The sequence below is a fragment of the Deltaproteobacteria bacterium genome, from assembly GCA_022340465.1.
In the GTDB taxonomy this organism is placed as follows: Bacteria; Desulfobacterota; Desulfobacteria; order Desulfobacterales; family B30-G6; genus JAJDNW01.
On record JAJDNW010000051.1, the window covers coordinates 1 to 44,804 of the forward strand.

Consider the following 44,804-nt stretch of genomic DNA (forward strand, 5'->3'; position numbering starts at 1 on the left):
CCCGACAAAGGCAAGGTCAAGGTGATCGATCCGCGCATTCTGAAAAAAGAGAAGAGAAACGATTTCAAGATCACCCGGGCCAGCCGGTTGCGGTATCGCACACGCTATTTCACGGACTCGGGCATCATCGGATCCAGGGAGTTCGTAACCAGACACTACCAGCAGTTCAAGCATCATTTTCAGTCGAAAAACGAGAAAGTACCCAAACCGATCCAGGGTCTTTCGGGGATCTACTCCCTGAAACGGCCTTCGGAATTGATCTGATCAGACAACCTCCCCTATTACAGTGTTTTCAGCCGGTTTAAAGGGCCGGCGTGCGCCCGCACGATAAAATCCCACCTTGAAGCATCCGCCCATCACTATGTTTCCGGCGATTGTTTTATCAGGCTGGACAAATACCAAGACCGAAAAGTTTTTTTAGGGCAAAGATAAGTGTAAAAATTACTAAGAACCTGTCCCCTATGATTTATTTTCAAAAAACTTGACAGCATCTTGTTTACGGACTACTAGACCTACCTCTACCAATAAGATGTTGATGAGGTTTTTTTGTTAAAGAAATTAATGGATATTGTGTCAATCGTTGCTGACAAGGGATCTACCCCTTCGGTGACGGATTGATCATAGTTCTGCAATAAGCAAAACAAGCTTTTCAGCTTTATAATGGATCTGTTTCGCCAGATCTGTTCCTTAGCAGACTCCTATCTGAGATTGCGCCGTCACGGCTGTTTCCTTTGTAAGCAACGATTCAACCTTTGTTTTACCAATAGATTATAACAATTAGCGGTAGGCTGTTTATCTGCCTTTGGTATCCTAGGCCAAGATACATGGTTGTGGATAAAGGTAACAAATAGAGGAGTTAAACAATGATTACAAAGCAATATAAAGACAGAATAGCAACAAGCAACAATCAGCATCTTTTACAGCTGGGGTGGACTTCCCATTTTGAGGCACAGCTGGGAAACGTCCGCAGAGACGAATTCATCCCGGCCAGAGTTGTCGGGGTAATGAAAAATACCTTTCGTATCAATAATGGAAAAGGCGAATGGCTCGCTACCGCATCCGGAAGGCTCAAGCGCCAATCTGATTGCGTGTATCCGGTTACAGGGGATTGGGTCCTGATGGCCGATACCGTGATTTCCAAGGTCTTAGCGCGGAAAAATACGCTGTCACGTGGCGCTGCAGGCACACATGGCAAACAAAATGGGCTACCGCAGAAAGAACAGATAATTGCGGCAAACCTCGATACCGTGTTTGTCGTTTGCGGACTGGACCGTGATTTTAACCTGCGCCGTATCGAACGATACCTGACCCTGGTATACAACTGTGGCCTGAATCCCGTCATCATTCTGACAAAAGCAGATCTTCACCAGAACCCGGAGCGTTTCGTCACTGCAGTGGAACCGGTTGCCTTCGGGGTTCCGACGCACCTGGTTTCGGCGCTGGATTGCAAAGGGCTGGCTCATCTGGAAGCATATTTAACTTCAGGACAGACCACCGTTATGGTTGGGTCTTCCGGTGCCGGTAAATCCACCCTGGTGAATCGGCTCTACGGTAAGACATTGCAGGCTACCGATTCGATAAGCAGTCGTGTGGGGAAGGGAAAGCACACGACTACCAGCCGGGATCTGATTATGATGCCCCAGGGCGGAATGGTGATTGACAATCCCGGTATCCGTGAAATCGCTTTCTGGAATGATGATGACGGAATCGGTGTCGCCTTTCCGGAGATTGAACATCTTGCCCGAGAATGCCGTTTTTCCAATTGCAGCCATATCCACGAACCGGGTTGCCGAATCCTTCAGGCGTTAACTGCCGGAGAGATTTCGCATGACAGAGTGGAAAATTACCAAAAGATGAAACGTGAGCTGTCCTATCTATCAAACCGGCAACGCAAGCGTTCCGACCGAGTGGAAAAGGAACGTTGGAAAGAGGTGTCGTTGAAAATTAAGGCGATGAAAAAGCGAAAACGCAATTGATGAAATTTAAAAAACCGATATCTGGTTTTCAGTTGGACTGCCAGTGAATGGGTCAGGGGTATGCAAGGTCGAAGGCATTGCGGACAAGCTCGATCTCCGTATACCCCTCCAGATCCAGGATGCTGACGACATCGAATCTGGCACCGGCATCGCTCTGGTTGGTGAGTTTTAGATAATACAGGGCGGCCTTGGAGATGCTTCTCTGCTTTCGAGGAGTGACCGCAAATTTAGGGCTGCCGTATGATCGGGAGCGGCGGGTCTTGACTTCCACGAAAACCAGGGTCTTCTTCTCTTTGGCGATGATGTCGATCTCCCCGGATTGGGTCCGGTAGTTCTGCTCGAGAATCTTGTAACCCCGCTTTTTCAGATATCGCACGGCAACGTTTTCGCCTTTTCTGCCGACTGACTGTTTGCTATCCGTCACAGATTTTTTCCCATTGTCGAGGCTTTCCTTCAGTCACGGGCGACCACTGACGAGCGCCGGATGCCCGCCGGCCTTGGATTTTACACCCATAGAACCTAACACCTATAACGTAAAACGATCCGTTTAGACATATTCCTTAACACCCTTGAAACTCCGCCGGTGAATGGGCGTGGCCCCGTATTCCGCGATAGCGGCCCGGTGGGCCTTGGTGGGGTACCCCTTGTGCCCGGCGAACCCGTACTGGGGAAATTCCCGGTCGTATCGCGCCATCATGTTGTCCCGGGTCACCTTGGCGATAATGGATGCCGCTGCAATCGAAACGCTTTTGGCATCCCCCTTGGGAATGGGGTCTTGATGGATCTCCGCAGGAATTTCGAAGATGCCGTCGATAAGGAGGCAATCCGGCCGCTGACCGAGGCAGGCGACCGCCATGGCCATGGATTGGAGGGAAGCTTGCAGAATGTTGATTTCGTCTATGCGGGACGGGCCAACAACGCCGACGCCGACGGCAACGGCGCGCCGGTATATTTCGCCGAACAGGGTCCGCCGTTTTTTGTGGCTCAACTTTTTTGAATCATCCACGCCTGCAATGTCGCAAGCGGCAGGTAAAATAACGGCCGCAGACACGACGGGGCCGGCCAGGGGACCCCGGCCGGCCTCATCGACGCCGGCGATGTTTTTGAAACCCTTCTCCCGCGCGGCGTTCTCGTACGCCCACATGTCGGTCGTCATTTTAGGTTAAGCGGCGTTCCCTGATCCTGGCGGCCTTGCCGCGCAGCTTGCGGAGGTAGTAAATTTTTGCCCGCCGCACCCGGCCCCGCGTAATAACCTCGATACGGTCAATAATCGGCGAATGCATGGGGAAAATACGCTCCACCCCGACACCGTAAGACACCTTGCGCACCGTAAAAGAAGCGTTGGTGGACCCCTTGCGCTTGCTGATCACCACCCCTTGAAACGCCTGAATGCGCTCCTTTTCACCTTCTTTGATTTTCACGTGCACCCTGACGGTATCGCCCGGAATGAAGTGGGGCAGGTCCAGGCGCATCATCTCCTTTTCCAACTGCTTGATCTTTTCCATCTTATCGACTCCAATGATTGTATTTCACCTGCTAGGCGGGTGAGTTTTTCCCTTTTTCCGTTTCGACTATCGATTCTTGAACCTAAGCTGGACTCATCTACGCACTAACAACCGGTCCAGCATGATCGCCGCGGCCGACCGTACCGGCAGATGATTGTAGTCCGTTCCGCCGGAAAGCGGTTCGAGCACGTAATCGGCCCGCTCCATGAAGCTGTCCGCCAGCCCCCAGGCCGTACCCAGCGTCAACACCGCCGGCTTTCCGCTTTCGAGCATGGCCCGGAACTGCCCGAAACTCATATGGGGCGGTTGCGACCTGGCGCTGGTGGCCACGGTTACCGGATCGGCTTCTTCTTCCCGGCCGATATCAGCCAGAACCTCGTCGTAGGATTCTTTGACGCGAATCAGAAGCAACGCTTCGCGCCTGAGCGGGTTGTAATCCCCGCCGGCCCCGGTGACCCAGTGAGCCACAATTTTATCCACGAGGTCTATCTGGTCCTTGAGGGGCGTCACCACGTAAAAGGAACGCACGCCGTAGGTTTTGGCCGTCCTGGCAATATCGTGAAGATCCAGGTTGGTCACTGCCGAGGCGATGGTTTCCCCGTTTTTACTCACCACCGGGTGGTGAATCAACGCCACGTGCAGATTGGGCCCGGACAATGCTTTCAACACGGCGACACCATTCCTTCAACACTTGCACTTCCCGCTGCGTCAAGGCCCTTTCTTCCAGCAGATCCGGTCTTTTCAGAAACGTCCTGACGATCGAGGTCTCAAAGCGCCACTTCTCGATTTCCCGGTGGTTGCCCGAGAGAAGCACTTCCGGCACCACGTGACCGTTAAAAACCGGCGGCCGGGTAAAATGGGCGTGCTCCAGCAGGCCCCCTGAAAAGGAATCCCTTTCCGCAGAGTCATCTCCGCCGAGAACACCGGGAATCAGCCTGGTGACCGCCTCCATGACGATCATGGCCGCCAGTTCTCCGCCCATCAGCACATAATCGCCTATAGACACCTCTTGGTCGATGAAATCGTAGCAGATCCTTTCATCGATCCCCTCGTAACGGCCGCAGACCAGAATGAATCCGTCCCTCTCCGCGAACGAGCGGGCCATCTCCTGGTTGAAAGGGCGCCCCTGCGGTGTCAGCAGAATGGTTTGCGACAACGGCGACAGACGCTTTGCCTCACGGACGGCATCGGCCAGGGGCTCCGGCTTCATCACCATGCCGCTCCCCCCGCCGTAGGGCCTGTCGTCCGTCGTTCTGTGCTTGTCCGTCGAAAAATCCCTGATATTCAGGGCCGCAGCGCTGATCTGCTTCTGGGCAATGGCCTTGGCGACAATGCCATAATTCCAGAACCCCTGGAACATGTCCGGGAATATGGTTAAAACAGTGAAATCCATTCAAAGATCCCGCAACCCCTCCGGCAGATCGACACGCATCAATTTGCGTTTGACATCGATCTCCCTGACCACCCACTCGAGAGCCGGGACCAGTATCTCCTCAGGTTCTCCATCGATCTCGTTTTTAACCACATACACATCGTTGCTGCCGGTCTGCATGATCGAGGCCACACGACCAAGGTACTCGTTTTCGACGGTATAGACGGAAATCCCGATGATGTCCGACCAGTAGTACTCCCCCTCCTCCAGATTCTCAAGCGATTCGCGCACGACGAAAAGATACAGGCCCTTGAGTTCCTCGGCCTGGCTGCGCGTGGTTATCCCCTCCAACGCCAACAGCAGGGTTTTATGGTGCGGTCTGACCCATTCGACAACAAACGTTTTCGAGCCTCCGCCGACGTCGATATAAACAGCGCCGCCGGGTTTGAAACTGGATGCAGATTCGGCATATGAAGAGACCTTCACAGCTCCCTTGACGCCATGGGCGCCGAGGATCCTGCCCAGTGCCAGAAAACGATCCTCATCCACGGAACTATTCGATAATCTCCAGGACCGTCCGTTTCTTGATCTTGGCCGATGCCGCGCTCAAAATGGTCCGCATCGCCCTGGCGGTTCTGCCCTGTTTACCGATCACTTTCCCCAGATCCTCTTTTGCCACCTTCAGTTCCAGCACGGAAGTCTGGTTTCCCTCAATCTCGTCCACAGATACCTGATCCGGATGGTCAACTAGCGCCTTAGCAATGTAATAGATAAGATCTCTCATCGCATCGCTCCTTTGTTGGCTGTTGAGAATTAGAGTAGAGGTATTATGCTGGATTTACGAACAAGCCTTCCTTTTTCAATATGCTTTTTACGGTGTCCGATGGAAGCGCACCCTGGTCGATCCAATATTTTACCCTGTCGGTTTTCAGGGTCACCTCGGCCGGGTCCTGCAACGGGTTGTAGCTGCCGACGGCTTCGAGGTATCTCCCATCCCTGGGACTCTCGCTGTCGGCCACAACAATACGGTAGTAGGGTCTCTTTTTGGCACCATGTCTGGCCAGACGAATTTTAACTGACATACATTTTCTCCTTCAGAAAGGCAGCGCTCCACGGCCTAGTCCGCGCATGCCGCCCTTGTTGATCTTTTTCATCATTTTTAATATTTGTGCATAATTTTTCAATAACTTATTTACATCTTGTACACGAGTTCCGCTCCCCTTTGCAATCCTTTTTCGCCGGCTCCCGTTAATAATGGCGTGCTGGCGGCGCTCTAAAGGGGTCATCGAGTTGATGATGGCCTCGATGCGCACGAACTCCCCGTCGTCCACCTTGAGGTTTTTCAGCTGCTTTGCCTGGCCCATGCCGGGGATCATGTTGATCAAATCGGAAAATGACCCCATTTTCCTGATCTGAACCATCTGGTCGCGAAAATCTTCCAGGGTGAACTGGCTTTTGCGCAGCTTCTTTTCGAGTTCGACCGCCTTTTTTTCATCCATGACGGACTGGGCTTTTTCGATCATGGTCAGCACGTCGCCCATGCCCAGTATCCTGGAGGCCATCCTTTCCGGATGAAACGGCTCGAGTTCACTCAGCTTTTCGCCCACGCCGATGAATTTGATCGGCTTCTGTGTAACGGTTTTAATGGATATGGCCGCGCCGCCGCGGGCGTCCCCGTCCATTTTGGTCAGCACCACCCCGCCGATATCCAGTTCGTCGTCAAAGGACTTGGCGATGTTGACGGCATCCTGGCCGGTCATGGCATCGGCAATCAGCAGGATTTCCGAAGGGCTGACGGCCGCCTTGATCTGCCGCAGTTCCTCCATGAGCGCCTCGTCGATATGCAGCCTGCCTGCCGTGTCCAGCAGCAGCGTGTCGCACCCTTCCTGCTGGGCCGCCACCCTGGCCCGCTGGCATATGTCCACCGGCGCCATGCCCGTGTCAGAGGGAAATACGGGCACGCGAAGCTGATCGCCCAGTTTTTTCAGCTGATCAATGGCCGCCGGGCGATAGATGTCGACGGGCACCAGATAGGGGTTGTTCCCATTTTTTCTTAAATATACCGACAACTTGCCTGCGGTGGTCGTTTTGCCGGATCCCTGAAGCCCCACCAGCATGACCGACACCGGCCTGGTCCCGGTCAGGGTCAATTCCTGGTGTTTCCCCCCCATGAGTTCGGTGAGTTCCTCGTTGACAATCTTGACGACCTGTTGCCCGGGCGTCAGGCTGGACATGACCTCCTGGCCCAGTGCCCGCTCCTTGATGCCGGCCACAAAGGTCTTGACCACCTTGTAATGGACGTCCGCCTCCAAAAGGGCCATCCGGACCTCTTTGAGACCGTCCATGATATTCTTTTCTGAAAGCTTGCCGTGGCCTTTCAGTTTTTTGAATACTGTGTTAAGCTTGTCGCTCAGATTGTCAAACATGAAAACTCGCTTTTCGCCAGTTCCGCACAGCGAAGCGGACGGAGCCACACCAACCGTCAACCTGCAATCATGAAATTATTGAGAGTAATATTATATTGATTAGATGTCAAGCACAAAATGGATGCATCCATCGCCGGCACACCTGGGCGAACCATCTGAATATGCTGACATTTTACAAAATAACGAGCATAGCGCCTCCCTGTCCTCATGTCTCCTGGATCCCAAAAACCGGAAATTAAAAACCTGACACCCGAACAGCTGGCCACCTGGTTTCAGCAGCACGGCATGCGCACATTTCGCGCCCAACAGGTGCACAAGTGGATATACCTGCGCCAGGCCGAAACCTTTGAACAGATGACGGACCTGTCCAAGGCCGCCCGAAAGCTCCTGTCCGATCATTTTACGCTCCGGCGCCTTGAAATCAAGAAAACGGAAACATCCAGGGATGGGTCCAGAAAATATCTGTTTGAACTGCATGACGGCAACCTGATCGAAAGCGTGTTGATACCGGAAAAGAATCACGACACCCTCTGCATATCCAGCCAGGTCGGCTGCGCGCAGGGATGCCGTTTCTGCCTCACGTCACGCGGCGGGTTTGTCCGCAACCTCAGCGCCGGTGAGATCATCTCCCAGGTGAGCGATATCAGGCGCGACATTGGTCCCCAGGGCAAACTCACCAACGTCGTGCTCATGGGCATGGGGGAACCCCTGGCCAATTACGACAACGTTGTCGCCGCCCTGAATATCATTACCGACGGCGATAGCGGCCTCAAGATCTCCACTCGCAGGGTAACGCTCTCCACCGCCGGCCTGGTACCCAACATCCCGCGTTTAGGGAGGGACGTACAGGTCAACCTGGCCGTCTCCCTGAATGCCGCCGACAACGAAACCAGGAATGGGCTGATGCCCATCAACCGGAAGTACCCGATAGAAAAACTGCTCGCTGCCTGTAAGGCCTATCCCCTGCAAAACCGCAGAAAAATCACCTTCGAATACATCCTCATCAAGGGCGTCAATGACTCGCCTGCCGAAGCCCGGCGATTGGCCGCGCTCCTGAGACCCGTGCGCGCGAAAATCAACCTGATCCCCTTCAACGTCCATGCGGAAAGCACCTTCGAATGCCCGGATGAAGCAACGATCCTGGAATTCCAGCAGATTCTCACGAATGACAATTACACCGTCATGATCCGGCGCAGCAAAGGCGGCGACATCTCGGCCGCCTGCGGCCAGCTGCGGGCCAAGGCGAGGCTTGATGTAAGGCGTTGAAAACGCCCCGATGGCTCAACTAGATAAGCATCTTGCTGACGCTGCCGGGTTTGATCGGCAACACGGTGACCGTCCTGCTCCCGGATGGAGCACCCACCTTCACCTGCACCGGCCCGTCCCCGGGTGCTTTGGTGTAGCCGGCGCAGATGGCGGCCGCCAGCAAGACCGTCCCCTCGTCCCCGCCACCGGGCATCACGACCGTCGGTCCGGGGTACCCGATCGTTTTCAGGCTTGTGTCTTCCCGGGGGTTGAAGCAGCGCTGGATTCTCTCGTTGTCTGCTTTGGTGCGTCCCACCACGATCTTGGTGTGCCCGTCCAGCCGGAAGTGGCGTCCGTACTTTAAAAGCTCCAGCGCATTTTCCGGGGTGTCCTCCTGATGCCGGAACAGGTCGCGAAGGCGGTTGGCATACCCCTTGTCCGTGAGCAGGCAGCCCCCTGCCGGAGCCGGGTAGTCGGCGATGCCGTAGTGCCTGGCCAGGCGGATCTGGTCTTTGCGCCCCCTGCCGGCGATGCCCAGAAGCTTCTTTCTGTCCACCAGCCCCTCTCTTTCGGGGACGGATTCTTCCAGGCGCAGGGCACTCAGCGGACGGATCAGGTAACCGTCATATCCCGAATGTTTTTCCACGTACCTCAAGGACGGCCGGGTCTGGGACATGGGGCGCTGGCCCAGCACCTCCCCGCTGAACAGAAAATTAAAGCCCTCTTTTGCCATGACTTCGCCGGCCAGCCGGAACATCAGGGCGTGGCAATCCAGGCAGGGATTCATGTGCTTGCCGTAGCCGCAGGGCGGATTTTTCAGCATCTCAAGATATACGGGAGTTATCCGCTGCACCCTTAAAGGGATTCCCGTCATGGCCGAGGCTTTCCTGGCCTTATCCGCCGCAAAGAAGGGGGTCTCGAAGCTTATCCATTCTACGTGGATGCCCTGTTCACGCAGAACCACCCCGGACAGGATGCTGTCCAGCCCCCCGGAACACAAGCCCAGCCCTTTTATTTTTTTTCGATTGCTATTCATGCACGCCTCTACTAATAACAAATTTTCATTCTATTAATTTGAACCGAGATAGCGAGCGCATTCCCTGCAGCTTGCTGCAGGGTAAGCGAGCGAATCATAATCGATAGAATTCCTTGCGGTGAAGATTCCCCTTACGCTTGCTGCGGGGAGTGTTCAATATCAACACCAATAAGCCGCCAGGGACCGATGTTCCTCTTCCAGAGTTCGCATCGAATGTGAAAATTTGTTATGAACACCGATAAAAAAAGAACCGCCAGAATTCGTAAAATACTAAGGGCGCGCTACCCAGAAGTCAAGACGCAGCTGGACTACGAAACCCCCTTCCAGCTGCTGGTCGCCACCATACTGTCGGCCCAGTGCACCGACAAACAGGTCAATCGCGTCACCGCCGCTCTTTTTAAAAAATTGGCCACGCCGGAGGATTTTCACAGGGCCGGACTATCCGTCATCGAAAAACTTATCCACTCCACCGGCTTTTTTCGCAACAAGGCCCGCAATATCAAGAACTGCGCCGGCGTGCTGATGGAAAAACATGACGGAAACGTCCCGGCCGACCTCGACGAACTGGTGAAGCTTCCCGGCGTAGGGCGCAAGACCGCCAATGTCGTCCTGGGGGCGGCCTTTAACATCCCCGGGATTGTTGTGGACACGCATGTCGCCAGAATTTCCCGGCGGCTGGCGCTTACCGATAACAAGGACCCGGTAAAAATCGAGTTCGATCTCATGACACAGATCCCCAAAAAGGATTGGGACGCTTTCTCCCTGCGGTTGATTTACTTCGGCCGGGAACTCTGCAAAGCGAGGAAACCGCTCTGCCCCGACTGTCCCATGAACAGCCTCTGCACCTTCCCGGAAAAGACGACATGACCAACCCGGGCATGATACCATGACTATTATTACAATCACCATTTTATGCCTGCTCCTGCTGGTGATCGGCATCTATTGCTTTCCGGTCCGCAGGGCTTCCTTCGACAGCCTCTACGCCGATGTACCCGAAAAGGAGCGTGATGGTCTCAGGGCCTTTCGTTCGGATTGCCAACCGCGGCTTGTTCGGATCGAGGGCGATGAGTGGCGCTATCTGATTACCGGTGAAGGAAATCGGTCGATTGTTTTCCTGCACGGCATGGGTGGCGGCTATGACATCTGGTGGCAGCAGGTACGTCACTTCGGTAAAAATTACCGTGTGCTTGCCATGACCTACCCGCCCATCCACAATCTGGCGGATCTTTCCAAAGGCGTTATCGCCATCATGGACAAGGAAGGGCTGGAAAGCGTGCGTCTTGTCGGCAGTTCCCTGGGTGGTTATCTGGCGCAGTACATCGTCAGGCACTATCCTGCCAGGATCGAAAAGGCCGTTTTCGGCAACACCTTCCCGCCCAACGATATTCTGGTCAAGCAGGCAGGCCGCATGCGCTGGCTCCTTCCGATGCTCCCGGAATGGATGATCATGGCGAACCTGCGAAAAACAACGGATGCTTCGATAGTTCCCGCATCGGGCAACTCGGAGCTGGTGGGCGCCTATATGCGTGAGCAATCCCGCGGCATGATGCACAAGGCCCAGTTCGTTTCCCGCTTTCAATGCGTTCTCGACCACTTCGACCCACCGGATGTCGAAGGCCTGGGAGTTCCCGTCCATATTATCGAGGCCGACAACGACCCGTTGGTAAACGAGGCATTGCGGGAATTACTGAAAGCCACCTACCCAACGGCAGCGGTCAAAACCTTCCACCGGAAAGGTCACTTCCCCTACTTGAACGCCGCAGAAGCATACAACCTCACCCTGGAAGAATTCTTTAACGGCAAACAATAATTGCCCGCCACGATTTTAACATGATCCTAAATTGTGCAGTTGCCGGGGTTGCCGCATATACAGGGAAGATGCTTTTCCGTTATAGTGGTCTATGCGGGAGGGCATCTGACGCCGAAGATGCGGTAAGATCGGCAATCCCGCAGGGTTTCAAATTCTAAGAATTGAAACGCTCAACTTAGGATAATCTATATGGCGGAAATACTCCTCCGGTGACGCCGGCCGTCGAAATCCCGACTGTTGAACTGCCGGTTTTGAAACTCGGAAAACCTGTCCAGGTAAACGATGTTCGGGCGACCCGGCAACGGAACCTTTTTTCCGTACGCCGCATCACCCGTCGCGGCCCGCATGATGGATCGCAGCCGTTCGTCAAGGATACCGTATGAAAAATTGCCGGCTGCCACGGCGTAGTTGTGCGCCGTCATCTCCCGGCGCAGCGCCGGGGACGACAGGATGGTCCTGACGTATTGAACCGTGTCCGCGGAGAGGTAACCATCCATTACCGCCAGCTTGAACCCCAACGGCTCTATGTCCCGGATAAATATCCGGTAGCGGTTGATCAGAATGGGTTTTTTTAGATAGACCGCTTCCAGAAAAGCGTTACCGAACCCCTCGTACAGGCTGGGGTAGGTAACGAACGCCGCCTGATCGTAGATGTCCCACAAAGAATAGCCGTTGTTGCCGGCTGAAGGACCGCTCCCGTTGCCGTTCCCCTTTTCATGCGCACCCCAGGGATCCGTCAGCGCAACCGAAGCCAGTCGAAGATCCACCCCGTTGTCTCTGGCGTGGGTTTTCAGCCATTCGGCGTACTCGAAGCCCTCATCGCCCGCCTCGTGAGTGACCACCAGCTTGTAACGGGAATCGGCCAGCGCCCGGGTCAGGGCAATGGCATGTTCGATGCCCTTGCGCTGGATGACGCGTGTGGGCTGCAAAATAATTTCTTCCTTTTCTCCGAGGCCCATGGCCCGGCGAAACGCCTCGCCGCCCTCCCTGCTGACCCTGGGGGGATGGGCAAAGTCGATAACGTTCGGAATCACCGCGCCAACAAGGCCGCACCGCAGGGCCAGTTGTTCCTTTGCCTCCGAATTGATCACCACATGCTGTACGCTTGGGAGCTTCGGCGGGAAGGCGTTCTGAAGGTAATCGCCCACGGCATTTACCGAAAACCTGGGCCGCTCCCAGAAAAAATCGTGGTGATGGGCGATGGTGGGGAGCCCTGTTTCGGCAATTACCTCACTGATGGCCAGTCCCAGGGGAACATGCATGGGTATTGTCAGCACGTTTTCCGCCACCAGGACGTCGATGTCGAACGTTTCGATAAAATGGCGAATGCGCTGCTTCAACAGTCTCCGCAGGGCATGAATCTCTTCGGTCGTTGCGGGCGAACGCGTGGCCTTTCCCAAAATCCGCCGGTTGATCCGCTGGTTCCTTTCATTTTTAAAATGCGCCTCGGGCACCAGGTGGCTGTTTGCATCCGGGCGGTCCAGTTCACCCGCCAGCCAGAAACAGGTATTACCTTGTTTTTCAAATACTTCCGCCCATTTACTGGCCTCTAAGGTCACGCCGTCCGCACCGCAGAACCGTGTAGAAATGAATCCGATGTGATAGCCCATATTGTCACCCCAATTAGCAATGCCGTTCCGAATGTGTCCGCAATCCGCTGCCGGTTACCGCCCGACGTCTTTTGACAATCTGAAAACGCTGCAAAAAGCGTGCACAAATTTTAAATTATTATATTTCATAAATTTTCAGTTAGTTACATATTAATATGCTGCATGACGCATGGTTATGTGTCATTTATTTCACACTGCGGGTATGGCAGGGATGTCTCACCCGGTCCTCCCGCGGCCACCGCGCCCGTCAGGGAAACGGCAGAAAAGCCGACCTCATAGTTGCACCGCTGAAGTCAGCCCAAGTTGAGGGTCTTTATGCGAAGTCGAGGCCTTTGTCAATATGCCGCCGTCCCCTCCGAAACCGGCACCCGATTTGACCCTGAAAGGATATATCCTGGAATGAAACCGTCTTGCCGGTGACCGGGGCATCTGCTATACAGATATGGACATCTAAATGACATCTAAGTTGAAATGAAAGGCAATCGCGCATGAAACTTGGCATCATCGGACTGCCCGGCAGCGGCCGGTCCACCGTTTTCGAAGCCCTGACGCACAGTTCGTCGGAGGCCTCCCAGAAGAGTGAAAGCAAAATAGGCACCGTGCGGGTGCCCGATGAACGCGTGGATGTGCTCAGCGCCATGTACCGGCCGAAAAAGACCATCTACGCCCAGATAGAATATTTCCTTCCCAGGTCCGTCGGCCATGGCCAGGACGACAAGCAGGACCAGAGCTTTTGGGCCAAGGTCAGGGAGAGCGACGCCCTTATTCACGTGGTCCGCAACTTTGCCGGTATCGGTCAAAACAAGGTGACGCCCCAGTCCGATGCCGCCGCCCTGAACGAGGAAATGATGCTGGCCGATCTGGTGGTGGCCGAAAAGCGCATCGAACGCCTGGAGCATGACAACCGGCGGGGAAAAAAGTACCATCCGGAGGAGTTTTCCCTGCTGCAGAAATGCTGCGAGAACCTGGAAAAGGAGATCCCCCTGCGCGAGGTCCCCGAACTTGCCACGGCCCAGCTGCTGCGGGGATATGCGTTTCTGTCCGCCAAGCCCGTCCTGGTGTTGGCCAACAATGGCGACGACGACGACCGGCTGCCTGCGGGTTTGGATGCGGACACCGCCGTGGAGCCGATGGTCATCCGGGGCAAACTCGAACAGGAGCTGGCGCAGATGTCGGACGAGGAAGCCGCTGAATTCCTCGCCGAGTTCAGTATCAAGTCCTCGGCCATGGACAGGGTGCTGCGCCGTTCCTACGATCTTTTGGGATTGATCTCCTTTTTCACCGTGGGGGAGGATGAAGTCCGCGCCTGGACCATCCACAGAGGAACCGCGGCGGTCGACGCCGCCGACGTGATTCACTCCGACATAAAGAAGGGCTTCATTCGCGCCGAGGTGGTATCCTACGATGACCTGATGGAAGCCGGCAGCCACGTCGAGGCCCGCAAAAAGGGGACCGTGCGGCTCGAGGGCAAAACCTACGAAGTAAAAAATGGCGACATCATCAATTTCCGCTTCAATGTCTAGCATCCAAATGCCGGGACCGGTTCGCATGAGAGCGACGAACGGCCCCACAACCCAACATCTATTCCGGGAGGAAACACCATGGATTTGAAAGCGCTTCGTATCAACGGAAAACGACTTCAGCAATCCCTTGAAGAAATGGCCAAGATCGGCGCCACACCGGCTGGAGGCGTTCAGCGGCTCACCTTGACCGACGAAGACAAAAGAGCGCGGGACCTCTTCGTCCAGTGGCTCAAGGAGCTCGATCTGGAGATCACCATCGATGAAATGGGCAACATTTTCGGCAAACGCGCGGGAAAAAACAATGCGCTCCCCCCGGTAATGAGCGGGTCGCATATCGACTCCCAGCCCAAGGGGGGCCGCTTCGACGGAATTTTGGGCGTCATGGGAACGCTGGAGGCGCTGCGTACCCTGCATGAAAACGACGTTCAGACGGAGCGCCCCATCGTCATCGTGGACTGGACCAATGAGGAGGGCAGCCGCTTCGCTCCGGCCATGGTGTCCTCGGGCGTCTGGGCCGGAGCCCTGGACCGTGACTATGCCTACGGCCTAACGGACATCAACGGCTTCAAGTTCGGCGAAGAACTGGAACGGATCGGATACAAGGGACCGGCGCCCGCCAAAAAACATCCCCTGCACGCCTACTACGAATACCACATCGAACAGGGACCCATGCTGGAGCGGCAGGGCAAAACCATCGGCGCCCCCAAAGGCATTCTCTGCTTGCACTGGTACGACATCTATCTTACGGGCGAAGCCAACCAGGTGGGGCCGACACCCATGGAGGGCCGCCACGATGCCCTCTGTGCCGCCGCGGAAATGATTCTTAAGGTCAATCAACTGCCCGATAAAATGGGCGGCAACATGGTCGCCACCGTGGGAGAGATCCAGAACTACCCGAACTCCAGAAACATCATCCCCGACAGGATCCACTTCACGGTGGACATCCGCTCCTGGGACGATGAACACGCCATCAAGGCATGGGAGGACGTGAAGACGGATTTCAACGCCATCGCCCGGCGCAGGGGGTGCCCGATCAAAATTGAAGAGACCTGGCGTGTGGAGCACTCGCCGTTTGATGAAAAACTGGTTCAGCGCGTCCTGAAAACCGCCGAAAACCTTGGGTACTCCGCCCTGCACATGGTCAGCGGGGCCGGCCACGATGCCAGCTACATGAACCAGATCGCGCCCACGGCCATGATTTTCGTGCCCAGCATCGGCGGCAGGAGCCATGTGGAGGTCGAGGAGACTACCTGGGAGGATTGCGAAGCCGGTGGCAACGTGCTGCTGCACTGCCTGCTGCAGTCGGCCAACGAGCAATAAATCGATCCCGCCGGAGCAGGCGGGATCAATGTATTGGTTGACGTGGAGGAACCCATGAACATCGACAAGCTGCTGGCGGAACGAACCCGTAAAATGAGCGTCAACACCATCCGCGAAATCCTGAAGGTCGTCTCCAGGCCGGGCATGGTTTCCCTGGCGGGAGGCATCCCCGCTCCCGAAAGCTTTCCCATGGATCTTTTGCAGGTTCTGACAAAGACCGTGCTGGAAACATATGGGCCTTCCGCCCTGCAGTACGATCCCACGGAGGGCTTCGCCCCCTTGCGCGAAGCCCTCCCCGGGTACCTCGAAAGCAAAAAGGGCCTTCGGGCGCTGCCGGAGGAAATATTAATCGCCAGCGGTTCGCAGGGGGTGCTGGATGCCGCCGGCAAGGTGTTTATTTCCAAAGGCGACCCCGTGGCCGTGGAGGCGCCCACCTACCTCGGTGCCATTCACGCGTTTGACCCCTATGAACCCCGTTATGTCACCCTCACGTCGGACGACGACGGCCTGATCCCCGAGTCCCTCGAGGAGGTGCTGGCGCGGGAGCCGGTAAAATTCATCTATCTGGTTTCCACGTTCCAGAATCCCACCGGCAGAACGCTTACCCTGGAACGGCGCCGCCGCATCGCCGGCATCCTCCAAGCCCATGACGTGCTGCTGATCGAGGACGACCCTTACGGGGACTTGCGGTACACGGGACAGCACCTTCCCCCGATCAAAGCCCTCGCTCCCGGCCATGTGATCTATGTCAGCACGCTTTCCAAGGTGTTCGCCCCCGGCCTGAGAATCGGGTATTACCTGGCGCCCCCGGAAATCCGGGACTGGTTTGTCACCGTCAAACAGGGGGTGGATCTGCATACCAGCACCTTCAACCAGGCCTTGGCGGCGGAATATATCCGGGGGGGCTACCTGGAAAAGCACCTTCCGGAAATTATCGATCTGTACCGGCCCAAAAAGGACGCCATGCTGGCGGCTCTCGACCGGTATTTTCCACCGGGCTTCACCTGGTCGAAGCCCGCAGGCGGCATGTTTGTCTGGGTGGAGGGTCCGCAGGGGTATGACATGCAGGCGCTTTACCATCGCTGCGTGCGGCAGAACGTCGCCTTCGTGCCGGGTCAATTCTTCTACACCCGCCCGGAAGAGGGGCGTCACACCATGCGCCTCAACTTCACCATGGCCGACGAAGCAACGCTCGACCGCGCCATCAAAAAGCTGGCCGACTCGACAAGAATCACGCCAGACCGATGAAATCGACCTCGAGGCGGGACTGGAAATTTTCCACACGGGTGAAGATCTCCTTGAGCATCTTCTGCTCGATGCGCGTCAGGCTCTTTGGATTGATGAAGTTGTCCGGTTTGCCCTTTTCGTCCATGATGGCCGTCACCTGACGGACAAAACGGATCTGCAGGAGAAAGCTGTACGCTTTTTCCAGCTCCTCGTACTCCTTCTGCTTCAACACCTGCTTGATGCGCAGCTGTTCCAGGCGTTCGAGGGTGTTGGTTTCGCTGATGTTGTTCTTCAACGCGTAGATCCGGGCGAAATCCACGATGGGAGTCATGGCGCTCTTTATGTCGAACTTATCCTTGTTTTCGCCCTTGTGCTCGACGACGAAATTCCCGAAAAACCCGATGGGTGGTTTGAAGTGCAGGGCGTTTTCCGAGAGGTGCCGAAAGAAACCGGACCATCCGCCCAGTGTGAGGAACAGATGCTGCCGCAGGCTGTCGATGAGGGCCGTCTCTCCGTAACCGCCCCTGAAATCGAAAAAGATACTCGCCTTCAACAGGTTTTCGGCTTCGGCGGTATGGATCCAATTGGAAAAATAGGCCTTCCACTGGGACAGGGGCTGGCACCACTTTGGGTTCTTGGCCATGACTTCGCCGGTGCATAAATCATAGCCGGCATCGTCCAGCATCCCGCAAACCTTTTCCCCCAGTGCCAGGAAATATGTCCTGGTCGCCTTTAGATCCTCTTCAGGCACATCTTCGAAAATAATGGCGTTGTCCTGGTCGGTTTTCAGGGTCTGTTCGTTGCGACCCTCGCTCCCCAGGATCATGAAAACAAATTTGACCGGTGGCGGTCCCATCTCCTTCAGGGCAAATTCCAGCAGTTTCTTCAGAATCGTGTCGGAAACGGTGGTGATGAAACGCGTCAGATTTTTGGCCTGGGCACCGCTGGTGATCAGGCTGCGCACCTGTTTGGGAAGCCGGTCATGCCGGTTGATGATCTCCTCCATGCTGGCGGCATTGACCAGTTCCCTGATCAGGAACACCGGCGACTGGCCCTGAGCCGCCAGAATGTCCCGGTTGGAAAGAATGCCGACGACCTCTTCGTCGCTGTCCATGATAGCCAAATGGCGGATGCCTTCCTGCATCATTTTCATCAGGGCTTCGAAAACCAGCGCCTGGCTCGAAATGGTGTGTACCGGAAAACTCATCACCTCGGACACGGGGCGGTTGACGTCCCAGGCATACACCACGACCTTGCGGGTCAGGTCTTTCTCGGTAAGCACGCCCACGCACTTTCCCTCATCATCCTTGATGAAAAGAGAACTGATCCTGTATTCCACCATCAGGTTGGCGGCGTCGCGGATGGTCAAGTCGACATGCCCGAAGATGGGCTTCTTGGTGTAAATATGGGCTATGGGTTGATTGAAGAACTGCAGGGCGCTCTCTTCCGGACGGGCGGTTTTGGCGATGATGGCGGCATACGATTTTTCCAGCATGCGCTTGCCGAAAATATCGGTGAAAAATTCCGAGAAGGCCGGAAAGCGATGACAGATGTCCAGGAACAAATCTCTGGGCAGCAGGTAAAAGTAGGAATTTTCCCCAACCGTAAGCGTTCTTACCGAGATGCCGTCGTTGAGAAGCATCGATATCCCGCCATAGCAGTCGCCCTCGCCCAGCACCGTGTACATTTTTTTTTCGCCGTTTTCCTCATAGTACCGTTCGGCCGCCCCCCGGTGAAGAATGTAGAGGTGGCCGATCCTGGATCGTCCCTGTACGAAAAGCACCTTGTTCCGGGGAAACTGCATCGGGGAAAGCTTTGCCGCAACACGGCTTATCTCCTCCCCGGGCAAAAAGGAAAACGGTTCGATCCCCTCCAGGAACACGCCTATCTGGCCCACCTCGATCAGAGATGTCAGGGATGCGTCGATGATGTTCTTGCTGAAATTTTTCAGGAAATATTCGTAGAAGGACTTGTGTCGCCGGCACAGATCCTGGAAGGTCTCCCGGGGAATGGCGTAGCCGCTGCAGTCCTCATCCACGATAACGGTGCGCAGGGAGATACCGCCGTTCATCATGATGGAGATCCCCCCGAACACCTCGCCGGCCGCAATCAGCCCCGAGTGCATGCGGGTGCCCTTTTTATCGTCCAGAAGTTCCAGCACGCCGGTGGTGACCACGTAAATGCTGTCCACAACCGTCATGTCCTGCGTGGCGAAAACGGTACCCCTGGCGTAGCTTCTTACGGTTGCAGACTCGGCCACGCGCCGGATCTCCGCCTCCGGCAGAAAGGAAAAATGCGGCATCCGTGTAAAATACTCGAGGGCATTTGAAGGCATGATTTTTTTTGGGTTCATCCGGAAGAGCCTTTTTTTATCATGGCCTCAACACTGCAGAAGCCTGAGGGTGATACTGCCGGGCCATCCCGGGCCGTGAGGTCAATCGCTGCTGATCTCCTCCTTCAGCAGACAGCAGGCAATCTTGTACCGTGGTCTGCCCTCCCGGTCGTAGGCGATGTTGCCCGGCTGGATGATCCTGTTCATGACGCACCCTTCGGGAATGGAGAGCTTGAAAAGGTCATCTTCGTTGATGGGCGGCATCTGTTTCAGGACATTGTCCTCGAAAAAAAGAGCGTGCATGGGAAAATCCTCGCACAGCGGGCACCGGTACACACGGCCGTTGGGAAAGACGAAATAGTTGTCCGCCACGATGCCGGCGCAGGCAAAGGTCTCCCCGGGATCCAGGTACACCTTGGGATAGGTGACCGTGATGCCTCCGTCCGCAATCCTCTGGGCAACATCCGGAATGATGTCCAGCCAGTGGCGGTCGTCGACCTGCCTTATAGCGTCCTCACCAACCGGCCCCCCGAAAGCCGAGGACTTTCCGCGCAGCCCGATCACCTGAATGAAAAAACGGTCGACGGCCAGCTCCTTTAAAAACGGCACCATCCCCTGCAGGCCGTCCAGGTTGCCGCTGCTGACCGTATAAATGAGGCTGGTGGCGAAGCCCCTTCTGCGGGCGGCCCTGATGCCGGCCACACAGGTATCGAACGACCCTTCGCCCCGCAGGCGGTCGTTCACTTCCGCGGTAGGCCCGTCCAGGCTGAAACTGAAAAAATCCACCTCCCCGGGGTCGACTCTGTCGAGGATGTCGTTGAAGAGGTAACCGTTCGTGTCGATGGTAACGGACGCGCAGCCGCTGTCTCTGGCCGTTCTGACAATCTCGGGAAGTTCCGGGTGCAGCGTGGGCTCCCCCCCTAGAAGGACCAGGTTCGATGCGGTGCTATCGGCGGAAAGCGCCTGTATCCATCTGGAAACCGTCGCCAGCGGCAGCCTGCGTTCGCCGTGTTCTTTCCTGTTGATATAACAATGCCTGCACTTCAGGTTGCATCTGGTGAGAATGTGAAAAAAAATGTTCTTGGATTCTTTGGAAAAAGAAACGGTCCTTTTCATCTGAATTTTTCTATGGGCCTGCTGATAGCCTTCTTGGCTTTGATGAGTTCCTCGTTGGTCAGACGAAGGCGGGCGGTCATGTATTCGGCAAATATCCGGTAGAGCAACAGCAGAAAATCAAGCTTTTCGTCCTTGTCCCCGTCGGAGGCGAGGCGGTCGTGAGCCGAGGTGTCCACCGCCAGACATACGGTTTTGCCCATGGCATACACGGAGGCGGACCGGCTCTGTTCGTCGATAATCCGCATTTCGCCAAAAATCTCGCCTTGTCTCTCGATGGTCCCGATGGTGACGCCCTCCTTGGTGACCTGAATCTTGCCCGAAAGCAGAAAATAGAGCCAGGGATCGTAGTCCCCTTCGATAATGATGGGTTCTCCGTCTTCATACTGTCTTATTTTGCTCAATCGAAGCAGTTTGCTCAGATTTTTGGTTTCGAAGTTCCGCAAAGCGGAAATAGTCAAAAGCTTTTGAATATTCTCGATGTTTTGCTTGAGATATTTAGACTCAATCATGCGCCCCTCCACATTGGGAAAATGTGAAACGTCCGATTTAAGATGCTGATATTTTATGTCTTAATCTAAAAAAGCGCAAGGAAATTCTTCTAAATCGATGGATCAGAAAGCCTCCAGGCAATCTTTGGTGATGCTTTCGTCGAACGTCACCGGGTAGCAGCCGTCGAAGCAGGCCTTGCAAAAACAGTTCTCCGGCGAATCGACGCCGGTGGAGGACAGCAGGCCCTCGAGGCTGAGATAACTGAGGGAATCCAAACCGAGAATTTTGGTGAGTTCCGGAAGATCGTAATTGGCGGCGATCAATTCTCCCCGCGTTGAAAAATCGATGCCGTAATGGCATGGGAAGCGGTGCGGCGGCCCGCTTACCCGCATGTGCACCTTCTTCACGCCGAGTTCCCTCAGCGTCCTGACCCTGGTTTTGACCGTTGTTCCCCTGATGATGGAGTCTTCGATAATCACGATATCCTTGCCTCGAAGAAGCTCCTTGACGGGGTTCAGTTTGATCCTCACGCCGAAATCGCGCATGCTCTGGGTCGGCTGAATAAAGGTACGGCCGACATAATGGTTGCGGATCATACCTATTTCAAACGGCAGGCCGGATTCCTCGGCATATCCGAGGGCGGCATAGGTGCCCGAATCCGGAAAAGGCATCACCAGATCCGCTTCCACGTGCGACTCCTGCGCCAGACGGCGCCCGTGCGCCTTTCTTATCTGGTATACGTTTTTCCCGAAAAACGTGCTGTCCGGCCGGGCAAAATAGATAAACTCGAAAATGCAAAAGGAACGTTTCGCGGGCGCATTCACGTGCAGGCTTCTGATCTTGTCGCCGTGGATAATGACGATCTCGCCGGGGTCGAGTTCGCGGATGAACTCCGCCTGAACCAGGTCGAGGGCACAGGTCTCGGAAGCGAGCACATAGCTGCCGTTCAAACGGCCCAGGCACAGGGGGCGGAAACCGTTGGGATCCCTAATGCCGATGATTTCCCCCTTGCCGGTCAGCATGACGAAGGAGAAGGCGCCTTTCATGCGCGACACGGTGGCCACCAGGGAATTCTCGAAGCCCAGGTTCAGGTTTTTCACGAAAAGATGCAGCAGAATTTCACTGTCCATGGTTGTCTGGAATATCGAGCCCGCCTCTTCCAGCTCCCTTTTCAGTTCGTAGGCGTTCACGATGTTCCCGTTGTGGCCCACGGCGTACGATTTCTTGCGATGCCGGATGACAAAAGGCTGGGCATTGCTCAGGATAGAGCTGCCGGTGGTGGAATAGCGCACATGGCCGATGGCGCAGCGGCCCTCCAGAAGCTCCAGGTGCAGGGGATCGAACACATCCGGTACCAGTCCCATACCCTTGTGGGAAACGATGCCGTCCTCTTTTACGACGGCGATGCCACAACTCTCCTGTCCCCGGTGCTGAAGGGCGTACAGGCCGAAATAGGTCATCTTGGCCGCTTCCGGATGATCGGAAATGGCGAAGATACCGCAGGCTTCTCTAGGCTTGTCAAATTCACAATTCATTGTTGAAATTTTCTCCTACAATTGCCCAAAACATCGTTGCCGTGCTGTATTTTCAATGGTGAAGCGGATGTTCCGCGTCAACCATGATAGGCCTGAATCGTCTTCACGGAAAACGCCTTGTCCCGCAGCGCCGTGACCCCCCTGCACATGGCAAGGGCGCCTGAAATCGTTGTGGCATAGGGGATGTTGAATTTCAGAGCGGACCGCCTGATGGTGTAGCCGTCTTTCTTGGAGGTGTCCCCCACCCCGGTGTTGATGATAAACTGAATCTTGCCGTTCTTGATGGCGTCGACCACATTGGGGCGCCCCATGGAGACTTTCGTGACCCCCTCGTTGGGAATGCCGTTTCTGCTCAGGAAATCCGACGTCCCGCTTGTGGATATGATGTTGAAACCGATCTTGTGAAATTGGGAGGCCACCGACAAAACGGCCGGCTTGTCACTGTCCTTGACACTGATAAAAACCGTCCCATGGGTGGGCAGGTTCATACCGGCCCCCAGCTGAGCCTTGGCATAAGCCCCGCCGAAATGGGAATCGATGCCCATGACCTCTCCGGTGGATTTCATCTCGGGTCCCAGCAGCGTGTCCACGTCCGGAAACCGGTCGAAAGGCAGCACCGCTTCTTTTATGGAAATATAATCGGGGACCACCTCCGTGGCCACGCCCAGTTCGTCTAGGGTTTTGCCCAGCATGACCTTGGTGGCTATTTTCGCCAGGGGAACGCCGGTGGCCTTGCTCACGAAAGGGATCGTCCGGGAGGCCCGCGGATTGACTTCTATCACGAAAAGACGGTTGTCCTTGATGGCGTACTGGACGTTCATCAGCCCGATGACATTCAGCTCATACGCCATAGCTTTGGTGGCGGCCGATATCTCTTCCAGCATGGCGGCTTTCAGCGTGTAGGGCGGCAATACGCAGGCAGAGTCCCCCGAATGGACACCGGCGGCCTCGATGTGCTCCATGATGCCGCCGATCACCGCCTTTTTGCCGTCTGAAATGGCATCCACGTCCATTTCGATGGCATCTTCCAGAAATTTGTCGATGAGAACCGGATAGCCGGGAGACGCCAGAATAGCCAGCCGGGCAAAGCTTTCCAACTCCTGCCGGTCGTACACGATCTTCATCGCCCGCCCTCCGAGCACGTAGGAAGGCCTTACAACCACCGGGAAACCGATGGCGTCCGCAACCGCTGCCGCCTCCTCGATGCTCAGCGCCGTACCGTTGGCCGGCTGAACCAGTCCGAGCTTTTTCAGCATGGTCTGGAACAGCTCCCTGTCCTCGGCCCGGTCGATGCTGTCCGGCTGGGTCCCCAGGATGGGCACCCCAGCCGCGTGGAGGGATTCGGAGAGGTTGAGCGGGGTCTGGCCGCCGAATTGAACAATCACGCCCAAAGGTTTCTCGGTCTCGGCGATATGGAGGACGTCCTCCTTGGTCAACGGTTCGAAATAAAGCTTGTCCGACGTGTCGTAATCGGTGCTGACGGTCTCCGGATTGCTGTTCACCATGATGCTCTCCACCCCCTCCTCGCGGAGGGCGAAGGAGGCGTGCACGCAGCAGTAGTCGAATTCGATTCCCTGACCGATGCGGTTGGGCCCGCCGCCGAGGATAATCACTTTCTTCCGATCCGAAACCCGGGCTTCGCTCTCGCTCTCGTAGGTGGAATAGTAATAGGGGGTGGCTGCCTTGAACTCGGCGGCACAGGTGTCGACCAGTTTGTAGACCGGCCGGAGACCCCTTTTTTTTCTGCAGGCGGCAATCAGGTCTTCCTCGACACCGCAAAGATGCGCCAGCTGAACGTCGGAAAACCCCCAGGATTTGGCCCTCTTGAGCAGGGCATGGCCCGCATCTGCATCCGGCCCGGTAGCCATGGGGTCCCGGGCCAGGGACCTGATATGCCCCCCCTCCTTCACCAGGCGGGATTCCATCTCGACGATCTGACGGATCTGGTAAATGAACCAGGGATCTATTTTGGTCAGGTTGAAAATCTCTTCGACGGTCAAACCGGCCTGAAGGCCCAAGCGAAGGAAAAAAATGCGCTTTGAATTGGGGATGGCCAGCTGCTGTTTGATCTCCGTTATGCCGGGTTTCTGCCCGTCGTCTTCAATGAAGTCCTTGCCGTCCGCACCCAATCCGAAACGGCCGATTTCGAGGGACCGCAGCCCTTTCTGCAGGGCCTCCTTGAAGGTTCTGCCGATGGCCATGGTTTCCCCCACGGACTTCATGGCCGTGGTCAGGAAATCTTCGGTTTCCGGAAATTTTTCGAACGTCCAGCGCGGGATTTTCACCACGCAGTAATCCAGGGTCGGCTCGAAGGAGGCCAGGGTCTCCCCGGTAATGTCATTGGGAATTTCGTCCAGCGTGTAGCCCACCGCCAGCTTTGCAGCGATCTTGGCGATGGGAAAGCCGGTGGCCTTTGAAGCCAGGGCCGAGCTGCGTGAAACCCGCGGGTTCATTTCCACCACCACCATCTCGCCGTCCTCGGGGTTGATGGCGAACTGAACATTGGAACCGCCCGTGTCGACGCCGATCTCGCGCATGATGTCGATGGAGGCGTCACGCATGACCTGGTACTCCCTGTCGCTCAGGGTCTGGACCGGCGCCACGGTGATGCTGTCACCGGTATGGATCCCCATGGGATCCATGTTTTCGATGGAGCAGATGATCACCACATTGTCGTTGTGGTCCCGCATCACCTCCAGTTCGTATTCTTTCCAGCCCAGGACGGACTCCTCCAACATCACCTGATTGATCAGGCTTGCATTCAGGCCCGCCCGCGCCATGATTTCCAGGTCGTCCGCGTTGTAGGCCACCCCGCCGCCGGTGCCGCCGAGGGTAAAGCTGGGCCTGACAATGATGGGGAAGCCGATATCCGCCGCGATCTCCCGCGCCTGATCCATGTCAGTGGCAATGCCGCTGTTGGGAATTCGCAGGCCGATGCGTGCCATGGCTTTGCGGAACCGGTCCCTGTCTTCGGCTTTGTTGATAGCGTCCAGGGACGCCCCGATCATCTCCACACCATATTTTTCGAGGACCCCGGTCTTGGCCACTTCCACCGCCGTGTTGAGTCCTGTCTGCCCGCCCAGGGTCGGCAGCAGCGCGTCCGGCCTTTCATTTTCGATGATTTTGACCACAGCGTCGGGTACCACCGGTTCGATATATGTGCTGTCCGCCATCTCCGGATCGGTCATGATGGTGGCGGGGTTGCTGTTGACGAGGATGACCTCGTACCCCTCCTCCTTCAGAGCCTTGCAGGCCTGGGTTCCTGAATAGTCAAACTCGCATGCCTGGCTGATAATGATGGGACCGGCCCCGATGATGAGTACCTTTTTTATGTCTGTCCGTTTGGGCATTGTTCGTTTCAGTTTTACCGTTTTAGGTTGCAATGCGGCATAACGCTGGTTCTTTTACAGCAGATCAGATTCGTTCTTTTTGCATCATATCCACAAATTCATCGAAAAGATAACCTGCATCGTGGGGCCCGGGAGACGCTTCTGGGTGGTACTGAACGGCCAAAAGGGGCAGCGCATTGTGGCGGAATCCCTCGAGCGTGTCGTCATTCAGGTTGACATGGGTGATGGACACATCCTCACCGGCCAGGCTTTCGATGTTCACGGCAAAACCGTGATTCTGGGAGGTGATCTCGACTTTTCCCGTGGCCAGGTTTTTCACGGGCTGATTGCCGCCCCGGTGGCCGAATTTGAGCTTGTAGGTCTTTCCCCCCAGGGCGATCCCCAGCAGCTGGTGGCCCAGGCAGATGCCGAATATGGGCTTGTAGCCGATCAGGTCACGAATGGTGTCGACGGCATAGCTCACCGGCTCGGGGTCCCCGGGGCCGTTGGACAAAAACACGCCGTCGGGGTTCATGCGGCGTACCTCGGCGGCAGGTGTCGACGCCGGAACGACGACGACCTCGGTGTTCCTGTTGGTAAGATTCCGGATGATGTTGTATTTGATGCCGTAATCGAAGGCCACGACGGACAGCTTCTCTCCCCTGTACCGCCAGACCCCTTCGTCCAGAGACTGCTGCGCGTCATCGACGGGAGACGGTCTGCCGTCGATCCAACGGTAGGGCCTGGTCGAGGAGACGCCCGTTGCCAGGTCCTGGCCCACCATGCTGGGTACCCGGCGAGCCTTCTCGACCGCGGACGCGGGGTCCAGGTCGTTTGTCGTGACGAAGGCACGCAGGGCGCCGCCGTTTCTTATGTGTCGCGTGAGCGCCCGGGTGTCGAGGTCCTCGATACCGATCACGTTGTGCGCCTTGAGATAGTCCGCCAGGGTGGCGGTGGATCTGAAATTGCTGGGAAAAGCCTGATATTCACGGATCAGAAACGCGGACACGTGAATCCTGTCCGATTCGACGTCTTCGGGATTGACCCCGTAGCTGCCGATCAGGGGATAGGTCATTGTTACCATCTGACCGCTGTAGGAAGGATCGGTCAATACCTCCTGATACCCGGTCATACTGGTATTGAACACAACCTCGCCGCCCATTTCGCCCGGTCCCGTAAAGGAGCGGCATTCAAAGGTACGGCCGTCTTCAAGCGCCAGCAATGCTTTCATCGGTCAGTTCCATTCAACACGTCCCCTGCCATTTCAAACCGCAAAGGGGCAAGGGGAACAAAGCGTTAAGCTGCAGTGGAAACGGATAAAAAAAAATAGCGGCCAAGCCGCGTTACGTAAAAAATGCGCAGCATTTTTACTGCTCACTTAACACATCTGGCATCCAAATCAACCGAAATCCGCCAGTTCGATTACCGACGTTCCGGTTTGTTGGTTCTAAAATAATCACAAAAGCACAAAGAAACACCTTTGTGCCCTTTGTGCCTTCGTGGTTCTTTCAATTTTTTCCCTTAAACAGTCTTATTCGATAGGGGTATTCTCGACCAGATTCCAGATGCCGCAGGGGCACGCGCCGGCGCAGAAACCGCACCCGATGCACCGTGACGCATCCACCACATATTCGAACGCATCCCCGCTCTTTTCCATGCGGCTGATGGCCGACTCCGGGCACATGGCCACGCATATGCCGCAATCCCTGCACTGGCCGCAGGAAGCGCACTGGCTGCCGCACTGGCTCAGGTCCTCGTAAGCCGTTATCCTGGGATCGTAGTAGGCCATGGAAACCCGTTCAATATCGATGACCTGTTTCCGGGTGGCGGACGGCCTTTTCCCTTCCAGGATGTCCCCGATGGCGGCGGCGGCCTTGCGACCGGCGCCGATGGCATCGGTCAGCAGCCCCGGGCGGACGATGTCGCCTACGGCAAACACCTTGGGGTTGGTTGTCTGAAAATACGCATCTACCTTCACATGGCCCTTTTCCACGGCCACGTCCTCGGGAAGAAATGCCAAATCGGGCACATCGCCTATGGAAACAACGACGGTATCCGCCGGAATCAGTTCACCGCCTTCCAGGACGACTCCCTTGGCGGTGATTTTGCTGGTGAACACGGGCCATCTGAACTCGGCGCCGGCGGCTTCCGCGTCCTCGCGCTCTTTGCCGAAGGAGGCCGGCGTCTGGACATCCAGAAGGGTCAGTTTATCGGCTCCCAGCCTGGCGGCTTCGGTAGCAACGTCGCAGCCGACATTGCCGGCACCGATGACAACCACACGGGTGCCGACCTTTAGCGTTCCCTTTTTGGCATTGCTTAAAAATTCGAGAGCGCCGATCATGCGCTCCTTGCCCGGGATGTTAAGCAGCCTGGGTTTCCGGGCGCCTGCCGCTATGACCACCGCATCGAAATCCGTTATCAGCGCCTCGGTGTCTTTTGCGGTCAGCCGTTGCTGCAGATGAACATGCGGTATGACCTCCTGAATGCGTTCCAGCTCTTTTGCCACAACCGCTTTTGGAATACGGCTGTTTGGTATCACCGAAGCGACCTTTCCGCCGAGAACCGCGGTAGCGTCGTAAACGACGGCCTCGATCCCCTGAAGCCGCAGCTGCCATGCCATGGAGATGCCGGCCGGCCCACCGCCGACCACCGCCACCCTTTTACCGTTCAATGCGGGAAATTCCGGCAGGTTGGCATCGATGCTGGCCTTTCCCAGTCCGGTTATGTCCACCGGCGTCATGAAAGCCGACTGTTTGGTGCACGACTGCATGCAAAGATTGGGACACAGGTACCCGCAAACGGTCGCCGGAAACGGCGTGTAGGCCAGGGCCATATCCACCGCTTCGTCGACACGGCCCTCCCGCACCATGCGCCAGCGCGCCTGCACGGGTATTCCGGTGGGGCAGGCATCCTGACAGGGCGATATATATTGGCCGTTTTCCCAGACAGGCACCTGGCGGCGCAGGTCCCCACGGGTGATCACGGGAATCGGGCTGCGGTCGACATCGGTCAGATCCCCCACCAGCCCCCCCACACCGAGGGCCCGGTCCCACACATCCTGCCTGAATTGCGCCATGGAACGCCTTTGCGCCGAGGTCTTCTCGTGGGGCAGACGGGCCCGCAGCAACTGCCACTCGTCGCGGCGACCCATCTCCTGCTTGAGTTCGATGCGACCGATCTTTTCCAGAAACAACTGCATGTTTTCCTGAAGCCAGGACCAGTCCCCGTCCCCGATGGGGACCATCTTGGCATCCGTCTGGCTGAACCCGCCGTGTGGGCCTTTTAGAAAAACCTTGCCTCCGACCATGCCCACCAGGGGGCGGTACCCGAGAACATTCCCGGCATTCTGGGGGGCGTGACCGCAGATGACGGCTATGCCGCCGGCCATGAACTCTCCGAAGTAGTCCCCGGCAGACCCCAGCACCCACAGTTCGGGGGGAGCAAAACGGGGGTTGTGTTTGGTCATGGTCATGCCGCGGGCGCCGATATTGCCGGCCACGTAAATCTTGCCCTGGGCCATGGCATTGGCCACGCCATTGGAGGCATGACCGTGAACGGTGATCTCGGCGCCGGTGTTGAGCCAGCCCACATCGTCCGAAGCCGGTCCCATGACCTTGATGTGGGTGTTGGGATACCCCATGGACCCCACCCGTTGTCCGGGGTGTCCCTGGATGTTCACATGGACGGCTTCTCCGTCGCTGCACCGCAACCGCCCGCCGATACCGTGCTGCCCGAAGGCATGCACCATCAGGGAACGCTTGCCCTCCCTGACGGCCTCCTGGATATGCTCTTCCAAAACACGGGATGCGATGCGCCGGCCGTGGTGCTGACCTGAAAACACGTGTGGTTGGTCGTCGGAATTCATTTTTAATCTCCGCCTATTCGATCCTACCGTTTACCGGTTATCCGGCGATTGCTGTCGCCCATTTGCGGCAAGCCGGAAAATATACTAGAATACCCTTCGTGGTCTTTAAACAACATAGCGAATACTCAGCCTTTCTGCCGCAGCCTGGTCGGATATGCCCAAGGCATCCGACATCCCGATGGGCAGCGATGTGGACCTTCCCAGCGGTGCCACTATTTTTTTCAGTTCGGTGTCGAATCCCAGGAAAAGATCGACGACCCTCTCCGCCACCTTCTCGGTGTCCAGCCGTCGATACAGCCGGGGGTCCTGCGACGTGATGCCCTTGGGACAGTGCCCGATGTTGCAGATGTTGCAGCGGTCGGATTCGCTCCCCAGACACCCGGCGGCCGCCTGCATGACATACTTTCCAATCTGCACCCCGCTGGCTCCCAGCATGATCAGGGCTGCGGCGTTGGCGGCCAGGTTGCCGCTCTTTCCGATGCCTCCTCCGGCGAACAGGGGAATCTCGTTCTGCTTGCCAACCGTCACCAGGTTCAGATAGCTGTCCCGGATGTTGCTGGCTATGGGATGCCCCATGTGGTTCATGGACACGTTGTAGGCCGCGCCGGTGCCGCCGTCCTCTCCGTCGATGGCCAAACCGCCGGCATACGGATTGCGGGCCAGGTTGTTCAACACCGCCAGGGCGGTGGAGGTTCCCGAAATTTTAGGATAGACCGGCACGCGAAACCCCCAGGCCATGGACATGGAGATGATCATTTTGGCCACGGACTCCTCGATGGAGTATTTTGTCTGGTGCGTCGGCGGGCTGGGAAGGCTGACCCCGGGGGGGACGCCCCTGATGGCGGCAATCAGTTTGTTCACCTTGTGCCACATGAGGAGTCCGCCGTCGCCCGGTTTCGCCCCCTGCCCGTACTTGATCTCGATGGCGCAGGGGTCTTCCTGCATGTCCGGAATGGCCTGAATGATCTCGTCCCAGCCGAAGTAACCGCTGGCAATCTGCAGGATCACGTACTTTAAAAAGCGCGACCGCAGCAGCCGCGGGGGGCAGCCGCCCTCACCGGTACTGATGCGCACCGGCATGCCCAGCTCCTCGTTGAGATACGCCACCCCCATCTGCAACCCTTCCCACATGTTGGGAGAAAGCGCCCCGAAGGACATGCCGCCTATGATCAACGGATAGATCTCCCTGATAGGCGGAATCCAGCCGTTTTCGCTTAAAAATTTGAGGTTCTCCTCCGGTGGCAGCACCCTTCCCAGGAGGGTTTTCAATTCGAATTCATGCCTTCCGGCATCCAGTGCCGGGTCGGTCAACATGGAAATGCGGATAAACTTCAGCTGGTCCAGGATGCCGCCGGCGACATTCCGCCGCCCCCCCCGGCGACGCGGCTGTCCGCCCCTGTTCACGTGGTAGCGCAACTTGTCGGGCTCATCGCTGCGCAGGGGCATAATGGCGTCGTTGGGGCACACCATGCTGCACATGGCGCATCCGACACAGGCATACGCGGGCTCGGTCAGCTGCCTGATGCCGTGATACACGTCGAACGTATTCGTCGACGCCCCCGCGGGCTCCAGCGTCGTTTTCACACGGCGTTTTCGAAACGCCGCCAACTCGATTGCGTTGACCGGGCAGACAGCGGTACACTTGCCGCACAGCGTGCATTTGTCCTTGCTCCACTGAATCTGCCAGGGCAGATCCTTGACGCTCAATGAGGAAGGGGCAATGGGTCTGTCTGGGTACATATCTCGACCTCCTGTCGCTCCGGGCCCACGATGACCGTGTCCAGGTGCATGGGTTGAAAATCTTTTTCTCTGTCCCGGTCCGGGATAACGGCGTCCAGCCCGCATATTTCGGAGGAAAAGGCGTATCTGCCGGGACGCCCGCCCACCACGCCGGGACGCAGTTTTTTCCGGTCCTGAAGCATGAACAGCGAGTGATCCGGCAGGCAGCCGATGACACAGTTGGGGCCGTCGATAATCAAGCGGCGACAGGATTGCTTCAGGTGCGTCAACAGGGGGGCATCGGGGCGGCCCGCCAGGTCACTGTCCTGCAGCGGCGTGATGATGTGCTTGTAAGCCTCGATACCCAGGCCGAGCTTGGTGGCCGCGTAGTGCAGGATATGCGTGAACACTTCCGAATCCGACTGGTAGCCGGTGTATCCTTCGAAATTGCGTGACAGCAGAAATTCCTTGATGGGCGTAAAAGCCGTATTTTCGCCGTTGGTCATGGTGGCATAGCCTTGGATAAAGAAGGGATGGCAGGCGTAAAGGTTGATGGCATAGTTGGTGTTCTGACGCCCCTGCGCCATGATTACCCGCGCTTCCAGTTCCTTTCTGTCCAGCTTGAGGTAGTCGGCCACCGTCATAGGGTCGCCGATCTCCTTGAGCATAATCACGTCCGGCCAGAAAGAGTAGACGATCATGTCTCCCTTTTCCTCGCCCATGGCCCGGAGTTGCAGACGGATGCTCAGCAATTTTTCCTGCAGATCCTCCCACTGGAGGTCCTCCCACTCTTCCGGGTATTCGTAGGCCCGGATCAGGTAGACGTCACGTTTGGGAATATCCAGCGGCCGTTTTTTTGGCACCTTGATGGTAATCTTGTACTTGGTCATGAATCCGATATCCATCATGAAGGCATCCAGGCGCTTCAATCCACTGTCAGTAAAAATACCGGACAGAATGGGGGCGTCCTTGATGTCCTCGAAAGGGCCGCCCAAATCTCGCAGGAAGAGACCCACGCCGGAACCGTCGTGGCCCTCCCGCATGACATCCATGGCCTGCATGGCAACCATCGGAGAAACAGGTATTTCACTAGACATTGCAAATAAGCGGCACATGCTCTATTTTTCTCCTTTCATTAGAAACCGCCCATCGTAGATGTGATCACCTTTGACGCGTCGAGGGAGGACATTTGAATGAAAACCCATTCAAAAAATGTTTCTAATTTTAGCAAATCCGGAACGTTCTGGGGGGCAATGGCTCTCCGTCGCACGGTATGTAAGAGCAAAAACCATACCAGATCACAAACATCGCGTGCGGTTCGCGACATGCCAGGGATCCAATGGTGTCGGCCAGGAAGAACACCCCTGGTTTTTCGGGCGGCAAATTACATATTTGTAATGAAAATGCGATTTTATACACAAAATTGTCATTTTATCTTTTCCGATAGGCTCGCCGCCCCGGGCCAAGCTGCGGGAGGATTCCATCCGAATTGTCATTATGCTGTTGCCATTTGGGAAATTACCGTGTAAATACCTAACAAACTGAAAACCTTGGGTTAAAGGAGACGTCATGCAAAACGAAATTGCGTCGAAAGTAGAACGCCTGGGGCACGTGTTGACCGAGTACGGCGCCGATATGGTGCAGGCCATGGTGGTTCTCGTGGTGGGGCTGCTCCTGCTTCAATTTGTCATGCGCAAGCTTAAGGCTTTTGTGGACAAAAAGGCCAAAGACCGCGTGCGCGCCACCACCATTTTCGGCATCGTCTATATCCTGTCACTGGTCTTTATCCTTTCAGCGGCTCTGATCACGATCGGCTTCGACAGCCGCAACATTTTCCGCCTGATTGTCCTGGTGGCCCTGGGAGTCATCGTTGTCCTTCTGGTCCTACGTCCCTACCTGCCCACGCTGCCCTTCAAGGTGGGCAACACGGTCAAGGTGGGCGCCCTCCTGGGAAAGATCGAAGCCACCACCATGGTGCACACGCGCATGCGGACCTTCGACGGCAAGACGGTGTTCATTCCCAACTCGAAAATCTTCAATGACTTTGTCATCAACTACCATTTCACCCCCACCCGCAGGTTGAAAATCGACATCCCCATCCGTCACGCCAGGGACATTCTCAGAACCAAGCAGCTCATGGAGGCCATCATGATCGAAGACCCCCGCGCGCTGCTGAAACCCGCCAGGCCCGTTGTTTACGTACTGAACCTGGTGGACGGCTGCGTCAAGATAGGGGCCCGCTGTTGGGTTGAAAACGCCAAGTTCTGGGTGACCCAGTGCGACCTGCTGGAAAAGTTTTTGGCAGCCATGGACAGGGAAAAAATAACCTTGGCCGGCCGGCGCCAGGCCATCCGTGTATTCCACGAAACCCCTCTGCAGCTGATCGACGCAGATCCGGAAACAGCTCCCGGTGAGCCGACCGGGCCAAACGCCGTGGAAGCGTCTTTCAGCGCTGTCAGCGACGCCGATGAGATATAAAGGAGGACCCCATGAAAATAACCGAAGCCATGCAACTGATCGATGAAAACTGGGTGCAAAAGAAAAAGGGGTTCCGTGTCTGCCTGCAGCGGCGTGAGGGATCGGATTGGATTACCGAGTACTCCCCGGGTGAAAAGGCCGCCCCCCTGGATTCGGACGTCACCACCTGGCGTCTTGCCTGGAAGCTGGCGCAAAGCACACCGCTGCGAACGGACGGCCCCCGGGAAGGCGACATGGTCAACGTCTTCGTCGTTGACCAGGACAACGCGCCGATCACCTACTATTCCACGGGAGAAAAAGCCGTTTTCAACGCCTGCTCCGACCTGAGCTGAGCGGTCTGTAAAATTGGGGCCAACCAATGTGAAGGTACGACCAGCCACCGATTTGGACCTGCCGGGAATTGCGAAAATCCACGTGCAAAGCTGGAGGGACGCCTATCGCCATATGCTACCGGCGGTGTTCCTGGGCGACCCCATCGAGCGGGTGCTGAGCCGGCACTGGCAAAAGACCGACCTTAGAGACAACGGTCTGGTCTTGGTGGCGGAGGCGGATGAACTGGCCGGCTTCATTGCGGTCTGGTGCCGGCCGGCCCCCTACATAGACAACCTCCACGTCAGGCCGCTTTCGAGGTCGAAAAAGATCGGTTCACGCCTGATGAAAAAGGCTGCCGAAGCATTACTGCGGAAGGGGCATCGAACCGCCTATCTCTGGGTCTTCGAAAGCAATTGGAAGGCGATTCGATTTTACGAACGTCTGGGAGGCGTCCCGGCCGAAAAGACCACCCAGGACATCTTCGGCTACAAGATTCCCAGTTTGAAGATTGAATGGAAGGACATCTCCACGCTTGTCTCGGTGTAGCGTGATTACGTGTTACGTCGTGAAATAAGGTAAAAAAGAATCGGACCTATAACCGATAACAAGGTAAAAGCCTGCCGGCCGAGGGGGGATGCCGCCCCGGCAACCGTTGTGCCTTATTCTGGCTCTCCGACCGGTCACGCCCCCTTTTTCTCATAACCCTTATCCGCCGGCAATCGTTTCTTAGCAGCTTCCATATTGGCCAACTGATCACACCGCTCATTGCCCATATTCCCGGCATGCCCTTTCACCCACTCGAACCTGACATCGTGCTTTTCACAAAGCTCGAGCAATTTTTTCCACAAATCCGGATTTACAGCGGCCTCTCTTTTATTTTTCATCCAGCCATTAGCCCTCCACCTCTCGGCCCACCCTTTGGTGATCCCATTGACGACATATTTCGAATCGCTGTGGAGGATGACGTTAGACGGCCTTTTAAGGAAACCCAGCCCCACAATACAAGCCATCAATTCCATCCGGTTATTGGTTGTGAACCGGTAGCCGCCCGAGAGTTCCTTCACTTTTTTCTTCCCTCTCATAATAACGACACCATATCCACCGGGGCCGGGATTGCTTGGCGAGCAGCCGCCGTCGGTGTAGATAACGATACCGCCGTCCCCGGAGGCTGTCTTTGGTTTTGTTGCGGGTTTGCTGGTAGAAGATGCCCTCGGTTTGGTGGGGGACGCCTTCGGTTTCACCTTGTTCGATTTCTTGCCCTCATTTTCCCTAAAGAAATCTTCCGCTTCTTTCCTGGTCGTGAATCCTTTGAAAACAGCCCCTGAAAATCCACGGACTTGAATTTCGGCACCGTTATCTCCATACCATTCGGTATAGATGCCCGGGGTGTTGCCGACAGCGACCGCGTAGAATTTTTTCTTTTTATTACGAGGCATGCATGGGTGTCCGTTACGATTTATGGCCATTCTCAGCGTTGCGGATATCATCTATCTTGAAATTTTGCAAAAAAAAGGGAAAATCTCAAAAACGGTAGGTATAACGAAAACCGATCGTGTCGAGCCCTTCATTGGGAGAGGCTAAATACGCGTTGGATACATGATCCAACATGATCGACAGGCCGTGATGGTCGGTAATAAACAGCCCGAGTTCTACAGGGATGCGAAATAACAGCCTCGATCCCAGCGCTTTCTTATCTTCACCATTTGTTTCTAATTCGCCGTCGTGAAGTGCCAGTCCGAGACCGAGGTTAAACTAGCCCGGATGGCCGTGTGCTCCCAAAGGAAACCGGAATAAACCCTACTCGTGTCTCCCTGGCTGCCAATCCTCGCCGTACTCTTCGACTTCCGTGGAAGCGGCGGCCAACACCGCCATGCCCGCCGGCTGAACCTTGCGGTAGACCCGGCTGTAATCCAGCCTCGTGCCGTTGACCGTCAAGAGGTCCTTTTCGATGGAAATGCCGAAAAGCCTTTCGTTTTCCTCAAGGTAGGGAAGAATCAGCGCCCAGTCCTCCGGCGACAGGTCCACGATTTCTCCTCCGTTGAGCTGTTCGTCCACCACCTGTTGCCGGGGGTCCCGAATATAAATGGCTCCGCCGGATGCCAGGGAAAACAGGTTGGAGCCCGGGTAGGGGGTCGCCTGCTCGACACACCCGCCGCCGTTGTCGAAGGAAAGCCCATTGAGCACCACGAATCCACCGTTGTCCAGAGGATTCCCGGCCATGAAGCTTTCCGCCAGGTAGTCCAGGCAGGTGCCGTTGATCACTACCTTGGGACGCCCCACCGCGTTGATCAGCGGGCGGCCGGCGGCGTTGCCCATGACGTATACCTCCCCGCCCTTGGCCCCGTACATGAAGGTCTGGCCCACGTCGCCGTAGATGACCAGTTTTCCCTGTTTCAAGATCTGTCCCACCTGGTCCTGGGCGTTGCCGTGGACGAAAAGCTGCAGGCCGTCGATGCCGGAGGCCAGGTAATCGCCGGAGCTGTCGTACACGTCGATGCGCACATCCCGGGTGTCCTTGGACAACCCGCAGCCGGTAAAACGCTGTCCCCTGTAGCCGAAGCAGATGAACTCCCGCCACCCGAGTCCGTAGGCGTCGCAGATCAACCGCGCGTCGCATGCGTCCCCTTCGGGGGGAAAGGCCCCGGCGTTCAGCACCAGCGTACGCTCTTCGCTCTGCGGTCCGCGCAGGTCATCCCGCAACGCCCGATTTATGTAAGCGTACCTGCCGGCAGGTGCCCCGCCGATGCCCGGCGTGGCCTCGAAGATCCCGGTCAGCGCTTCCCTGATCAGGTGAAGAACCGAACTGCGCTTTTTCGACCCCGTGCCGTAGCGGCGGTCGTTCAGGCAGGTCAGCACCTCGATGGCGTTGGCCTTGGCTCTGTCGTTTTTCACCGCGCCCGCCCCCAGCACATCGCAAAAGTGATGCAGCGCGTTGAAATCCCAGGCCGGCATGTGCTGTAAAGCGACGTCTCGGACCGTTTCCCACTCGTTCTCCAGGCTTTCCTGGATGAGGGCTTCGATTGCGTCCGCAGCGTCGGATGCGCCGGCGTCGATGGCGGGATTGTAATGCCGCTGCCCGGCCGGAACGGTCACGACCTTGCCGAACTTGTCCGTGCACGACAGCACCTTGCCGCCTCTGCCGTCGGGATGGTCCTGCACCGAAAAAATAAACGCCCCCCCGTCGGAGGCACTGCCTCCCCGTGCATTCCAGTAGACGTCCGCCACCGGGCAGAAGCGGCTGTCTTCGGCCGCCAGACTCTGCAGCGTGGCGTCGATGGCCTGTTTTTCAGAACACACCAGGCCGATCTGCACCTCGCCCTCCTGCAGGGCGAAAACCTGGGGGCGCAGCATGGAGGTGTCGGTGATGCCCAGCAACTGGAAGCAGTTCTCGTAGGGATTGTTGCGGGCGATGATAAACAGCCAGGGGCCGTCCGGCGATGCCTGGATGTGGGCCGACTGCAGGTAGCGGTAGATCTGCCGCTTCTCCGGAGGCAGAAGGTCGAAATCATGCTCGGTCGTGGGCGCCATGGCCTCGATAATGTACTCCAAGGGGTATTCGAAGGTGCGGTTCCACAGGTCGAACAGCTGGATGGAGACTTCCGTGTCCGTGAGAAACTGGGGGTATATGCGGTACTGCTTCAGATACTCGCTGACGGCATGGTAGTTGGCGAAATCGCCGTTGTGGACCAGGGCTTCGTCCAGCCCGCTGAACGGGTGCGCTCCGCCCGGGTGCCAGACGCGCCCCTTGGTCGGATAACGCTGGTGCGCTATCCAGCCGTGTGCCCTGAAATCCTCCAGCCGGTAGTACTGGACCACCTTTTCGGCATAGCCCACGATTTTAAGAATCATCAGGTTCCGCGCATGGGAGAGCACGAAGGCCTGCTGTTCGCCGAGAGAGGCATAGAATGTCTGGTTGAGGTCGGCGGAGTTGCGGTAGATGAATTCGTCCTCCGCCCGTTCCCGTGTCAGGTACTGCAGGCGGTTGTCCGCGGCGAAACGGTCGAGGACGGCCGGTTTCACCCGGACGAAATAGCGCCAGACATCCGGCGGGCGCACGTCGAGGCCCTCAATGTCCCGGTAGTCATCGACGGTCGGCAGGGGTTCAGCCTTGTGGATGTCGAGAAAGGGCGCGATGTTCCGCTCCTCGACGGCCTTCCTGCATTCGGGGTTCAACAGCGCCACCTGCAGCATGTAGTGACTGTCCAGGACTTCCTGACTCACCCCCAAATCGTCTGCCGACAGCCCGACCGCTGCAATGCCGCCGCCCTTCCCGTTGCCGCGATTGTGCATCTGGATGGAAGGTTCGTAAATGTGGCGGCCTTTTATCGGTATCGAACTGATGAACCCGGTTACGCCGCACCCCCCCTCCTCGGCCTGCTTTTTCCGGGCGCCACTGCCGGAGGCCTGTCTGGGTCTCGAAGCGACGATGCTGTCGATTAAACTTTTCCTAGTTGTTGGCATCTTTTTTTCCGGACACAAGGATGAATGTTTATCTGAAACACCAAACCACAAAGGCACCAAGAGGCACCAAGATTAATTCTTCCTGAGTTCAATTCAGGTTTTTAATCACGAAAGCACGAAAGGGCAAAAACACGAAAAACAGCCATGATCGTTTCGTGCTTTCAGCATTTCGTGTTTTCGTGAATTATTGAAGCATTTTTCCCTTTACCCAAAGCATACGATAAATGCCAGCGAATCGAATGGCACGAAGTAAATGACCATTGAATTTTAAACGATAATGTCACAGTATGGCCAGCCTAGTAGGTATTGTCTTTTCTTAAATTATCGTATTCCCGGTTGGCGCCGGCTGATAGGTGGTCCTTTCTTCCGCTTCGAGATAATCGAGGTGGACCAGAAGATCCGATCGCCCGGTCAGTTCGCGCATGCTGCGCATGCCCAGGCACCGCAGCAGTTCGCACCATTGCTTGCGCCAGGCCATGTACATGTTGACCAGCCGCTGCTCGGCGTACGCCTCGGATATCATCTGCCCCAGTTCGTGGTCTGTCGAGGCAATCCCCCGGGCACATCCCCGGCCGCTCTCGCAATTGCCGCAGCGCACGCACTCGAGAGCCACCAGGTCGGCCGTGCCGATGACCACACCGTCCGCCCCCAGGGCCATAGCCTTGGCCGTGTCCATGGCGTTGCGGATGCCGCCGCTGGCGATGAGGCACACCTTCTCCCGAACCCCTTCCGCCTTTAAGAAATTGTGCACTTTGGGGATGGCGTACTCGATGGGCATGGCGATGTTTTTCTTGGCGATGTCCGGCGCCGCGCCGGTTCCCCCGTAGCTGCCGTCGATGTGCACGATGTGGGCGCCCGCGTAGTAGCTGCCCACGGCAACCATGTCGACATCGGTGGGTGTGGACACCTTCACCGATATGAGCCCCCTGGGGTTGATCTCCTTGATCCAGTCCACGTGTTTCTTGTGATCCTCCACCGAGTAGACGCTGTGGAACGGAAAGGGGGAAAACAGGGAATTCCCCACAACCGTCTCGCGCATGGCCGCCACTTCCGGCGTGACCTTGTCGCCCAAAAGGTGCCCGCCAAGGCCCGGCTTGGCCCCCTGGGCATACTTGAACTCTATTACCGGTGCATGCAGGATGGTTTCTTCGCGCACGCCGAACAGGCCAGTGGCCACCTGGGTGATCACGTGATCCTTGTAGGGAACGAACGCTTCGGGATACCCGCCCTCGCCCGTGCAGGTCAGGGAGTTCAGCGTCCTGGCGGCCCTGGCCCTTCCCACCAGCGCGTTGAGCGCCATGGACCCGTAGGACATGCCGCCGCCGTAGCATGGCAGGGAAAGCGTTTTCGCAGGCCGCCCGTCTCCCCTCTTGTTGAGGGTCAGGCGCGTGTCGATAGCCGCGTCGTCGATATCGAGATACGCCCCGGGATCGAAGTGCCTGAAGCGGATCTTGTCGAAGCCCCCGCCGGAATTGCCCACATTGTATTCGAGGTCCACCAGCGGCAGGCTGCCGGTTTCGGCCATTTCCCAGTGGGCGATGAGCATCTCGTCGGTCCAGCGGTAGTCGCCCAGGGTTTCGAGAACGGGATTGAGGCGCAGGGTCAGGGCCCCCTCCGGGCAGCGGTCGATGCAGTAGTAGTCGTTCTTTCTGCACGCAAATCCGATGCACTTGTGTTCACGGGGGCGCAGGGTCCTGTTGTAGACCTCATACCTGGGATGCACGCCATAGGGACACAATTCCGCGCACAGGCCGCAGGAAACGCACTTGGCGAGGCTGCGCCGGATGCTGTACTTGCCGATGGTGTTCCTGAACCTGGACGGCGCTTCGATAACCTCCGGAAGGGCTGTTTCGTGATTCTGATTGTTCATTTGCTATTCCGCTGTGAAACAACTTTCATCAATATTAACCATTCACGTCTTCCAAATATTGAACACTCCCCGCATCAAGCTTAAGGGGAATCTTCACCGTAAGGAATTCTATCAATTATGATTCGCTCGCTTACCCTGCAGCAAGCTGCAGGGAATGCGCTCGCTATCTCGGTTCAACAATCAATATCCGAGGCCCAGTGATCACGCTTTCACAGGGCTAAAGCCCTGGGCTACACACAGCGCCAGCGACCCGGACATTGGCTATTAGTCGTTCAATATGGGTCATTCTCCTTATGGGTCATTCTCCTTTTCACGGGCCCGGGACGACACGCTCGCCGAAGATGGGCCCGAAATTTTCCTTTTCCAGATCCTCGAACCACATGGAGCGTCCGATTTCACCCCGAAGCCGCCTGGCTTCGCGGATGCCCATGGCCCCCATCATCTCGATGATCTGACTGTGCCACGCCCCGATGAGGTTGACGATGCGCTGGCTGCCCCAGTCCCGATCCACGCCGGGTTCCAGGGCGACGGGACACGGCAGCTCCTCCCGACAGCGCCCGCACAGGCGGCACTCCAGGGCCAGCATCAGAACGACATCCGCTTCCACCGCGTCGGCACCGCACAGCATGGCCTTGACCACATGTTCGGCCATGGAGATGCCTCCCGAGAAAACCAGGTTGACCTGCTGGCGCAGGCAGTCGTCCACCAGCTTCAGATGGACTTCCCTGATCAGGTCTTTGAGGAATCTCGGATGGTCCGCATGAATCTCCCGGCCGTGATCATCGGCAAAAAGGGTGATGCTGTCGATGCCGGCACGCGTCAGGCTTACCGCCCTCTCGGCTGCGCCGGCGTCCAGAGGAAGCCTGGCAAGCACCGTTATGTCCGGATTGAGGCGCCGTATATCTGTTAAAACGGTTTCCTTGCCCGGTCTTATCGCTATCTCGACGGCCCGGCTGCGGCGGATGACCGCTTCAAACAGTGCCATTTTTTCAGCCTCGAAGGAAGGGATCAGAAAATCCGCGTAAGGCATCAGTGCCGGCGTCACGTCATCCGCCGCCACGAACATGAGGGTGCCGAGACGTTCGGCCGCCGCCGCGGCGGCCAGACGGATGGACTCGTTCTGAACGAGATCTGCGGGCAGCCGCAGCAAAAGGGGCAGCGGCACCTCCAGGATTGTGGGCAGTTCGGACGCAATCGTGAGATCGTCGTTGAACGTCAAGGGGGTCACCCGCCTGGAAAGCTCGACGCAGGTGTTGATGTACTCCCGGCCGTGGATCCCGTCCCTGGTCGGACGCACGATTTCGGACATGTCCGTCCACATGGCGTCGAACCCGGGTGCCGCAAAGGGGCCCCGGTATCCTGCGCCGGATACGGGAATACTCCCGGTGTGCGCCTGATACCACAGGCGATGAATGAGCTCCGCCCGCCAGTACGCGTCTCCCAGGGTCCTGTACTCCGGATTGATCGCCCGCGAAAAAATACCCCGCGTACACTCCTGAATACACCGGAAGCAGCTTTGGCAGGTGTACAGGTACTCGGGCTCCTCCATGGCGGCCATGTGCAGCACGTTTTCCTTGAAGATGTTGTAAACACACCGTTTCTTCACGCATTGACGGCAGCTTCCGGCGCAGTCCTCCCGAAATTCCACCGTGGCGTATTTGCCGATGGGATGAAACCGCGGCTCGGTCTTTTGAACGGATATGTGGTATTTTTTGGGCATGATCTATTCCATGGTTTTTAATCTCAACCACAAGAGCACAAAGGCAGATAATTTTCGACACGGATTGCACGAATTACGCGGATTTCTATCAAAAAATCTATGCAGGTCTCGGTAATAGACCCGCTTTTTCGACAATCTCGGCGACGATTTCCTCCCACTCGATGGCCATGATGTGGATGCCGTGAACCCCCTCTGTTTCCCTCAGTTCGGCGATGGTCTCGAGACAGATCTTCACGCCTTCGGCGGGGGCTTCCTTTTTGGGCACGCCGGCCATGCGCCGGATGACCGCTTCCGGGATATCCATCCCCGCCACCCGCTCGTTCATGTAGGTGGCCATACCGGCCGACTTCAGCGGCGTGACCCCGGCCAGGATGTGAACCCTCTCGGTCAGGCCCTCCTCCCGGGCCAGTCCGATCCACTCTTTGAAACGGTCGAGGTTGTAAACGCACTGCGTCTGGACGAAATCAGCACCGGCATCGATTTTCTTGGCCAGCCGGATCACCCGGTATTCGAACGGGTCAGCGAAAGGGTTGGCGGCGGCGCCAATGAACATATCGGGTGCTTCGTCGAGTTCGAAACCACTCATGTCACGGCCGGTGTCGCGCATCTCCCTCACCGCCCTCGCCAGGTGCATGGAGTCGATGTCGAACACGTTCAGGGCGTCCGGCTGACTGCCGAAGGACTGGTGGTCCCCGCTCAGGCAGAGAATGTTCCTGATCCCCAAGGAGTAGGCGCCCATAATGTCAGACTGCAAGGCGATACGGTTGCGGTCGCGCGTCACCATCTGCACGACCGGCTCCAACCCCATGTTCAAAAGATGTGTACAGGCGGCGATACTGGACATGCGCACAATAGCGGTCTGGTTGTCGGTCACGTTCAGGGCGTCCACCGCATCCTGCAGCAGTCCCCCTTTTTGGACGATGACCTCGCGGTTGCCTCCGCGGGGGGGGCCGCACTCGGCTGTGACCGCAAATTCACCGGCCCTGAGCAGCCGCTCCAACCTGCTTGCGGGTTCCGTTTTCATATGACGTGATCCTCTCTGACCAGTTTTCGGGGTCCCCCGGAAGTGCTTGTGGACCAGTTTTTAGGCGGCACATAGGCGCGCAGATTGTCCAGCTGCCCCAGAATTTTCAAGCGTTCGATAATCATCTGCCAGGCACAGTCGGTATCGGGGTTTACCTCGCACTTGCCCCCCTGAGATCCACCGCAGGGGCCGTTAAGCAGCTTTTTTGCACACCGCGTTACCGGGCAAACGGCCCCGAACAGGGCCAGTTTGCAGTTTCCGCAACCCGAACATTCTTCGGTAAAAAGCCCCTGCTTTTCCAGAACGCCGATAAAGGTCGTGTTGACGCCGGGCAATACCGGGCTGGTCACGAACCTGCGGGCAATGGCCTGCACCCCGGCACCGCAGGCCAGGGAAAGCACCGCCTCGCATCGTGAGATGGCTTGCGCCGCCTCCTGGATGAACTCGTCCTCGCACTGTCTTTCCACGGTCAGCTCTTCCACCTCGATTTCCCGTCCCTCCTTGCGCGATGCCAGCCTGAGGGCCGATGCCAGAACCGCCGTTTCGTCTTCACCGCCGGCAAAGCAGGTCTTCACGCACGTCCCGCACCCGAGAACCAGCAGTTTTTTGTACGGCGCGACCATCGTCTTGATCTCTTGGATGGGTTTTTGTTCTCCTACAATCATGGGCTGTCTCCACGTAGATGCCCGGTCCCATGGGGCCCGGCATTGGTCTCACCCTGGAAGGGTGTTGTTCAGGATTTCGGATTTGGTGCTTGGAATTTTATTCCCCCTATTACCGGCCCAGCCAAATTTCTCTGGCCCGGCCCGCCGAAGCAGGATTTCAATAGGCTGTTAAACCGCCGCCGACCTGGCCGGACTCGGGCCCAGCTCCTTCAAGCCGGACACCACTTTCTCGACAATCTCCATCACCAGGTCTTCATCGCCGGGTTTGACGTTGAACAACCCCAGGCGCCGCCCGTCCAGACCGATGTCGTCCAGCAGGTTGCGCACAAAGGCTGCGCGCTTCTTAGCCCGGATGTTCCCCTCGATGAAGCGGCATTGCCCTTCGGGACACACCAGAACGGCCACGCCATCAGCATCCGCTTCGAAGGCACGCAGCAGAAAAACGTCCTTAACCATGCTGGAACAGGGCATTTTTACAAAAGATACGTCCGCCAGCGGTTTGATGCGTCCTAGGAAGGCATTGGTTTCGACAAAACTGTTGATACAGTAAAAAACGGTGAGTTTGGGCGTAAAGACCGTCTGCATTTCCGGACACCTCGATGGCAAGGAATGATCTGCACGTTTTCACCTCCCGGAAGCGCCGTGCTTCACCGGGCAGGTTTAAAAATGCGTATACAGGATCGGCACTGGTTTGTCCACCTTAATCCCCCCCCGTACCGCTTGTCGATATCGTGCCCCGATTGACGCTTCCCTGCAGCAAGCTGCGGGGAATGCGCTCGTTATCTCGGTTCGATCAGGGGAAAGAGGGTATTGGCCTGTGGCCGCCGTGTCGCCGGCCA

At 56.8% G+C, this 44,804-nt stretch carries 39 protein-coding genes; 11 read left to right on the forward strand and 28 right to left on the reverse strand.

From position 1 onward, the window contains the following. Both LJE94_08110 and rsgA read left to right on the forward strand, forming a co-directional pair. Positions 1–264, forward strand: a 264-nt coding sequence (locus LJE94_08110; GenBank protein MCG6910071.1) for a hypothetical protein, incomplete at its 5' end; no start/stop codon positions are given. A 599-nt stretch (positions 265–863) separates the two neighbouring features. Then, positions 864–1,976, forward strand: coding sequence for a ribosome small subunit-dependent GTPase A (gene rsgA / locus LJE94_08115; GenBank protein ID MCG6910072.1), 1,113 nt, complete (start codon positions 864–866; stop codon positions 1,974–1,976). A 52-nt stretch (positions 1,977–2,028) separates the two neighbouring features. Here the strand turns inward: rsgA and LJE94_08120 are convergent, their stop codons facing one another. The 9 genes from LJE94_08120 to ffh form a co-directional block, all read right to left on the reverse strand. Further along, positions 2,029–2,400, reverse strand: a complete 372-nt coding sequence (locus tag LJE94_08120; GenBank protein ID MCG6910073.1) for a YraN family protein — start codon at positions 2,398–2,400, stop codon at positions 2,029–2,031. 123 nt (positions 2,401–2,523) lie between these two features. Continuing rightward, entirely contained in the window at positions 2,524–3,132 is a 609-nt protein-coding gene (locus LJE94_08125; GenBank protein MCG6910074.1) for a ribonuclease HII, read from the reverse strand. 1 nt (position 3,133) lies between these two features. Continuing rightward, a complete protein-coding gene (gene rplS, locus LJE94_08130; GenBank protein MCG6910075.1) occupies positions 3,134–3,481 on the reverse strand; it encodes a 50S ribosomal protein L19 in 348 nt (115 codons plus the stop codon). Positions 3,482–3,574: 93 nt separating this feature from the next. Next, positions 3,575–4,150, reverse strand: coding sequence for an RNA methyltransferase (locus LJE94_08135; protein MCG6910076.1), 576 nt, complete (start codon positions 4,148–4,150; stop codon positions 3,575–3,577). Further along, positions 4,086–4,874 carry a tRNA (guanosine(37)-N1)-methyltransferase TrmD gene (gene trmD, locus LJE94_08140; protein ID MCG6910077.1) on the reverse strand — a complete coding sequence of 263 codons (789 nt, stop codon included), beginning with the start codon at positions 4,872–4,874 and terminating at the stop codon, positions 4,086–4,088. The genes LJE94_08135 and trmD overlap by 65 nt, the downstream gene beginning before the upstream one ends. Continuing rightward, on the reverse strand, positions 4,875–5,402 hold the full coding sequence (rimM, locus tag LJE94_08145; protein MCG6910078.1) for a ribosome maturation factor RimM: 528 nt from the start codon (positions 5,400–5,402) through the stop codon (positions 4,875–4,877). It abuts the gene before it with no gap. Between the two features lie 4 nt (positions 5,403–5,406). Then, complete coding sequence (locus LJE94_08150) at positions 5,407–5,637, reverse strand: KH domain-containing protein (protein ID MCG6910079.1); 231 nt, start codon at positions 5,635–5,637, stop codon at positions 5,407–5,409. Between the two features lie 43 nt (positions 5,638–5,680). Beyond that, the gene (gene rpsP, locus LJE94_08155) at positions 5,681–5,935 is read right to left on the reverse strand and encodes a 30S ribosomal protein S16 (protein MCG6910080.1); all 255 of its coding nucleotides are present in this window, start codon (positions 5,933–5,935) and stop codon (positions 5,681–5,683) included. A 12-nt stretch (positions 5,936–5,947) separates the two neighbouring features. Then, a complete protein-coding gene (gene ffh / locus LJE94_08160) occupies positions 5,948–7,279 on the reverse strand; it encodes a signal recognition particle protein (protein MCG6910081.1) in 1,332 nt (443 codons plus the stop codon). Positions 7,280–7,486: 207 nt separating this feature from the next. On the opposite strand from ffh, the gene rlmN reads away from it, so the two are divergent. Beyond that, positions 7,487–8,545 (forward strand): 23S rRNA (adenine(2503)-C(2))-methyltransferase RlmN, encoded by a 1,059-nt coding sequence (rlmN, locus tag LJE94_08165; GenBank protein ID MCG6910082.1) that lies wholly within the window; start codon positions 7,487–7,489, stop codon positions 8,543–8,545. Positions 8,546–8,564: 19 nt separating this feature from the next. On the opposite strand, the gene LJE94_08170 is transcribed toward rlmN, so the two are convergent. Then, on the reverse strand, positions 8,565–9,560 hold the full coding sequence (locus LJE94_08170; protein ID MCG6910083.1) for a tRNA 4-thiouridine(8) synthase ThiI: 996 nt from the start codon (positions 9,558–9,560) through the stop codon (positions 8,565–8,567). Between the two features lie 228 nt (positions 9,561–9,788). Between LJE94_08170 and nth the strand changes: the two genes are divergently transcribed. Both nth and LJE94_08180 read left to right on the forward strand, forming a co-directional pair. Further along, entirely contained in the window at positions 9,789–10,427 is a 639-nt protein-coding gene (gene nth / locus LJE94_08175; GenBank protein ID MCG6910084.1) for an endonuclease III, read from the forward strand. A 19-nt stretch (positions 10,428–10,446) separates the two neighbouring features. Next, the gene (locus LJE94_08180) at positions 10,447–11,370 is read left to right on the forward strand and encodes an alpha/beta hydrolase (protein MCG6910085.1); all 924 of its coding nucleotides are present in this window, start codon (positions 10,447–10,449) and stop codon (positions 11,368–11,370) included. Positions 11,371–11,555: 185 nt separating this feature from the next. On the opposite strand, the gene LJE94_08185 is transcribed toward LJE94_08180, so the two are convergent. Next, positions 11,556–12,980: a glycosyltransferase family 4 protein gene (locus LJE94_08185; GenBank protein MCG6910086.1), complete on the reverse strand. Its 1,425-nt coding sequence runs from the start codon at positions 12,978–12,980 to the stop codon at positions 11,556–11,558. 488 nt (positions 12,981–13,468) lie between these two features. Here LJE94_08185 and LJE94_08190 point away from each other — a divergent pair, with 488 nt between their 5' ends. The 3 genes from LJE94_08190 to LJE94_08200 all read left to right on the forward strand — a co-directional run bounded on the left by LJE94_08190 (position 13,469) and on the right by LJE94_08200 (position 17,071). After that, positions 13,469–14,503: a YchF family ATPase gene (locus tag LJE94_08190; GenBank protein ID MCG6910087.1), complete on the forward strand. Its 1,035-nt coding sequence runs from the start codon at positions 13,469–13,471 to the stop codon at positions 14,501–14,503. Between the two features lie 78 nt (positions 14,504–14,581). Continuing rightward, complete coding sequence (locus tag LJE94_08195) at positions 14,582–15,823, forward strand: Zn-dependent hydrolase (protein MCG6910088.1); 1,242 nt, start codon at positions 14,582–14,584, stop codon at positions 15,821–15,823. A 54-nt stretch (positions 15,824–15,877) separates the two neighbouring features. Next, a complete protein-coding gene (locus LJE94_08200) occupies positions 15,878–17,071 on the forward strand; it encodes a PLP-dependent aminotransferase family protein (GenBank protein ID MCG6910089.1) in 1,194 nt (397 codons plus the stop codon). Here LJE94_08200 and LJE94_08205 read toward each other — a convergent pair. The 9 genes from LJE94_08205 to LJE94_08245 form a co-directional block, all read right to left on the reverse strand. Then, a complete protein-coding gene (locus LJE94_08205) occupies positions 17,055–19,403 on the reverse strand; it encodes a DUF294 nucleotidyltransferase-like domain-containing protein (protein MCG6910090.1) in 2,349 nt (782 codons plus the stop codon). The genes LJE94_08200 and LJE94_08205 overlap by 17 nt on opposite strands. 81 nt (positions 19,404–19,484) lie before the next feature. Further along, a complete protein-coding gene (locus LJE94_08210; protein ID MCG6910091.1) occupies positions 19,485–20,498 on the reverse strand; it encodes a radical SAM protein in 1,014 nt (337 codons plus the stop codon). After that, positions 20,495–21,007: a cyclic nucleotide-binding domain-containing protein gene (locus LJE94_08215; protein ID MCG6910092.1), complete on the reverse strand. Its 513-nt coding sequence runs from the start codon at positions 21,005–21,007 to the stop codon at positions 20,495–20,497. Before LJE94_08215 ends, LJE94_08210 begins: the two co-directional genes overlap by 4 nt. A 102-nt stretch (positions 21,008–21,109) precedes the next feature. Further along, positions 21,110–22,522, reverse strand: coding sequence for an amidophosphoribosyltransferase (purF, locus tag LJE94_08220; protein ID MCG6910093.1), 1,413 nt, complete (start codon positions 22,520–22,522; stop codon positions 21,110–21,112). A 77-nt stretch (positions 22,523–22,599) separates the two neighbouring features. Continuing rightward, positions 22,600–25,872, reverse strand: a complete 3,273-nt coding sequence (carB, locus tag LJE94_08225) for a carbamoyl-phosphate synthase large subunit (GenBank protein MCG6910094.1) — start codon at positions 25,870–25,872, stop codon at positions 22,600–22,602. Positions 25,873–25,936: 64 nt separating this feature from the next. Continuing rightward, the gene (gene carA, locus LJE94_08230) at positions 25,937–27,082 is read right to left on the reverse strand and encodes a glutamine-hydrolyzing carbamoyl-phosphate synthase small subunit (GenBank protein ID MCG6910095.1); all 1,146 of its coding nucleotides are present in this window, start codon (positions 27,080–27,082) and stop codon (positions 25,937–25,939) included. A 300-nt stretch (positions 27,083–27,382) separates the two neighbouring features. Further along, complete coding sequence (locus LJE94_08235; protein ID MCG6910096.1) at positions 27,383–29,716, reverse strand: FAD-dependent oxidoreductase; 2,334 nt, start codon at positions 29,714–29,716, stop codon at positions 27,383–27,385. A 105-nt stretch (positions 29,717–29,821) separates the two neighbouring features. Beyond that, positions 29,822–31,456, reverse strand: coding sequence for a 4Fe-4S binding protein (locus LJE94_08240; protein ID MCG6910097.1), 1,635 nt, complete (start codon positions 31,454–31,456; stop codon positions 29,822–29,824). Then, complete coding sequence (locus LJE94_08245) at positions 31,420–32,550, reverse strand: glutamate synthase (GenBank protein MCG6910098.1); 1,131 nt, start codon at positions 32,548–32,550, stop codon at positions 31,420–31,422. Before LJE94_08245 ends, LJE94_08240 begins: the two co-directional genes overlap by 37 nt. A 454-nt stretch (positions 32,551–33,004) precedes the next feature. Between LJE94_08245 and LJE94_08250 the strand changes: the two genes are divergently transcribed. Genes LJE94_08250 through LJE94_08260 form a run of 3 tightly spaced genes read left to right on the forward strand, consistent with a single transcriptional unit; the run spans position 33,005 to position 34,771 of the window. Continuing rightward, entirely contained in the window at positions 33,005–33,913 is a 909-nt protein-coding gene (locus LJE94_08250) for a mechanosensitive ion channel family protein (GenBank protein MCG6910099.1), read from the forward strand. Positions 33,914–33,924: 11 nt separating this feature from the next. Next, the gene (locus LJE94_08255) at positions 33,925–34,245 is read left to right on the forward strand and encodes a hypothetical protein (protein ID MCG6910100.1); all 321 of its coding nucleotides are present in this window, start codon (positions 33,925–33,927) and stop codon (positions 34,243–34,245) included. 28 nt (positions 34,246–34,273) lie between these two features. After that, entirely contained in the window at positions 34,274–34,771 is a 498-nt protein-coding gene (locus tag LJE94_08260) for a GNAT family N-acetyltransferase (GenBank protein ID MCG6910101.1), read from the forward strand. Positions 34,772–34,905: 134 nt separating this feature from the next. On the opposite strand, the gene rnhA is transcribed toward LJE94_08260, so the two are convergent. The 8 genes from rnhA to LJE94_08300 form a co-directional block, all read right to left on the reverse strand. Beyond that, entirely contained in the window at positions 34,906–35,712 is an 807-nt protein-coding gene (gene rnhA / locus LJE94_08265; protein MCG6910102.1) for a ribonuclease HI, read from the reverse strand. 34 nt (positions 35,713–35,746) lie between these two features. Next, on the reverse strand, positions 35,747–35,959 hold the full coding sequence (locus LJE94_08270; GenBank protein MCG6910103.1) for an acyloxyacyl hydrolase: 213 nt from the start codon (positions 35,957–35,959) through the stop codon (positions 35,747–35,749). 63 nt (positions 35,960–36,022) lie between these two features. Next, positions 36,023–38,686 carry a glutamate synthase gene (locus LJE94_08275; GenBank protein ID MCG6910104.1) on the reverse strand — a complete coding sequence of 888 codons (2,664 nt, stop codon included), beginning with the start codon at positions 38,684–38,686 and terminating at the stop codon, positions 36,023–36,025. Between the two features lie 316 nt (positions 38,687–39,002). Then, positions 39,003–40,556: an alpha-hydroxy-acid oxidizing protein gene (locus tag LJE94_08280; GenBank protein ID MCG6910105.1), complete on the reverse strand. Its 1,554-nt coding sequence runs from the start codon at positions 40,554–40,556 to the stop codon at positions 39,003–39,005. A gap of 310 nt (positions 40,557–40,866) precedes the next feature. Then, positions 40,867–42,276 carry a hypothetical protein gene (locus tag LJE94_08285; GenBank protein ID MCG6910106.1) on the reverse strand — a complete coding sequence of 470 codons (1,410 nt, stop codon included), beginning with the start codon at positions 42,274–42,276 and terminating at the stop codon, positions 40,867–40,869. Between the two features lie 97 nt (positions 42,277–42,373). Next, a complete protein-coding gene (locus tag LJE94_08290; GenBank protein ID MCG6910107.1) occupies positions 42,374–43,300 on the reverse strand; it encodes a methylenetetrahydrofolate reductase in 927 nt (308 codons plus the stop codon). Then, complete coding sequence (locus LJE94_08295; protein MCG6910108.1) at positions 43,297–43,965, reverse strand: methylenetetrahydrofolate reductase C-terminal domain-containing protein; 669 nt, start codon at positions 43,963–43,965, stop codon at positions 43,297–43,299. The genes LJE94_08290 and LJE94_08295 overlap by 4 nt, the downstream gene beginning before the upstream one ends. Before the next feature lie 168 nt (positions 43,966–44,133). Next, the gene (locus LJE94_08300; GenBank protein MCG6910109.1) at positions 44,134–44,550 is read right to left on the reverse strand and encodes a hydrogenase iron-sulfur subunit; all 417 of its coding nucleotides are present in this window, start codon (positions 44,548–44,550) and stop codon (positions 44,134–44,136) included. Positions 44,551–44,804 lie beyond the last annotated feature (254 nt).

Coding starts and splice junctions, on each gene's coding strand:
- rpsP (MCG6910080.1), bottom strand. CDS start 5,935: ATGTCAGTTAAAATTCGTCTGGCCAGACATGGTGCCAAAAAGAGACCC.
- LJE94_08215 (MCG6910092.1), bottom strand. CDS start 21,007: ATGATTGAGTCTAAATATCTCAAGCAAAACATCGAGAATATTCAAAAG.
- LJE94_08170 (MCG6910083.1), bottom strand. CDS start 9,560: ATGAATAGCAATCGAAAAAAAATAAAAGGGCTGGGCTTGTGTTCCGGG.
- rsgA (MCG6910072.1), top strand. CDS start 864: ATGATTACAAAGCAATATAAAGACAGAATAGCAACAAGCAACAATCAG.
- LJE94_08190 (MCG6910087.1), top strand. CDS start 13,469: ATGAAACTTGGCATCATCGGACTGCCCGGCAGCGGCCGGTCCACCGTT.
- LJE94_08240 (MCG6910097.1), bottom strand. CDS start 31,456: ATGTACCCAGACAGACCCATTGCCCCTTCCTCATTGAGCGTCAAGGAT.
- LJE94_08275 (MCG6910104.1), bottom strand. CDS start 38,686: ATGCCAACAACTAGGAAAAGTTTAATCGACAGCATCGTCGCTTCGAGA.
- LJE94_08205 (MCG6910090.1), bottom strand. CDS start 19,403: ATGAACCCAAAAAAAATCATGCCTTCAAATGCCCTCGAGTATTTTACA.
- LJE94_08300 (MCG6910109.1), bottom strand. CDS start 44,550: ATGCAGACGGTCTTTACGCCCAAACTCACCGTTTTTTACTGTATCAAC.
- rlmN (MCG6910082.1), top strand. CDS start 7,487: ATGTCTCCTGGATCCCAAAAACCGGAAATTAAAAACCTGACACCCGAA.
- ffh (MCG6910081.1), bottom strand. CDS start 7,279: ATGTTTGACAATCTGAGCGACAAGCTTAACACAGTATTCAAAAAACTG.
- LJE94_08235 (MCG6910096.1), bottom strand. CDS start 29,716: ATGAATTCCGACGACCAACCACACGTGTTTTCAGGTCAGCACCACGGC.
- LJE94_08245 (MCG6910098.1), bottom strand. CDS start 32,550: ATGTGCCGCTTATTTGCAATGTCTAGTGAAATACCTGTTTCTCCGATG.
- rplS (MCG6910075.1), bottom strand. CDS start 3,481: ATGGAAAAGATCAAGCAGTTGGAAAAGGAGATGATGCGCCTGGACCTG.
- LJE94_08200 (MCG6910089.1), top strand. CDS start 15,878: ATGAACATCGACAAGCTGCTGGCGGAACGAACCCGTAAAATGAGCGTC.
- LJE94_08150 (MCG6910079.1), bottom strand. CDS start 5,637: ATGAGAGATCTTATCTATTACATTGCTAAGGCGCTAGTTGACCATCCG.
- LJE94_08210 (MCG6910091.1), bottom strand. CDS start 20,498: ATGAAAAGGACCGTTTCTTTTTCCAAAGAATCCAAGAACATTTTTTTT.
- purF (MCG6910093.1), bottom strand. CDS start 22,522: ATGAATTGTGAATTTGACAAGCCTAGAGAAGCCTGCGGTATCTTCGCC.
- LJE94_08125 (MCG6910074.1), bottom strand. CDS start 3,132: ATGACGACCGACATGTGGGCGTACGAGAACGCCGCGCGGGAGAAGGGT.
- LJE94_08255 (MCG6910100.1), top strand. CDS start 33,925: ATGAAAATAACCGAAGCCATGCAACTGATCGATGAAAACTGGGTGCAA.
- nth (MCG6910084.1), top strand. CDS start 9,789: ATGAACACCGATAAAAAAAGAACCGCCAGAATTCGTAAAATACTAAGG.
- LJE94_08195 (MCG6910088.1), top strand. CDS start 14,582: ATGGATTTGAAAGCGCTTCGTATCAACGGAAAACGACTTCAGCAATCC.
- carB (MCG6910094.1), bottom strand. CDS start 25,872: ATGCCCAAACGGACAGACATAAAAAAGGTACTCATCATCGGGGCCGGT.
- trmD (MCG6910077.1), bottom strand. CDS start 4,874: ATGGATTTCACTGTTTTAACCATATTCCCGGACATGTTCCAGGGGTTC.
- carA (MCG6910095.1), bottom strand. CDS start 27,082: ATGAAAGCATTGCTGGCGCTTGAAGACGGCCGTACCTTTGAATGCCGC.
- LJE94_08290 (MCG6910107.1), bottom strand. CDS start 43,300: ATGAAAACGGAACCCGCAAGCAGGTTGGAGCGGCTGCTCAGGGCCGGT.
- rnhA (MCG6910102.1), bottom strand. CDS start 35,712: ATGATATCCGCAACGCTGAGAATGGCCATAAATCGTAACGGACACCCA.
- LJE94_08180 (MCG6910085.1), top strand. CDS start 10,447: ATGACTATTATTACAATCACCATTTTATGCCTGCTCCTGCTGGTGATC.
- LJE94_08295 (MCG6910108.1), bottom strand. CDS start 43,965: ATGATTGTAGGAGAACAAAAACCCATCCAAGAGATCAAGACGATGGTC.
- LJE94_08250 (MCG6910099.1), top strand. CDS start 33,005: ATGCAAAACGAAATTGCGTCGAAAGTAGAACGCCTGGGGCACGTGTTG.
- LJE94_08185 (MCG6910086.1), bottom strand. CDS start 12,980: ATGGGCTATCACATCGGATTCATTTCTACACGGTTCTGCGGTGCGGAC.
- LJE94_08280 (MCG6910105.1), bottom strand. CDS start 40,556: ATGAACAATCAGAATCACGAAACAGCCCTTCCGGAGGTTATCGAAGCG.
- LJE94_08285 (MCG6910106.1), bottom strand. CDS start 42,276: ATGCCCAAAAAATACCACATATCCGTTCAAAAGACCGAGCCGCGGTTT.